Genomic DNA, 57,671 nt, shown 5'->3' on the forward strand with positions numbered 1-57,671 from the left:
CACCCTGTTCGCCACACTCGGCCTGCCCACCGGCGAGAGCCCCTTCGACATCAACAACGAGACGGACCTCTCCACCGGCAACGGCTACTACAGCCTGGGCGTGGGGGCCAATACCTCCTACGTGATCGACCCGGTCGTGCTGTTCGGTTCGGTCGGCTACACCTACAACATGCCGGTGCACGACATCCACCAGAACCGCGGCGGCCGCCTGCTGGAGGACGTGGACCCGGGCAACACCCTGTCCCTGAGCATGGGCTTCGCCTATGCGCTGTCCTACGACGTGTCCCTGGCCACCTCCTACCAGATGGCCTACACCACCAAGCCGACCTACACCTTCGGCGACACCGAGTTCGAAGGCACCGAGCAGACCAGCGCGATCATGAACTTCTCGCTCGGCCTGCGGACCTCTCCCGATTACATCGTCAACGTCAACGCCGGTTTCGGCATGACCGAGGACTCCCCGGACGTGATGCTGGGGTTCTCCGTACCCCTGGACATAAAAGGCCTGAAGGCCCAGTAACCGGCGAGGCGACGACATGACGATGCGAATTTCGCCGCTGGCCCTGGCGCTGGCGGGGTTGGGGGCCGGTTGGGCGGGCGGCGTGCAGGCGCAACTGGCCAACGACCTGACCATTGGCAACCCCAAGGCGATGGCCATGGCCAACGCCGTGACCGCCGACTCCACCGGGATCGACGCGGTGCACTACAACCCGGCGGCGCTGACCAAGCTCAAGGGCCGCCAGACCACGGTGAAGATGATCGCCGGGGTGATGGATATCCGCGCCGAGTTCGATGCGCCGGACGGCTACAACGTCATGGGGTTCACCGACGATCCCGTGGCCAACTCCAGCAGCCGTACCCTCACGCCTGCCATGTACCTGCCGGGCATGGGCGGCATGACCGACATGCCGCTGCTGGTGGCGCCCCTGGCGGGCCTGTCGATCAACCCGCCGGGCTCCAAGTTCACCTTCGCCACCAACGTCTACGCGCCCATGGCCCTGGGCTATTCGCGGGACTCGGACAGCGACCCCGGGCGCTACCAGGGGCGCGAGGTGGCGATCCAGCGCATCACCTACTTCTCGCCGTCGGTGGGCTACCAGGTGAACGACGAGCTGTCGGTGGGCCTGTCGGTCGGGTTCTCGCACCAGGCCCTGGCGCTGAACGAGGACTTCCGCAACCCGAGCATGCTCACCGGGCTGGTGGGGCTGCTCAACAAGGTGCTCTGCGAGCCGGGGTTGGAAGAAATCCTCGGTCCGCTCATCAACGTCTGCGGCGGCCGTATCGGCCCCTACGACACCCTGGCCAATATCGACCTGGACCTGCAGCAATCGCTGTCGCCCACCTGGAACATCGGCGTGCTCTGGGAGCCCACCGACTGGTTCGCCTGGGGCGCCACCTACCAGAGCGAGGCGCGCATGCACCTCCAGGGCAAGTACCGGGTCGACTACTCCAAGGACTGGCAGGGCTTCTGGACCGGCTTCCAGGGCGCGATCTTCGGGCAGATCCTCAGCCCGCTCTTCCCCTACGGCAACGTCGACGAGGAAGTGGGCAACGCCAGCATGACCATGACCTACCCGGACAACTTCTCCACCGGGATCAAGATCAGGCCCTTCGATCGCTGGCAGTTCAATGCCGACCTGAAGTGGAGCGGCTACAGCGACTGGAACGAGTTCGAGATCGAGTTCGACCGCGAGCTGGACGTGCTGCGCATCGCCAAGAACTTCAGCGGCGGCAATGCCACCGCCACCACCCTGACCCTGGACCGCGGCTACCGCGATACCTGGAGCTGGGCGGTGGGGGCGCAGTACGACGTGACCGACCGCCTGGCCCTGCGCGCCGGCTACGAATGGCGCCCTTCGGCCATCCCCGGCAACAAGGCCGACGTGCTGGCGCCCATCGGCGACGCCCAGCTCTACGGCCTCGGGCTGGGTTACCGCTGGGACAAGGACACCAACATCGATATCGGCTTCAACTACTTCGTCACCTCGCAGACCACGAAGGCCAATACCAGCTGCAACCTCAACTGCACCGGCATCGACAACCTGGTCTACAACCCCTATGCCGGCCAGGATGTGACGACCTCGGTGAAGGCCTACATCCTGGCCATGACCTACACGACGACATTCTGATGAAGACCCTTGCCGCGCTTTGCCTCATCACCGCCCTGGCGGCCCACACCCAGGCCCAGGCCGCCAGCGGGCGCTACCTGACCTGGATCGACGACAACGGCCGGGTGCACAACAGCTTCGTCGGCGAGCGCTACGGCGAGCAGCAGCGCCAGGCGGCCCAGCGCATCAGCCGCAGCGACCTGGCACGCCTGCAGGAACAGAGTGCGGCGGGCGGGACGGGCGGCAACGCCGGTGGCGAGCAGAAGCGCCGCTACTTCACCTGGGTGGATGCCAGCGGCAACCTGCAGAACAGCTTCTACGCGGCGGGCCAGGTGCCGGCCGGGGAGCGCGATTACCTGCTGCCCAGCGGCAAGCGCTCCACCGAGTACATCGACGCCGATGTCCTGGAAGGGCGCGGCTACTCGCGGCCCGAGAACGGTGCGGCCTACTTCACCTGGGTGGACGAGCAGGGCCGCACCCACAACTCCAGGGTCCCGGCCAAGGGCGGTGAGCCTCAGGCAGAGGAGGGCATTGGCCAGCCCGTGGCCTACACCGAGAGCCGCCAGGTCGAATTCGAGCGCAAGGCCGCCATCCTGCCTTCGCTGGACGGCCAGCCCAGCGAGGCGATGAAGGCCCTGCTGGAAGGCAGCGAGGAGCGCAGCCAGTCGCTGTACCAGGGACTGGTGGACCAGTGCTGCGGGCAACTGCCGGAGGGGGATTTCACCGAGTTGTCCGCCGAGGAGCCGCGCTACGAGGAGCTCAACCGTTTCTCCCCCAGCTTCGCCTTCCCCATGGGTCGCAGCTACTACGCGGCGCTCAAGCTGCCGCGCTCCGGACGTGCCTACGGCCTGCGCATCCGCAGCTTCGCCAACCGCCAGGTGGTCTACCCTTCGATCCTCTTCCTCGACGAGGCCAAGCGCCCGACGCGCCTGGTGAGCGACGCCGTCTACCAACTGCACGGCGAGACCTGGTACCGCTACGCCTACATCGAGGGCACCGTGCAGGTCCGCGCCAACCAGGGCGAGCGCTACGCGCTGCTGCTGACCACCGACGAGGATCGCGCCCTCAATACCCTCGACAACAAGCCCTTCAAGCGCCCGATGCAGGACCTGACGGTCAGCGAAGCCGGCATGCAGGTGCATGAGCACGTGGACGAAGGGGCGTTCGAGTTGGCGATCGTGAGGTAGGGGGGCTGAGGGGCTTGGCGCAGGTCGGGTGGAGCCCGGCGATCCCGCGCATCGGGCCTGGTACGCCTCGGCGTGCGATGGCCTCTGTGTCCTGGAGCACCTGCAGCGATGGGTTTCGCTCCGCTCGCGGAACGCCGCCCGACCCATCCTACGGATTGCCCATTCCACGGATTGCGCTCCTCCACCCCGAATCCCAGGTACGAAAAAGCCCGGCACATGGCCGGGCTTTTTCGTGAGGGCAGGGTGGATCAGAGTTCGGCGGGGTGCACGTGGCCGAACAGCTCCTGGGAGAAGCGCACGCGTTCCTCCGGGGTTTCCACGATGCCTTTTTCCTGCAGCTCGGCGATGCGGGCTTCCACCGCGTGGGCGCGATGGGTCAGCCCGCAGTCGTTGGCGATCTGGATGTTCAGGCCGGGGCGGGCGTTGAGCTCGAGGATCAGCGGGCCCTTTTCCTGGTCCAGCACCATGTCGACACCGATGTAGCCCAGGCCGCACAGCTCGTAGCAGCCGGCCGCCAGCTTCATGAAGCCGTCCCAGTTGGGCAGTTGCACGCCGTCCACCGCGTTGGTGGTGTCCGGGTGCTTGGCGATCTTGTTGTTCAGCCAGGTGCCGCGCAGGGTGACGCCGGTGGCCAGGTCCACACCCACGCCGATGGCGCCCTGGTGCAGGTTGGCCTTGCCGTTGGACTGGCGGGTGGGCAGGCGCAGCATCGCCATCACGGGGTAGCCCATGAGCACGATGATGCGGATGTCCGGCACGCCTTCGTAGCTGATGCTCTTGAAGATCTGGTCCGGGGTCACGCGGTACTCGATCAGCGCACGGTCGCGGTGCCCGCCGAGGGAGTAGAGGCCGGTGAGGATCGAGGAGATCTGATGCTCGATCTCCTCGTGGCTGATGATCTTCCCGGAGACCGTCTTGTAACGGCCCTCGAAACGGTCGGCGATCACCAGGATGCCGTCGCCGCCGGCGCCCTGGGCGGGCTTGATCACGAAATCGTTACGCTCGCCGATGATCTCATCGAGCTTGTCGATCTCCTTCTCGGTGGAAATGATCCCGTACATTTCCGGCACGTGGATGCCCGCCTCGATGGCGCGCATCTTGGTGATGATCTTGTCGTCGACGATCGGGTACAGGTGCCGTTTGTTGTACTTCAGCACGTAGTCCGCGTTGCGTCGGTTGATGCCCATGATCCCTTTGGCTTCAAGGGCTTTCCACGTCTTTATCAGCCCGAACATGGCTCAGTCCTTCAGGAAGGCTTTGAAGCGGAACAGCTCGGTCAGGCGGTAGCCGCGGTAGCGACCCATCGCCAGCATGAAGCCCACCATGATCAGCAGCACGGCCGGGAAGGTGAAGATGAAGTAGGTCAGCTCCGGCACGGTCATCAGCAGGTGCGCCAGGGTCGCGGCGAACAGCGTGCCGATGGCGACCTTGAAGGCATGGCCACCACCGCGCTCTTCCCAGGTGATGGACAGGCGTTCGATGGTCATGGTGAGGATCACCATCGGGAACAGCGCCACGGAGAGGCCGCGCTCCAGGCCCAGCTTGTGGCTGAGCAGGCTGATCACCGCGATGAGGATCACCACGAACGTCAGCACCACCGACAGCCTGGGCAACATCTGCAACTTCAGGTGTTCGAGGTAGGACCGCAGCGACAGGCCCAGCGCCGTGATGATGGTGAACAGGGCGATGCCGAAGCCCAGTTGCGTCTCGCGGAAGGCCAGGGCGATCAGCACCGGGGTGAAGGTGCCCAGGGTCTGCAGGCCGCCGAGGTTGCGCAGGATGAGGATCACCAGCACGCCGATCGGGATCATGATCATGATCTGGTAGGTCTGCTGGGTCTGCAGCGGCAGGCCGTAGAGCGAGTACTCGAGGAAGTCGGCGTCGGTGTTCTCGTCGGTCAGCTTGGCCAGGCGGATGGCGTTCATCTCGCTGTTGTTCAGGCTGAAGGTCACCTGGGCCTTCTTGCCGCCGTCGACGGTGATCAGGTTGTCGTCACCGGTCCACCACACCAGGCGGTCGGCCGGCAGGCCCTGCTCGCCGGTCTCGGGGTTGAAGTACAGCCAGTTCTCACCGTTGAAGCTGCGCAGCCAGAGCTCGGGGCTCTGCGGCTGGTCGGCGGCCAGGCGGATGGTGTGCACGCGCTCCATCGGTACGTGGGCGATGGACAGCAGCAGTTCGATGGCCTTGGCCTTGTTCTGCGTGCTCTGGTCGCCGGCGAGCAGCAACTTGACGTTGTCGTCGTTCAGGTTGTTGGTGCGCTTGATGGTTTCGCTGATGAAGGTCTCGACGTCGGCCGAGTGCTGGCGGATGGGTGCCAGCAGGGCTTCGGCGGCGATCTTCTCGGCCCCTTCGACCGGGATGCTGTCACGGAAGATCGGCCCCTTGTCCTTGGGCTTCTCGCCGCTGTAGCGCTTGGTCAGCACCAGGCGGTAGTAGAGCGTCTGGTTGCCGCTGGCGCGGCGGGCGGACCAGGTCACCTTGCGGTTGCCGTCCACGCGATTGATGCTCACGCCGTAGTTGTTGGAGATGAAGCTCTCGTTGAGGCTGACGTAGTCCCGGTTCAGCGGCGGCACGAACATCTGCACCTTGATCGGGTCACGCGGGCTGGCCTGGAATTCGACCTTGGCGTCGATGTTCCAGAGGTCGTCGGTCTCATCCTCGGTGATCGGGATGCCCTGAATGAAGATCTGGTAGGCCGTTATCAGAATGCCCAGGCTCACCAGCAGGGTGATCAGGACTTTCAGATGCAGGGTAAGAGAGCGCATGTGAGTTACTCGGCAGAGTTTGCGTCAGTGGCACAGCCGGGTTGGCCGGCAGCGTATTTAAGGCTCGGGTCGACCAGTGCATCGAAGCGCTTGAGCGCCTCGGAACCGATCAGAAGCGGGTATTGGAAAGCGCTACGGTCGGTGAGGTTCACTTCGATCGTACGCAGGGCGCTGCCCATGCAGACGTCGAGTTCGATCACCGGCCGTGCCGTGTAGGTCTTGTCTTCGTCCGGGTCGTAGTCGCCGGCACGGCGCTTGATCTTGCTGATGCGCGCCAGGGGCCGCTCGATGGGATGCGCGTGGGCATCGTCGATGGCCAGGTAGAAACGCACCCAGGTCTCGCCTTCGCGCTTGAAGCGCTTGATGTCGCGGGCACTCAGGGAGGCTGTCTTGGCACCGGTGTCGAGTTTGGCGGCGACCACCAGGTCGAGACCGAAGAGGCGGGCGTATTCATTCAGACCATAGACGGTCTTGTCGGCGGCGAGGCTGAGGCCTGGCAGTGCTAGCAGGCATATGAGCAATGCGAAGGGCTTGAGAGTCATGGGTCCTTGGAGAGCGTTCGAGGTCCTGATGCCCGATGCCTGGCCTGATGGCCTCGGCGCCTGGCGTACGAGTCTAGCAGCTAGCTGGTGGCGCCCCGCCAGGCGCTTGAGCGGCGCATTCTAACACGCAGGTTTTCCGGGGCGACAGACGCTTATGGCGCTTTGTTAAGGCTGTGACCTGTTCAAATGAATTTTTTGCGATCTACGATGATTGTCGACAATAGATGTGTTCCAGTTTGACTGGGTGGCGATGCGGCGTTATTTTTGCGGGGTAATTTTTCAATGTGTCGACAATCATGTTTGATGCCGCTGAAGAACCCGTTACCCAGGCCGAAGACTCGGAAACCCTGTCCGAGCACGTCTTCCGGCGTATCCAGGCGGCCATCGTCAAGGGCGAGATCGCGCCCGGCAGCAAGATTTCCGAGCCCGAACTGGCGCGTGCCTACGGCATCAGCCGCGGTCCGCTGCGCGAGGCGATGCATCGGCTGGAGGGGCAGAAGCTGCTGGTGCGCGTGCCTCATGTCGGTGCCCGGGTGGTGTCGCTCAGCCACGCCGAGCTGATCGAGCTCTATGAAATCCGTGAATCCCTCGAAGGCATGGCCTGCCGCCTCGCGGCCGAGCGCATGACACAGGCGGAGATCGACGAGCTGCGCGCGGTGCTGGAGACCCACGAGCGCGACGAGGCCTTCCAGGCCGGGCGTGGCTACTACCAGCAGGAAGGCGACTTCGACTTCCACTACCGGATCATCCAGGGCAGCGGCAACCAGACCCTGACCCGCATGCTCTGCGGCGAGCTGTACCAGCTCGTGCGCATGTACCGCCTGCAGTTCTCCAGCGTGCCCAATCGCCCGCGCCAGGCCTTTGCCGAGCACCACCGCATTCTCGATGCCATCGCCGACCGTGACGGTGAACTGGCCGAGCTGTTGATGCGCCGTCACATCGGCGCTTCCAAACGCAATATCGAGCGCCACTACCAGGGCGCCGTCGCCAACCCCTCCCAGACCCGAGGTGATTCATGACCCAGCTCTCCGCCGGCCAGCGTTTCCGCCAGGCCCTTGCCGAAGAAAGCCCGCTGCAGGTGATCGGTGCGATCAACGCCAACCATGCGCTGCTGGCCAAGCGTGCCGGCTACAAGGCCATCTATCTTTCCGGTGGCGGCGTGGCGGCGGGTTCGCTGGGCCTGCCGGACCTGGGCATCAACACCCTGGACGACGTGCTCACCGACGTGCGCCGCATCACCGATGTATGCGACCTGCCGCTTCTGGTGGACATCGACACCGGCTTCGGCCCCAGTGCCTTCAACATCGAGCGCACAGTGAAGAACCTGATCAAGGCCGGCGCCGCTGCTGCCCACATCGAGGACCAGGTCGGCGCCAAGCGTTGCGGCCACCGCCCGGGCAAGGAGATCGTCTCCTGCGAGGAGATGGTCGACCGCGTCAAGGCGGCAGCCGATGCCAAGACTGACCCTGGCTTCTTCCTCATCGCCCGCACCGACGCCATCCAGGCCGAGGGCGTGGACGCCGCCATCGAGCGCTGCCTGAGCTACGTGGAAGCCGGCGCCGACGGCATCTTCGCCGAGGCCGCCTACGACCTGCCGACCTACCAGCGTTTCGTCGAGGCCCTGAAGGTGCCGGTGCTGGCCAACATCACCGAGTTCGGCGCCACCCCGCTGTTCACCCGTGACGAGCTGGCCTCGGTTGGCGTGGCCATCCAGCTCTACCCGCTGTCGGCCTTCCGTGCGGCCAACAAGGCGGCGGAAGCCGTCTACACCTCGATTCGCCAGAACGGCCACCAGAAGGACGTGATCGAGCTGATGCAGACCCGTGCGGAGCTCTACGACCGCATCGGCTACCACGCCTTCGAGCAGAAGCTCGACGCGTTGTTCGCCGCCGGCAAGAAGTAACCAGGGTAGGGTGGGCCGGGCGGCGATCCGCTTCAGCCCACCACATCAGCGTCGCGGGTAGGGCTTCATCGGATCACCTTCCGGCCCGCCATACAGCGCAACAGAACAAAAAGACTCGAGGAGATACCGATGAGCACCACCGAAACCACCACTCCGGGCTTCAAGCCGAAGAAATCCGTGGCCCTTTCCGGCACCGCCGCCGGCAATACCGCCCTGTGCACCGTTGGCCGTACCGGCAACGACCTGCACTACCGGGGCTACGACGTGCTGGATTTCGCCAATCGCTGCGAATTCGAAGAGATCGCCCACCTGCTGGTCCACGGCAAGCTGCCCAATGTGGCCGAGCTGGCCGGCTACAAGGCCAAGCTCAAGGCCCTGCGCGGCCTGCCCGCTGGCGTCAAGGCCGCGCTGGAGCAGCTGCCGCCTTCCGCCCACCCGATGGACGTGATGCGCACCGCCGTCTCCGTGCTGGGCTGCCTGTCGCCGGAGAAGGATGACCACAACCACCCCGGCGCCCGCGACATCGCCGACAAGCTGATGGCTTCCCTGGGTTCCGCGCTGCTGTACTGGTACCACTACAGCCACAACGGCAAGCGCATCGAGGTGGAGACCGACGACGACTCCATCGGCGGCCACTTCCTGCACCTGCTGCATGGCGAGAAGCCCCGCGAATCCTGGGTGCGCGCCATGCACACCTCGCTGAACCTGTACGCCGAGCACGAGTTCAACGCTTCCACCTTCACCTCGCGGGTGATCGCCGGCACCGGCTCGGACATGTATTCCTGCATCGCCGGCGCCATCGGTGCCCTGCGCGGGCCCAAGCATGGCGGCGCCAACGAGGTGGCCTTCGAAGTGCAGAAGCGCTACGACAGCCCGGATGAGGCCGAGGCCGACATCCGCGCCCGTGTCGAGAAGAAGGAAGTGATCATCGGCTTCGGCCACCCGGTCTACACCGTCTCCGACCCGCGCAACAAGGTGATCAAGGAAGTGGCCCGCGAGCTCTCCGTGGAGCAGGGCAACACCAAGATGTTCGACATCGCCGAGCGACTGGAAAGCACCATGTGGGAAATCAAGAAGATGTTCCCCAACCTCGATTGGTTCAGCGCCGTCAGCTACCACATGATGGGCGTGCCCACCGCCATGTTCACCCCGCTGTTCGTGATCGCCCGCACCTCGGGCTGGTCCAGCCACGTCATCGAACAGCGCATCGACGGCAAGATCATCCGCCCGAGCGCCAACTACACAGGCCCCGAAGACCTGAAGTTCGTGCCGCTCAAGGACCGTAAATAACAATGACCACGACCGTGAACAGCCAATACCGCAAGCGCTTGCCCGGCACCGCGCTGGATTACTTCGACGCCCGCGAGGCGGTCGAGGCGATCCAGGCCGGCGCCTGGGACAAGCTCCCCTACACCTCCCGCGTGCTGGCCGAGCAACTGGTGCGCCGCTGCGAGCCCGCCGACCTGAACGCATCGCTGGAGCAGCTGGTTTATCGCAAGCGCGACCTGGATTTCCCCTGGTACCCGGCGCGCGTGGTCTGCCACGACATCCTCGGGCAGACCGCGCTGGTGGACCTGGCCGGCCTGCGTGATGCCATCGCCGAGCAGGGCGGGGACCCGTCCAAGGTCAACCCGGTGGTGCCGACCCAGTTGATCGTCGACCACTCCCTGGCCGTCGAGGCCCCGGGCTTCGACCCGGACGCCTTCGAGAAGAACCGCGCCATCGAGGACCGCCGCAACGAGGACCGCTTCCACTTCATCGACTGGACGAAAACCGCGTTCAAGAACGTCGACGTGATCCCCGCCGGGAACGGGATCATGCACCAGATCAACCTGGAGAAAATGAGCCCGGTGATCCAGGCGCGGGGCGGCATCGCCTTCCCCGACACCTGCGTCGGCACCGACTCGCACACGCCGCACGTGGACGCCCTGGGCGTGATCGCCATCGGCGTCGGCGGCCTGGAAGCCGAAACCGTGATGCTCGGCCACCCGTCGATGATGCGCCTGCCCGACATCGTCGGTGTCGAGCTGACCGGCCAGCGCCAGCCCGGCATCACCGCCACCGACATCGTCCTGGCGATCACCGAGTTCCTGCGCAAGGAGCGCGTGGTGGGCGCCTACGTCGAGTTCTTCGGCGAGGGGGCGGACAGCCTGTCCATCGGCGACCGCGCGACCATCTCCAACATGTGCCCGGAATACGGCGCCACCGCCTCGATGTTCTACATCGACGAGCAAACCATCGACTACCTCAAGCTCACCGGCCGCGAGCCCGAGCAGGTGGCGCTGGTGGAGAACTACGCCAAGACCCTGGGGCTGTGGGGCCGTGCACTGAAGACCGCCGAGTACGAGCGCGTGCTGAGCTTCGACCTGGGCAGCGTGGTGCGCAACATGGCCGGCCCGTCCAACCCGCACCGCCGCCTGCCGACCTCAGCGCTGGCCGAGCGCGGCATCGCCGACGAGGCCAAGCTGCAGGCCGGTCGTGACGAAGAGGCGAAGGGCCTGATGCCCGATGGCGCGGTGATCATCGCTGCCATCACCAGCTGCACCAATACCTCCAACCCGCGCAACGTGATCGCCGCCGGCCTGGTGGCGAAGAAGGCCAATGCCCTCGGCCTGGTGCGCAAGCCCTGGGTGAAGACCTCCTTCGCCCCGGGCTCCAAGGTCGCCAAGCTGTATCTGGAGGAAGCCGGCCTGCTGCCGGAGCTGGAGAAGCTCGGCTTCGGCATCGTCGCCTACGCCTGCACCACCTGTAACGGCATGTCCGGCGCGCTGGACCCGGTGATCCAGAAGGAGATCATCGACCGTGACCTGTACGCCACCGCCGTGCTCTCGGGCAACCGCAACTTCGACGGGCGCATCCACCCCTACGCCAAGCAGGCCTTCCTCGCCTCGCCGCCGCTGGTGGTGGCCTATGCCATCGCCGGCACCGTGCGCTTCGACATCGAGCAGGACCCGCTGGGCACCGATGCCCAGGGCAACCCGGTCACGCTGAAGGACTTGTGGCCGAGCGACGAGGAGATCGACGCCATCGTCGCGGCCTCGGTGAAGCCCGAGCAGTTCAAGCAGATCTACATCCCGATGTTCGACCTGGGCAGCGTGCAGGAGGCGGAAAGCCCGCTGTACGACTGGCGCCCGATGTCCACCTACATCCGCCGTCCCCCGTACTGGGAAGGCGCGTTGGCCGGCGAGCGCACGCTCAAGGGCATGCGGCCGCTGGCGATCCTGCCGGACAACATCACCACCGACCACCTGTCGCCGTCCAACGCCATCCTGGCGGACTCGGCCGCCGGCGAGTACCTGGCGAAAATGGGCCTGCCGGAGGAGGACTTCAACTCCTATGCCACCCACCGTGGTGACCACCTGACGGCCCAGCGCGCCACCTTCGCCAACCCGCAGCTGGTCAACGAGATGGCCGTGGTCGACGGGCAGGTGAAGAAGGGTTCGCTGGCCCGCGTGGAGCCGGAAGGCCAGGTGATGCGCATGTGGGAAGCCATCGAGACCTACATGAACCGCAAGCAGAACCTGATCATCGTCGCCGGTGCCGACTACGGGCAGGGCTCGTCCCGCGACTGGGCGGCCAAGGGCGTGCGCCTGGCGGGTGTGGAAGTGATCGTCGCCGAGGGCTTCGAGCGCATCCACCGCACCAACCTGGTGGGCATGGGCGTGCTGCCGGTGGAGTTCAAGCCGGGCACCACGCGCCTGACCCTGGGCCTGGACGGCACCGAGACCTACGACGTCGAAGGCGACATTTCGCCGCGCTGCGACCTGACCCTGGTGGTCAATCGCCGCAACGGCGAGGTGGTGCGGGTGCCGGTGACCTGCCGCCTGGACACCGCCGCTGACGTCAGCGTGTACAAGGCCGGTGGCGTGCTGCAGCGCTTCGCCAGGGACTTCCTCAAGGGCGAGGTCGCCTGACTGCGCAGGGTGGAGGGCGCTTTTCCCTCCACCCTACGGCTCATTGAAGGCTTAGCCCGGATGACATCCGGGCCATTTTCAGGACTGCACTCATGGCTCATCTGCCGCAAGTGAAAATCCCCGCCACCTACATCCGTGGCGGCACCAGCAAGGGTGTGTTCTTCCGCCTGCAGGACCTGCCCGAGGCCTGCCAGGTGCCGGGCGAGGCCCGTGACCGGCTGTTCATGCGGGTGATCGGCAGCCCCGATCCCTACGCCGCGCACATCGACGGCATGGGCGGGGCGACCTCCAGCACCAGCAAGTGCGTGATCCTGTCGAAGAGCAGCCAGCCGGGGCACGATGTCGACTACCTCTACGGGCAGGTCTCCATCGACAAGGCCTTCGTCGACTGGAGCGGCAACTGCGGCAATTTGTCCACCGCGGCGGGCGCCTTCGCCATTCATGCCGGGCTGGTGGACCCGTCACGCATTCCGGCCAACGGCACCTGCGTGGTGCGCATCTGGCAGGCCAACATCCAGAAAACCATCATCGCCCACGTGCCGATCACCGATGGCCAGGTGCAGGAAACCGGCGATTTCGAGCTGGACGGGGTGACCTTCCCGGCGGCGGAGATCGTGCTGGAATTCCTCGATCCGTCGGATGACGGGGAGGAGGGCGGTTCGATGTTCCCCACCGGCAACCTGGTGGATGAGCTGGACGTGCCGGGCGTCGGCACCTTCAAGGCGACCCTGATCACCGCCGGCATTCCCACGGTGTTCGTCAACGCCGAGGACATCGGCTACACCGGTACCGAGCTGCGCGAGGCCATCAACGGCGACCCCGAGGCGCTGGCGCGCTTCGAGAAGATCCGCGTCGCCGGCGCACTGCGGATGGGGCTGATCCAGTCTCCCGAAGAGGCGCTGACCCGCCAGCACACGCCGAAGGTGGCGTTCGTTGCCCCGCCCAGGGACTATCAGGCCTCCAGCGGCAAGACGGTGAAGGCCGACGAGATCGACCTGCTGGTACGAGCGCTGTCCATGGGCAAGCTGCACCACGCGATGATGGGCACGGCGGCGGTCGCCATCGGCACCGCGGCGGCCATCCCTGGCACCCTGGTGAACCTGGCTGCCGGTGGTGGCGAGCGCACGGCGGTACGTTTCGGACACCCTTCGGGCACCCTGCGCGTGGGCGCCGAAGCCCGGCAGGTGGACGGCCAGTGGCAGGTGACCAAGGCGATCATGAGCCGCAGCGCGCGGATATTGATGGAAGGATGGGTAAGGGTTCCGGCGTAGCCGGAAGCCTCAAGGTTCAAGTCGCAAGCGGCAAGAAAAAGCCCGGGTATCTCGCGAGGCCCGGGCCATGATCGTCTTGCAGCTTGCAGCTTGCAGCTTTATTTGAGCCTCCGCTCGACACCTTTCTCGACGAGAATCTTCGCGGAGATTTCCTCGACCGAGAAATGCGTGGAGTTGATGAAGTTGATGTTCTCGCGACGGAACAGGTTCTCCACCTCGCGGACTTCGAACTCGCACTGGGCGAAGCTGGCGTAGCGGCTGTTGGGCTTGCGCTCGTTGCGGATCGCGGTGAGGCGGTCGGGGTCGATGGTCAGGCCGAACAGCTTGCTCTTGTACTTCTTCAGGGCGGCCGGCAGTTGCAGGCGCTCCATGTCTTCTTCGGTCAGCGGATAATTTGCGGCACGAATTCCGTATTGCATTGCCATATACAGGCAGGTCGGCGTCTTTCCGCAGCGGGAAACGCCAACGAGGATGAGGTCGGCCTTGTCGTAGTAATGCGTGCGGGCACCGTCGTCGTTGTCGAGGGCGAAGTTCACGGCCTCGATGCGTTCCATGTAGTTGGCGCTGTGGGCGATCGAATGCGACTTGCCCACCGAGTAGGAGGAGTGCGACGTGAGTTCCTGTTCCAGCGGGGAGAGGAAGGTCGAGAAGATGTCGATCATGAACCCGTTGGACGTGGCGAGAATGTCACGGATTTCCTGGTTCACGATGGTGTCGAAGATGATGGGCCGGGCCCCGTCCGCCTCGGCAGCTATATTGATTTGCTGTACCATGGCGCGCGCTTTTTCGACGCTGTCTATATAAGGCCGCGTGAGCTTCGCGAAGGTAATGGTCTCGAACTGCGCCAACAGGCTCTGCCCGAGGGTTTCAGCGGTGATGCCGGTACCGTCGGAGATGAAAAAAGCGGTTCGTTTCATGCGCCAAAGGCCTTAAGTCGGGATCGATTCTTGGCTATCATAGGCCCGTTTTTGCTGGCCCATTGCCGGCCCGCATTGTGACTCATTTTTCCGGCCTCGCGCCAGAACACGGCGGAACCGCTCCGCACGAGCTTTTCCAACAGATAGTGGAGAGATCACCTTGGTAGAGTACGTAGTTTCCCTCGATAAGCTCGGCGTCCACGATGTTGAGCATGTGGGGGGCAAGAACGCATCCCTGGGCGAGATGATCAGCAATCTGGCTGGCGCCGGGGTATCCGTTCCCGGTGGTTTCGCCACTACTGCGCAGGCCTATCGCGACTTCCTCGAACAGAGCGGCCTCAATGATCAGATCCACGCCGCGCTGGACGCCCTCGATGTCGATGATGTCGCTGCCCTGGCCAAGACCGGTGCACAAATCCGCCAGTGGGTGATGGACGCCGAGTTCCCCCCGCGCCTGGATGCCGAGATCCGTTCCGCCTTCGCCGCCATGGCCGGTGGCAACGACAACATGGCCGTGGCCGTGCGCTCCTCCGCCACCGCCGAGGACCTGCCTGATGCGTCCTTCGCCGGCCAGCAGGAAACCTTCCTCAACATTCGTGGCGTGGACAACGTGATCCGCGCCGCCAAGGAAGTCTTCGCCTCCCTCTTCAACGACCGTGCCATCGCCTACCGCGTGCACCAGGGCTTCGACCACAAGCTGGTCGCCCTGTCTGCCGGTGTGCAGCGCATGGTGCGTTCGGAAACCGGCACCGCCGGCGTGATGTTCACCCTGGACACCGAGTCCGGCTTCCGTGACGTGGTGTTCATCACCGGCGCCTACGGCCTCGGCGAGACCGTGGTGCAGGGCGCGGTGAACCCCGACGAGTTCTATGTGCACAAACACACCCTGGAAGCCGGCCGCCCCGCGATCCTGCGTCGCAACCTGGGCAGCAAGGCGATCAAGATGGTCTACGGCGACGAAGCCAAGGCCGGCAAGTCGGTGAAGACCGTCGACGTCGACCGCGCCGAGCGCGCCCGCTTCTGCATCACCGATGCCGAGGTCACCGAGCTGGCCAAGCAGGCCATGATCATCGAGAAGCACTACGGTCGCCCGATGGACATCGAATGGGCCAAGGACGGTGACGACGGCAAGCTGTACATCGTGCAGGCCCGTCCCGAGACCGTTAAGAGCCGCGCCAGCGCCACCGTGATGGAGCGCTACCTGCTGAAGGAAAAGGGCACCGTCCTGGTGGAAGGTCGCGCCATCGGCCAGCGCATCGGCGCCGGTCCGGTGAAGGTGATCCACGACGTTTCCGAGATGGACAAGGTCCAGCCGGGCGACGTCCTGGTCTCCGACATGACCGACCCGGACTGGGAGCCGGTGATGAAGCGCGCCAGCGCCATCGTCACCAACCGTGGCGGCCGTACCTGTCACGCCGCGATCATCGCCCGTGAACTGGGCATCCCGGCCGTCGTCGGCTGCGGCAACGCGACCCAGGTGCTGAAGGATGGCCAGGGCGTGACCGTGTCCTGCGCCGAAGGCGACACCGGCTTCATCTTCGAGGGCGAACTGGGCTTCGACATCCGCAAGAACTCCGTCGACGCCATGCCCGAGCTGCCGTTCAAGATCATGATGAACGTCGGCAACCCCGACCGCGCCTTCGACTTCGCCCAGCTGCCCAACGAGGGCGTGGGCCTGGCGCGCCTGGAATTCATCATCAACCGCATGATCGGCGTGCACCCCAAGGCGCTGCTGAACTTCGCCGGCCTGCCCAGCGAGATCAAGGACAGCGTCGAGAAGCGCATCGCCGGCTATGACGACCCGGTCGGCTTCTACGTCGAGAAACTGGTCGAGGGCATCAGCACCCTGGCCGCAGCCTTCTGGCCGAAGAAGGTCATCGTGCGCCTCTCGGACTTCAAGTCCAACGAATACGCCAACCTGATCGGCGGCAAGCTCTACGAGCCGGAAGAAGAGAACCCGATGCTCGGCTTCCGTGGCGCCTCGCGCTACATCAGCGAATCCTTCCGTGACTGCTTCGAGCTGGAATGCCGCGCGCTGAAGAAAGTGCGCAACGACATGGGCCTGACCAACGTCGAGATCATGGTGCCCTTCGTCCGTACCCTGGGCGAAGCCAGCCAGGTGGTCGAGCTGCTGGCCAGCAACGGCCTGAAGCGCGGCGACAATGGCCTCAAGGTCATCATGATGTGCGAGCTGCCGTCCAACGCGCTGCTGGCCGAGGAGTTCCTCGAGTTCTTCGATGGCTTCTCCATCGGTTCCAACGACCTGACCCAGCTGACCCTGGGCCTGGACCGTGACTCCGGCATCGTCGCCCACCTGTTCGACGAGCGTAATCCGGCGGTCAAGAAGCTGCTGGCCAATGCCATCGCCGCCTGCAACAAGGCTGGCAAGTACATCGGCATCTGCGGCCAGGGCCCGTCCGACCATCCGGACCTGGCCAAGTGGCTCATGGAGCAGGGCATCGAGAGCGTGTCGCTGAACCCCGACTCGGTCCTCGACACCTGGTTCTTCCTGGCCGAAGGCCAGGCGTGACCTTCTAACCGCAACCAGAAGAAGGGCGGGCTGCAAACCCGCCCTTTTTCGTGCAAGTAGCATTCATGCAAAGCAGTAGTGATCTATTCCCCGTCGCGCTGATCAGCGCCGAACTCCGTGGCGACATCACGGAAGACGTCTATCGCCTCAAGCCTGGAAACAGCCCCGACTCCAGTGTCGAACTGGTCATCACCCGGCTGGGGCTGCCCGGCCACGAGGAGCAGCGTGGCGTGCCCGTCGTCCTCCTGCATGGCAGCTTCTCCAATCGTCGCTTCTGGTACTCGCCCAAATGCCTGGGGCTCGGCCCGCACCTGGCCCGTGCCGGCTTCGACGTGTGGATCGCCGAGATGCGTGGCCACGGCCTGTCGCCGCGCAACCAGGACTACCGGCGCAACCGCGTCGCCGACTACGCGCGCTACGACCTGCCGGCCATCGGGGCCTTCGTCCGCGAGCAGACGGCGCAGGCGCCCCACTGGATCGGTCATTCCCTGGGCGGGATCACGCTTGCGGCGGCGCTGGGCGGTCATTACCTGGCGGGCGAGCACGTTGCGTCCGTCGCGTTGTTCGGCAGCCAGATCAGTCGCGTCTACTGGCCCCTGAAGGTCCCGCCGGTGGAGTGGAGCGGGCGCTTCCTGCTCAAGCGCCTGGCCGTGCTGTCCGGGCCTGGCCTCAAGCGCGGGCCCGAGGACGAGCCCATCGGCATCGGCCTGGAAAGCCTGCGCTGGCACGGCCTGTTCGGTCGCTTCGGCGATGCCGAGCGCGACTGGTGGAAGGGGCTCGCCGAGGTGAATGTGCCGGTATTGGCCGTCGGTGCTGCCGGCGACCAGCAGGACCCGGCCTGGGCCTGCCGCAAGCTGCTGGAGCAGTTCGGCGGCGAGACGAAGCAGTTCCTCTGCCTGTCCCGCGAGAATGGCTTCGCCGACGACTACGGTCATATCGAGATGCTGGTCAGCAAGCATGCCCAGCAGGAGGTCTGGCCGCTGGTGGAGCACTGGCTCGACCGGTTGCAGCTGCCCGGCTCGTTCGGCCAGGCGGTGCCTGCCGTCTGAAGCCCCGTTCCGGGGCTATGGCGCTGTGCTAAAGATGCTGGGGCCGTATCGATGCGAAGGGGCAGGCTCGTCGCGCTGGAGAGCCAGATCGATCAGCAGGATGGCCGTCGCGGGACTTCCCAGCCAGGGGCCGTCAATTGCCGCTGATCGTCGGTGATCGGCAGGGGATCATCCTGGAAAACCTGTGCCCGCGCCGGGGCGCGCCCTTGCACAACGGCACGCTCGAATGTAGGGTGCTGCGCTGTTCCCGCCACGGGATCGCCTTCGATCCGGACAGTGGCCGCGCCCTCGATGCGGCCTGTTCGCCGCCGCTTCGGCTGACGCTGGCTCATGACGGTGATCGTGTCGGCCTCGACCTGTAACCCCATCAAGGAGCCTTGCCATGCAATACGTCACCCCTGATCTGTGCGACGCGTACCCGGACCTGGTGCAGGTCGTCGAGCCGATGTTCAGCAACTTCGGCGGCCGCGATTCCTTCGGTGGCGAGATCGTCACCATCAAGTGCTTCGAGGACAACTCCCTGGTTAAGGAGCAGGTCGACCTGCCGGGCCAGGGCAAGGTGCTGGTGGTGGACGGCGGCGGCTCCCTGCGTCGCGCCCTGCTGGGCGACATGCTGGCCGAGAAGGCGGCGAAGAACGGCTGGGAAGGCATAGTCGTGTACGGCTGCATCCGCGACGTCGACGTCATCGCCCAGACCGACCTCGGTGTGCAGGCCCTGGCCAGCCATCCGATGAAGACCGACAAGCGCGGTATCGGCGACCTCAACGTGGCCGTCACCTTCGGCGGCATCACCTTCCGCCCGGGTGAATTCGTCTATGCCGACAACAACGGCATCATCGTCTCCCCGCAAGCCCTGAAGATGCCGGAATGACCGGACGGGGTACTCGCTGAGGATGGTCGAGGAACGCAACGTACGCTGGGGGCTGGTGCACGCCTATGTCCTGGATGGCCAGGGTGGGGCGCGCTCCATCACCAAGGACGAGCTGGATGTCATCGAGCTGCAGGAACGGGAAAGCCTCTGGCTGCACTGGGACCGCGGCCACGCCCTGGCGCGCCAGTGGCTGCGCGAGGCCAGCGGGCTGAGCGAGTTCGCCTGTGACCTGCTGCTGGAGGAAAGCACCCGCCCGCGCCTGGTGAGCCTGCCGGAGAACCAGCTGCTGCTGTTCCTGCGCGGCGTCAACCTCAACCCGGGTGCCCAGCCCGAGGACATGGTCGCGGTGCGCATCTTCGCCGATGCGCAGCGCGTCATCTCCCTGCGCCTGCGGCCGCTGCACGCCACCGATGAGCTGATCGAGCAGTGGAATGGCGGCACCGGGCCGAAGACCGCCTCCGAAGTGCTGCTCTACCTGGCCGAGCACCTGACCGACAAGGTCGATGCCCTGGTCGCCTCGCTCTCCGAGGAGGTCGACGAGCAGGAGGAGCGCCTGGATGCCAGCGAACGCTACAACCCCGATCACGACCTGATGCTGCACATCCGTCGTCGCGCCGCCGGCCTCAAGCGCTTCCTGGCGCCGCAGCGGGACATCTATGGCCAGTTGATGCGCAACCGCATGAGCTGGTTCGCCGCCGACGACACCGATTACTGGAACGAGCTGAACAACCGCCTCACCCGCTACCTGGAAGAGCTCGAGCTGATCCGCGAGCGTGTCGGGCTGGTGCTGGAGTCGGAGAACCGGCGCATGAGCGAGCGCATGACCCGCACCATGTACCTGCTGGGCATCATCACCGGCTTCTTCCTGCCGATGAGCTTCATCACCGGCCTGCTGGGCATCAACGTCGGGGGTATCCCTGGTGCCGACGCGCCCTATGGCTTCGTCGTCGCCTGCCTGCTGATTCTCGGCGTCGCCGCCTTCCAGTGGTGGCTCTTTCGTCGCCTGCGCTGGCTCTGATGTGACCCGCTGATCGCTGGCCACGTCTAGCCGACATATCCACGAGAGGTGCGCATGCACGATCCGTTCGAAGAATCCCTGCGGGACCTGCTCAAGCGTTCGTCATCCGAGCACGATGACAACGCCGCGCTGGGCCGCGTGCTCAAGACCGCCAACCGCCAGGTTGGCGTCGGCGACCTGTTCAGCCTGCTCGGCCATTGGGCCGAGGCGCTGATGATCGCCCTCAACAACGGCTCGGCCCACGTGGCGCCGGTCTCTCGTCGCACCTCATCGAAACGCTCCGCTGACAAGGCTGATTGAACATGGAATTCGACCCCTGGACCCAAGGTATCGTTAACGCCATGACCACGGTGTGGACACCGGTGGCCGGCTTCATCCCGCGCCTGTTCGGTGCCCTGGTCGTGGTCCTGCTGGGCTTCGTCGTGGCCAAGCTGCTCGACACCCTGCTGTCCAAGCTGCTGGCCAAGCTCGGCCTCGATCGCCTGATGGGCGGCACCGGCCTGACCAAGATCCTCGCCCGCGTCGGCATCCAGGTGCCGGTCTCCACGCTGATCGGCAAGATCGTCTACTGGTTCGTGCTGCTGATCTTCCTGGTCTCCGCCGCCGAGTCCCTCGGCCTCGACCGTGTCTCCGCCACCCTCGACATGCTCGCCCTCTACCTGCCCAAGGTGCTCGGTGCGGCCCTGGTGCTGCTGGCCGGCGTGCTCCTGGCGCAACTGGTCAGCGGCATCGTCCGTGGCGCCGCCGAAGGAGTGGGGCTGGACTACGCCCACGGGCTGGGGCGCATCGCCCAGGGCCTGGTGATCATCATCAGCATTTCGGTGGCCATCGGGCAGCTGGAGGTCAAGACCGACCTGCTGAACAACGTCATCGCCATCGTGCTGATCTCCATCGGCCTGGCCGCCGCGCTGGCGCTGGGCCTTGGCAGCCGCGACATCGCCGGGCAGATCATCGCCGGCATCTACGTGCGCGAGCTCTACCAGGTGGGGCAGGACGTGAAGGTGGGTGACGTCGAGGGGCAGATCGAGGAAATAGGCACGGTGAAGACCATCATCCTCACCGACGAGGGCGACCTCGTGTCGGTGTCCAACCGGACATTGCTCGACCAGCGGGTAACGAGCCGCTAACGCGGCTCCTCAACCCTTGCTAATGTATGCCGCCATAGCGGAGCGCTGCCTCGCGTTCCGGCGGCTCCTGACCTGACTGTCGGCCCGACCCGTTTTGAACAAGCCCCAATCGCTTTCCTTGCGCTACGACCCTCGCGAGCTCTCCGATGAAGAGCTGGTGGAGCGCGCCCATGTCGAGCTGTTTCATGTCACGCGCGCCTATGAAGAACTCATGCGTCGCTACCAGCGCACCCTGTTCAACGTCTGTGCCCGATATTTGGGGAACGAACGAGACGCCGACGATGTCTGTCAGGAGGTGATGCTGAAGGTGCTGTATGGATTGAAGAACTTCGAAGGGAAGTCCAAGTTCAAGACATGGCTCTATAGCATCACGTATAACGAATGCATTACCCAATATCGGAAAGAGCGTCGTAAACGTCGCTTACTTGATGCCTTGAGTCTCGATCCTCTCGAGGAGGCCTCGGAGGAAAAGGCACCCAAGCTCGAAGAGCGTGGAGGCCTTGAAAGATGGCTGGTGCATGTGAACCCGATCGATCGTGAAATCCTGGTGCTGCGCTTTGTCGCAGAACTGGAATTTCAGGAAATTGCTGACATTATGCATATGGGTCTGAGCGCGACGAAGATGCGATACAAGCGCGCGCTGGACCGCTTGAGAGAAAAATTTTCAGGTCTGACCGAAACTTAGTTGGGCAAAATTAATCTCTTAGATCAGCGAGTTCTGGTAAACTTGCCGACCAAGTTGTCTTCCGAGATTGTTCGACAACTTACTGACAACCAAGATGGGGATTTACGGATGAAACTGAAAAACACCTTAGGCGTAGCCGTTGGCTCTCTCGTTGCCGCATTTTCTCTGAACGCGCTGGCGCAAGGCCAAGGCGCTGTCGAGGTGGAGGCTTTCGGCAAGCGCTACTTCACCGACAGCTCGCGTGATCTGTCCAACGGCAACCTGTTCGGTGGTTCGGTTGGTTACTACCTCACTGACGACGTCGAACTGGCTCTGTCCTATGGCGAGTTTCACGACATTCGTTCCGAAAACGACACCGGTAACAAGAACATCAAGGGCAGCCAGACTGGCCTCGATGCCATCTACCACTTCGGCACCCCGGGTGTCGGCCTGCGCCCGTACGTTTCCGCTGGCTTCGCTCACCAGAGCATCAGCAACGTACCGGCCCGTACCGGTCGTGACCACAGCACCTTCGCCAACATCGGCACCGGCCTGAAGTACTACTTCACCGAGAACTTCTACGCCAAAGCCGGCCTGGACGGCATGTACAACATCGACGTGGGCGAGTCCGAGTGGGCCGCTGGCGTAGGTGTTGGCGTGAACTTCGGTGGTGGCTCCAAGCCCGCTGCCGAGCCGGCCCCGGCTCCGGTTGCCGAAGTCTGCTCCGACAGCGACAACGACGGCGTCTGCGACAACGTCGACAAGTGCCCGGACACCCCGGCAAACGTCACCGTTGATGCCGATGGCTGCCCGGCCGTTGCCGAAGTCGTTCGCGTCGAGCTGGACGTGAAGTTCGACTTCGACAAGTCCAAGGTCAAAGAAGAAAGCTACGGCGACATCAAGAACCTGGCTGACTTCATGAACCAGTACCCGTCGACCACCACCACCGTTGAAGGCCACACCGACTCCGTCGGCACCGACGCCTACAACCAGAAACTGTCCGAGCGTCGTGCAAACGCTGTTCGTGACGTCCTGGTCAACCAGTACGGTGTTGGTTCCGAGCGCGTCAACTCGGTTGGTTACGGTGAGTCCCGCCCGGTTGCCGACAACGCCACCGACGCTGGCCGCGCTGTCAACCGTCGCGTAGAAGCTGAAGTAGAAGCCCAAGCCAAGTAATTGGTCTGAGCTATGGAAAAACCCGGCCTCGGCCGGGTTTTTCTTTGCCTGGAGAAAAGTGCCGAGAGCCCTGGTTGGGCTCGTTGGGCCTCGCACGCTCGGCACCCACCTACAGGGAACACGTAGGTTGGGTAGAGGTACGAAACCCAACGTTGCGATGCCGAGCCGTGGAATGCCGCCCGATCAGGCGCTCAACGCCTCGGACACCGCCGCGGCCTCACCGGCCACCTCGCCGATCACCAGGATCGCCGGGCTCTTCAGCTGGAAGGTGCCGGCGTCGTCGAGCATCCGTGCCAGCGTGCTGCGGCATTCGCGCTGATGGGGCAGGGAGGCGTTCTCGATCATCGCCACCGGCATCCCCGCCGCCATGCCGCCAGCCAGCAGCCCCTCGCGGATCTCCGCGAGCTTCGCCACGCCCATGTACACCACCAGCGTGGTGCCGCTGCGTGCCAGCGCCTGCCATTCGGGCTCGCTGTCGTCCTGGGTATGGGCGGTGACGAGGGTGACGCCCCGGCTCATGCCGCGCAGGGTCAGGGGGATGCCGCACTGGGTGGCGCCCGCCAGGCCGGCGGTGATGCCGTTGACCAGTTCGCTCTCGACTCCGCGCTCGGCCAGCCACTGCGCCTCCTCGCCGCCCCGGCCGAAGATGCACGGGTCGCCGCCCTTGAGGCGTACCACGCGCTTGCCCTGGCGCGCGTAGCGCAGCATCAGGCGATGGATGAAGGCCTGGGGCGTCGAGCGACAGCCGCCGCGCTTGCCGACGCGGATCACCCGGGCGCCCGGGCAGTGCTCCAGCACCGCCGGGTTGACCAGGTCATCGATCATCACCACCTCGGCCCCCTCGAGTGCCCGTACCGCTTTCAATGTCAGCAGCTCCGGGTCTCCGGGCCCCGCACCCACCAGCCAGACCTTGCCATTCATGGGCATCTCCTCAGGCGTTCACCGCAGCCGGCGCGGGTTGCGCCGCCAGCATTCTCTTGATTTCCGGTACGCAGGAGCCGCAACGCGTGCCGCAGCCCAGCGCCTCCTTCAGCCCGGCCAGGTCCAGCCCCCGAGCGATGCCCGCCTGCACCGCCTGCAGGCCGACGTCCATGCAGTTGCACAACGTGCGGTTGGCGGAGCAGGCGCCGGTGCCGGGCGGCGCGCTCAAAGGCGCCAGCAGCCAGCGACGCAGATCCGCATCCACCCGTCCTTCCTGCCACAGGCTCTTGAGCCAGCCCCAGGCGGCGGTTTCGCCAGCCAGGCGCAGTGCAGTGATGCGCCCCTGCTCGATGCGCACGCGCTTGCCCACCGCTCGTTGCGGGTCGTCATAGGCCATCACCGGTCCCTGATCCAGTTGCAGCAACCTGTCGATACGCTCCAGCACGGCGACATCCGGGGCTGTCGCCTGGGCCGCGCGCAGCACCAGGGCAGGGCGTTCGCGTCCGACCAGCCCCAGGTTGGCGTAGGTGAAGGCCTCGCACAGCGGTCGGAGGGCTTCGAAGCGCGCCTGCACATCACCTTCCACCAGTACGAAGAGCTGCCAGTGCAGGTCCACCCGCTCCACCTCGACACCGGCGTGCTTGAGTTCCGGCTGCTTCGAGAGTGGATCGCAGGCCGGGGTGGTCAGTACGTTGACGCCCAGCCCCTTGAGGAAGCGATCGCCCCAGTGCATGGGCAGGAAGGCCTGGCCGGGGCGCAGGGCCTCGTCACCCATGACCGGCACCACCAGCTCGCCGCGACGGCTCTTCACCCGCACCAGATCGCCGTCCCGGAGCTGGCGGCGGCGCATCTCCGCCGGGTGCAACCCCAGCTGCGCCTGCTCCACATGGCCGAACAGCCGGGCAGCGGTGCCCGTGCGGCTCATGCCGTGCCACTGGTCGCGCAGCCGGCCGGTGTTGAGCACCAGCGGATAGCGCAGTTCGCGGCGTTCCCGGGGGGCGATGTAGGGATCGTCGATGAAGCGCGCACGGCCGCTCGGCGTGGGGAAGCGCCCGTCGCCATAGAGCCGCGCGCTGCCCTGGCTGGCGCCGGCGGGGTAGGGCCACTGCTGCGGGCCATGGGCGTCGATCAGGCCGTAGCCGATGCCGCTCAGGTCCAGGTCGCGGCCGGCGGTGAGCGGCTTGTACTCCTCGAACAGCGCTTCGGGGCCTGCGAAATCGAACAGGCTGGGCTTCCCCGGGCGCAGGTGGCGTTCCAGCCGCCGGGCGAAGTCGCAGGCGATGGCCCAGTCCGGGCGCGCCTCGCCGGGCGCAGGCACGGCGCGGCGCACATGGCTGATGCGGCGCTCGGAATTGGTCACGGTGCCTTCCTTCTCGCCCCAGCTGGCGGCGGGCAGCAGCAGGTCGGCGTGGCGGCAGGTCTCGGTGGTGAAGAAGGCCTCCTGGACGACCACTAAGGGGCAGGCGGCCAGCGCCGCGTGCACCCGCTGCTGGTCGGGGAGGGACTGGGCCGGGTTGGTGCAGGCGATCCACAGGGCCTTGATGCGCCCGTCGGCCACGGCGTCGAACAGGTCGATGGCCGACAGCCCCGGTGTCTCCGGCAAGCGCTCCACCCCCCAATAGGCCGCCACTTCGGCGCGGTGTCCGGCATCGCCCGCCTCGCGATGGCCGGGCAGCAGGTTCGACAGGCTGCCGGTCTCGCGGCCACCCATGGCGTTGGGTTGGCCGGTGAGGGAGAAGGGCCCGGCACCCGCCCGGCCGATCTGCCCGGTGGCCAGGTGCAGGTTGATCAGCGCGCTGTTCTTGGCGCTGCCGGCGCTCGACTGGTTCAGGCCCATGCACCAGAGCGAGAGGAAGCTCGGCGTGCGGCCGATCCACTCGGCGCAGCGCAGCAGGTCGGCGGCGTCGATGCCGCATAGCTCCGCCACCCGCGCCGGGCCGAAGTCGCGCACGCGCTCCTTGAGCGCATCGAAGCCTTCGGTGTGGCGCTCGATGAAGCGCCGGTCCACCCAGCCCTCCCACAGCAGGATGTGGAGGATGCCGTGGAACAGCGCCACGTCGCTGCCCGGGGTGATCGCCAGGTGCAGGTCGGCCAGCTCGCAGGTGTCGGTGCGGCGTGGGTCGACCACGATCACGCGCATGTCCGGGCGCCTGGCCCTGGCCTCTTCCAGGCGACGGAACAGCACCGGGTGGGCGAAGGCCATGTTGCTGCCGGCGATCAGCACGCAGTCGCTCTGCTCGATGTCCTCGTAGGAGCAGGGCGGCGCGTCGGCGCCCAGGCTGCGCTTGTAGCCGACCACGGCGGAAGACATGCACAGCCGCGAATTGCTGTCGATGTTATGTGTGCCCACCAGGGCGCGGGCCAGCTTGTTGAAGGCGTAGTAGTCCTCGGTCAGCAACTGGCCGGAGACATAGAAGGCCACGCTGTCCGGCCCGTGCTCGGCGATGGTCTCGGCGAAGCGTGCGGCGGCGTGGTCCAGCGCGCTGTCCCAGTCCACCCGGGCACGTGCCAGCCCCTTGCCCAGGCGCAGTTCCGGGTGCAGTGCGCGGGCGTCGAGACCACCCGTCAGGTGCAGCGTGGAGCCCTTGCTGCACAGGCGTCCGAAGTTGGCCGGGTGCGTCGGGTCGCCGGCGACACCGAGGATGTGCGTGCCGTCGTGCTCGATCAGCACGCCACAGCCGACGCCGCAGTAGCAGCAGGTGGAGGCGGTGGTCTGGCTCATGGCGAAGCTCCCTTGAGAGTGGGTCAGGCGCTCTGCAGCAGGCGCACCGGAACGCGCGCAGGCCCGGCGCGATGGGGTTCGGCGGCCGGCTCGAGCGCTGGCCGGGCCACGGCCTCGCCGAACATCAGGCGATCGCGGATGCCGCTGATATCGGCCTGCTCCTGCACCTGGCGGAAGTACCAGCCACCGTCGGCGGTGTCGCCGAACAGGCAGGCCCCCACCAGCACGCCGCCCCTGATCACCAGCTTCTTGTAGATGCCGCCGATGGGGTCGGAGAGGGTGATGCTCTCGGTGCCTTCGCCGCCCATGAAGTCGCCGGCGGAGAACAGGTCGATACCGGTGACCTTGAGCCTGGTGGAGACCACCGAACCCTGGTAACGGGCGAAGCCGAGCCGGGCCAGGTGGTTGGCGCACACCTGCGCCTGTTCGAACAACGGTGCCACCAGGCCGTAGGCGATGCCGCGATGGCTGGCGCATTCGCCGATGGCATAGATGCGCGGGTCGTTGGTCTGCAGGGTGTCGCTCACCAGGATGCCGCGCTCGCAGGGCAGCCCGGCGCGTTCGGCCAGGGCGATGTTGGGGCGGATGCCGGCGGCCATCACCACCAGGTCGGCGGGGATCACCTCGCCGCCGCGCACTTGCACCGCGCAGACGTGGCCGGTGCCGTGGTCCAGCAGCTCCTCGGTGTGGGTGCCGAGGCGGAAGTGGATGCCGCGCGCCTCCAGCGCCTGTTGCAACAGGCGGCCGGCGGTGCGGTCCAGCTGGCGCTCCAGCAGCCAGTCGGAGATGTGCACCACGGTCACGTCCATGCCGCGCTGGCGCAGGCCGTTGGCCGCCTCCAGGCCGAGCAGGCCGCCGCCGATCACCACGGCGTGGCTGCCGGTACGGGCGCTGTCGATCATCTGCCGGGTATCGGCGATGTCGCGGTAGCCGATCACCCCCGGCAGGCGGTTGCCCGGCACCGGCAGGATGAAGGGCGAGGAACCGGTGGCGATCACCAGGCGATCGTAGCCCGCCTCGGTGCCATCCTCGGCGATGACCAGGCGACGACGGCGGTCGATCTTCACCACGCTGCGGTTGAGCAGCAGGCGGATGCCGTGCCCGGCGTACCACTCCAAGTCGTTGAGCACGATGTCCTCGAAGGCCTGCTCACCGGCCAGCACCGGCGACAGCAGGATGCGGTTGTAGTTGGGGTGGGGCTCGGCGCCGAACACCGTGATGTCGTAGAGCTCCGGAGCGAGCCTGAGCAGCTCTTCCAGGGTACGGACCCCGGCCATGCCGTTGCCGATCATCACCAGCCTGGGTTTGTTCATGGTCACGCTCCTGCATGAATGCCGGGCAAACAAAAAAGGCGTCCCGCTGTTGCCAGCAGGACGCCTTTGTCCAAGTCCCGTTCTATCGGGAAAGTGCCATCTCTACATTGAGATGGGCGCTTTTGTAGATTGTCACCGAGCCTTTGCAGGGCCTGTGCCAACTCCTTCGGGCCCCGCGTTCCGGGGGCCGACGAGCCTGCATGGGGCGGGCGGGAGCCGCTGCCGCACCGCTTCGGGGCAGCGTGCCCGGCATCGGTGCGTCAGCCGTGCAGGCAGAGCACCAGCAGCGCCAGGTTGCCCAGCAGGGAGAGCAGGGCGATGCCGCGCCAGACCTTCAGCGGCTCGCGCTCCAGCAATGGGCGCGGCTCTACCGCCAGCGCCTTGCGCTCGCCCTGTTCCAGGGCCAGCAGCCATTCTTCCGCCGTCTCGTAGCGTTGCATGGGCTCGCTGGCCAGGGCACGGGCGAGGCATTCGTCGAGCCAGGCCGGCAGGTCAGGGCGGTAGCGGCTGGCGGGCGTCGGTGTGCCGAAGCGCGGGCGCTGGAAGGCCTCGATCTCGCCGAAGGGGTAATGACCGGTCAGCGACCGGTAGAGGGTGACGCCCGCGGCGTAGAGGTCCTGCCGCGCGGCGGGCGCCGCACCGTCGAAGGCCTCGGGGGCGATGTAGCTGGGCGTGCCCGGCAGGCTGTGCGCCTCGTCCTGGGACAGGCCCGGGCAATAGGCCAGGCCGAAGTCGAGCAGGCGCAGCTCGCCGTCATCGCCGCGCAGCAGGTTCTCCGGCTTGATGTCGCGGTGCAGGATGTTGCGCCGGTGCAGCATGCCCAGGGCCCTGATCAGGCGCGGGGCGAGGTCCAGCCAATCGGGCAGCGCCAGCGGCCCATCCTCGCGCAGCTGCTGGGCCAGGGTACGGCCCGGGTATTCGCGCTGCAGGTAGTACAGGTGCTGGCGCTGCGGCAGCGGATGCACCTCGGCGAAATGCCGTCCCGCCACGCGCCGCAGGAACCATTCCTCCTGCAGCAGGGCGGGCCCGGCGCCGGGTTCGGCGTGCCGGGCGGGCGGCAGGGTCTTCAGCAGCCAGGCTTGGCCGGCCTCGTCGAGCACGCGATAGAGCAGCGACTGGCGCGACTCGGCCAGCAATCCCTGCACCCGCCAACCCTCGAACAGCTGGTCGGGGCGCAGTTGCGGCGGCAGCGGCCACGCCTCCAATTGCGCCAGGGCGTCGGCCAGGCCGCTGGGTGGCAGAGCGTCGACCCGCACCAGCAGCGCACTGGCGTTGTCCTGGCCGCCGGCCAGGTGCGCGGCGGCCACCAGGGCGCGGCTGGCCGCCCCGGGCTCGGGTTCGTCCTGGAGGATGCGCTGGATGCCGGTGTCGCCGAGCACCGCCCAGATGCCGTCGCTGACCAGGAGGAAATGCTCGTCCTCCTGCAACTCGCCCTCCAGGTAGTCCACCACCAGGTGCTGGTCCAGCCCCAGCGCGCGCTTGAGCACGTGTTGCATGCCGGGCTGCTCCCAGACGTGGTCCTCGCTGAGGCGGTCGAGCTGGCCGGCGCGCCAGCGGTAGGCACGGCAGTCGCCGACATGGGCGAGGGTGAAGCGGCGGCCGCGCAGCACCAGCGCGGTCAGGGTGGTCAGCAGCGGCTGGCCCCCGCCGTTGGCCTGCAGCCAGCGGTTGTGGGCCAGCAGCAGGCGGTCGAGGGATTGCGCCACCGCCCAGGTTTCCGGTGTCGCGTAGTAGTCCAGTGCCAGTGCCTGCAGGGTGGCGCGGGCCGCCAGGCCGCCGTCGGCGCACTGGCTGACGCCATCGGCGAGGGCGAACAAGTAGCCCTTGCTCGCAGCCAGCGCCGGCGCGGGCGTCACCACCCGCAGGGCGTCCTGGTTTTCACGGCGAGGGCCGATGGCGCTGGCCTCGCCGACGCTCAGTCGCAGCCCCATGGCGCTCAGACGCGCGCCGCAGTGACGGCCGCCGAGCCCCAGGTGGTGCGCCAGCGCAGCTTCACGCCGTAGAGGCCGAACCAGGCCAGTACGCCGAGGCTGGCGAACAGCCACAGGCCCAGCTGGTAGTCGCCGGTGTGCTGCTTGATGGCGCCCAGGCCCGCCGTGAGGCAGAAGCCGCCGATGCCGCCGGCCATGCCGATGAGCCCGGTCATCACGCCCATTTCCTTGTGGAAGCGCTGTGGCACCAGCTGGAACACCGCGCCGTTGCCGGCGCCGAGGCTGAGCATGGCGACCACGAAGAGGGCCAGGGCGGCGGTGGCGCTGGCGATGTGGAAGCCCACCGCCGCGATGCAGATGGCGGCCAGGGTGTAGACCACCAGCAGGGTGCGGATGCCGCCGATGCGGTCGGCGAAGGCGCCGCCCAGCGGGCGCATCAGGCTGCCGGCGAAGACGCAGGCGGCGGTGTAGTAGCCGGCGGTCACCGGCTCCAGGCCGTACTGGTCGTGGAAATAGCCGGGCAGGGTGCTGGCCAGGCCGAGGAAGCCGCCGAAGGTGACGCTGTAGAAGAACATGAACCACCAGCTGTCACGGTCGCCCAGGGCCTTCATGTAGTCGGCGAGGGATTTCGGCGCGGGGCGGTTGGGGGCGTTGCGCGCAGCCAGGGTGAAGATCGCCAGGGTCAGCACCAGCGGGATCAGCGCCAGGCCGAACACGTTGTTCCAGCCGAACAGCGCGGCCAGGCCCGGGGCGAACAGCGCCGCCAGCACGGTGCCGGAATTGCCCGCGCCGGCGATGCCCAGGGCCTTGCCCTGGTGCTGCGGCGGGTACCACTGCGAGGCCAGCGGCAGGGCCACGGCGAAGGAGGCCCCGGCGAAGCCGAGGAACAGGCCCAGCAGCAGCGCCTGCTCGTAGCTGTGCACGCCCAGCTGCCAGGCGGTGAACAGCGCGGCGATCACCACCACCTGGCCGAACAGCCCGGCGGACTTCGGCGAGGTGCGGTCGGCCAGCAGGCCCAGCAGGAATCGCAGCACGGCACCGGCGAGGATCGGCGTGGCGACCATCATGGCGCGCTGCTGGGTGGTCAGTTGCAGGTCGGCGGCGATCTGCACGCCCAGCGGGCCGAGCACGTACCAGACCATGAAGCTCAGGTCGAAATAGAGAAATGCGGCGAACAGGGTAGGGGTGTGGCCGGCCTTCCAGAAACTCGTAGTCATCGAACACCTCATCTGCGTCATGGGGGGCGGAAGGGTGCACCGCGAGACAGCCCCGGCGGTCGCACCCTCCCGGAACACGTCGCGCTCGTGGCGCTCCGTGCCACGGTGTTGGCCGTGGCTGGGTCGGGTGGGTCGCTTGCGGGCGCCCGGTTCCCGGAACGCCTGCCGCCCCATCGCTGGGGCCGGAACGAAAAAAGCGCCGCGCACTGGCTGCATTTCTGCGCAGTGACGCGACGCCGTTGTCGTTCAGTCGGGCAACCGCCGTTGGCTACCTGTGCAGGCGATGGAGCAAGAGATGGGCCAAGCAGGATGCGCGGGTGACTCCCCTCGGGGTGAGCAGGGGCAAGTGCCTGATTCGACAGGCCCTTGCCGGGGTTGGCGTGGCTTTGGCGTGGCGCGCGTCATCCCCGCCCAGGCCGTTCATGACGCCGGGGGGCGATGCAAAAGGGGGCGCGCCGCGGTGGGCATGCACCGGGTCGGGGCCGGGTGTCCCGGCGCTCAGTCCAGCCAGTTGACCTTGGGGAAGGTGCTGCGGAATTTCTCCGGCATCTCCACCACCTTCGACTGGCGGTAGTCGAAGAACACGAAGCCGGACTTGGCCATGGCCACCAGCTTGCCGTCGGCGGGGCGGGTGATGCGGAAGGTGATGTCGCCGCCGTAGCGGTTGAAGTCCATCACCCCGACTTCGAACAGCAACTGATCGCGCGCATGGGCCTCGGCGCGGTAGGTGGTGGCCAGGTCGGTGACGATGATGCCGGTGCCGTCGCCCTCGGTCTCGGTGATGCCGAAGTCGAAGAGAAAGCGCGCGCGGGCCTCGGAGATCATCGAGATCATCGAGTCGTTGCCCAGGTGGTTGGCGCCGTTGATGTCGGTGACCCGCACGGTCAGGTGGGTGGAATAGCAGAACTGGTCTTCGGGGAAGTTCAGGGTCAGGCGGGCCATCGGGGTGCGAACCTCGTACGTCGGTAGGGGAAGGGCCGTGGCAACGGCGGGCGGATTCTACCCGTGCCGCCGCCACTATGTGGCCATTCGCCGACTGAATGAGGCTCAGCGATGCAGGCCGTTGAGCCAGTAGAAGGTCACCCGGCCGCCTTCGTTGCTCGGGCCGCTGTTGTCCTGGATATAGGCGCCGGCCTTGAAGTACAGCTGCTGGTTGCCCCAGTACCCGCTGAGCTGGCGGAACAGGCCGCCGTCGTCGCCCTTGCTGGTGACGGTGATGCCCAGGCGCCCGCTGGGGGTGAGGCGCAGGTCGTAGCCGAAGCGCTCGCCGATATCGACGTTTTCCGCCAGCAGGATGTTCTCCACCTCCTTGTCGCCGGGGCGCTTGCGCAAAAGGGCCTCGACGCGCCCGGTGCCGTCCTTGTAGTGGTATTGCAGCTTGAGCAGCGGGTCGTTCTGGCTGCCGGCCTCATCCTTGCTGTGGATCTGCCCGATGACGATCTTGTTCTTGCTCGGCACCTGCTGCACCGAGAGCACGGCGCTCAGGTAGTTGTCGGCGCTCTGGTAGTTCCAGTAGCTCAGGGTGCCGTCGGCCTGGGTCTCGCGCAGTTCGCTGCGCGGGTAGCGGGCGTCCTCGCTGGTGCTGCCGGTGACGGGGACCCAGAAGGTCACCGAGCCGTCGTCGTTGCGGCGGAAATACTGGCTTTCGTAACCGTTGTTGAGCCGCTGCGTGGTGATGAGCGTGGCGGATTCGTGGGTGGGGATGTCGAGTTTCCAAGTGCTGAGATCTATCACGGGCGGTCCTTGATGCCGGGTGGAATAAGCCCCTGTTCGGACCGGCCTGATCCTGGAAGTTCAGCGAGGTTCCAGTTGGGCGACGAAGTGCATGTTCGCGAGCGGGAAAAGAAGCACAGTGCCACCCGCCGGGCGGTGCTGGACCGTCCGCCTCGTGGCCGCCCGGCCAAGGGCAGGCGGCCGGCAACCCCTTACAGCGTCAGGCGGTAGACCCGCAGGCGGTGGCCGTCGGGGTCGATGCCGCTAAAGGTGTAGCCGAAGTCCATGGCCTCCGGGGCCTGGACGATCTCCACGCCCTGTTCCCGCCAGAGCCGATGCAGGCGATGCACGTCGTCGTCGCTGTCGACGTGGAAGCACAGCTCGCCGCCACCGCCCGGCACCGTGGTGGCCGGCTTCACGCCGCCACGTGCCCAGAGGCCGAGCTTGAAGCCGTTGTCGAAGACGAACAGGGCGAAGCCCGGGCTGTGCTCGACGGTCTCGCGCGCCAGCAGGCGCCGATAGAAATCGGCACTGCGCACGGGGTCGTCGACGTACAGGTTCAGCAGGTTGGGGGCGATCATTGGATGGGTCTCCGATGCGGAGCGACGGGCGTCGTCACTCGATGCGCGCAGGCTAGGCCCTCCCCCTGTCAGTTTCTGGCAGCAGCCTCACTGCTCGGCGATGCCGTGCAGCTCGCGCCACTCTCGCAGCAGCACCTGGCGCCTCCGTGGGTAGCGTTGGCCCAGGTCGCGCAGGTCGTCCACCCGGTCCAGGCGGAAGTGGCGCATGCCCTGGCGCAGCTCGCACCAGGCGGCCAGCACCCGGGTCTGCTCGAAGTAGCCCAGGGCGAACGGCCAGACCACCCGCTGCGACGCCTGGCCCTCGGCGTCGCGGTAATCGAGCTGCACGCGGTGCTCCAGGCGGATGACCTCGCGTACCTGCTCCAGCAGCGCATCGGGGATATCGCTGGCCGGTGCCGGGCCGATCAGCAGGGTGCTGGTCTCCAGTTCCTCCCGCAGGGCCGGGGGCAGTACCGCGCCGACCTTGGCCAGCACATCGCGCGCCGCCGCCATCAGCTGGCGGTCGCCCCGGCGGCTGACCCAGCGCATGCCGAGCACCAGGGCCTCGATCTCACCCAGGGAGAACATCAGCGGCGGCAGTTCGAAGCCCGGCCGCAGCACATAGCCGAGCCCGGCGCCCCCTTCGATGTTGGCGCCCTGTTGCTGGAGCGTGGCGATGTCGCGGTAGAGGGTGCGCAGGCTGATGCCCAGCTCGGCGGCCAGGGCATGCCCGGCGACGGGGTAGCGATGGCGGCGGAGGATCTGCAGCAAGTCGAGCAGGCGCTGGCTACGGGACATGGCGTGACATGGCTCAGAGACGCAGCAGCCCGACGCTGCGCAGGAAGCGCTCGACGTCGGCGGTGTAGCCGTTGTCCTGGCCGAGTTCGTGGTTGATCTGCCGGTGCGACATGTCCACGCCCATGACCTCGACGCGCTTGCCCAGCTCGCGCCCCTTGGCGGCGAAGCCACGGGCCTGGGGACAGGCATCGTCGCGGCGGGTGGAGCACACCGCCAGCAGCGGCGCGCCGGCCTGCTCCAGGCGCAGGGTGGGGGAGGCGGCACGCCAGGTGGCGGGATCGTCGCCGAAGGCGCGGTCATAGAGCTTCAGGTGCGGGCCGCGCATCACCGTCTCGACGTTGAAGGCGGCGCTGTCCAGCGCCACGGTGCCGATCCACGGGCGCGCGCCCTGTTGCGCGGCGATCTCCGGCGCGGCGTCGAGCAGCGCCACCAGGTGGGCACCGGCGGAGTGGCCCATCAGCACGAAGCGCGCCGGGTCGGCCTGCCAGCCGCTGGCCAGTTGCTGGGCCTGGGCCAGGGCCCGGGCCACGTCATCGGCCTGGGCCAGCGGCGGGGTGTCGGGGAGCATGCGGTAGTTGGTGGAGACCAGCACCACGCCCTGGGGCACCCAGCGCAGGGCCTTGTTCAGGGCGACGCTGCCGTTGTCCTTGTCGCCATTGGCCCAGCCACCGCCGTGGACCATGAAGATCACCGGGGCAGGCACGCGCGGCGCCACCTTGGGCAGGTAGACGTCGAAGCGCTGGCGCTCGTCGTTGCCATAGGCGACATCGCGCTGCACGCGGATGCCGGCCTCGTCGAGCTGGCGGGCTTCGCGGCGCTCCTGGAGCAGGCCGGCACTGGCGGTCTGCAGGGTGAGGGCGCCGAGCAGGGCGGCGCAGAGGAACAGCAGGCGGCTGGGCTTCATCGTTGGGTCCTTCGCTGATGGGCCGGGACGGCGCCCGGTACAGCCTTGATACGCCGCCGGGGCACGAACCCCTGCGCGGAAATGAAAACGGCGCCCCTTGGGGCGCCGCTGCCTGTCACTCGGCCTTGCGAGTCTTGCCGGGCTGGATCAGCCCATCGGCCCTGAACATCGCCTTGATGCCACGGATGGCCTGGCGGATGCGGTCCTGGTTCTCGATCAGGGCGAAGCGCACGTGGTCGTCGCCGTATTCGCCGAAGCCGATGCCGGGGGAGACGCAGACCTTGGCCTCGGCCAGCAGCTTCTTGGCGAACTCCAGGGAACCGAGGTGGGCGTAGGGCTCGGGGATCTTCGCCCAGATGTACATCGAGGCCTTGGGGTTCACGACCATCCAGCCGGCCTCGTGCAGGCCCTTGACCAGCATGTTGCGGCGCTGGCGGTACTGCTCGGCGATGTCGCGCACGCACTGCTGGTCGCCTTCCAGCGCGGCGATGGCGGCCACCTGCAGCGGGGTGAAGGTGCCGTAGTCGTGGTAGCTCTTGATCCGCGCCAGGGCGCTGACCAGCTCCGGGTTGCCGACCATGAAGCCGATGCGCCAGCCCGCCATGTTGTAGCTCTTGGACAGGGTGAAGAACTCCACCGCGATGTCCTTGGCGCCGGGCACCTGCATGATCGAGGGGGCCTTCCAGCCGTCGTAGACGATGTCGGCGTAGGCCAGGTCGTGGATCACCAGCACGTCGTACTGCTTGGCCAGGGCCACCACGCGTTCGAAGAAGTCCAGCTCCACGCACTGCGCGGTGGGGTTGGAGGGGAAGCCGATGATCATCATCTTCGGCTTGGGGATGGATTCGCGGATGGCGCGCTCCATCTCGGCGAAGAAGTCCACGCCGGGCACCAGCGGCACCGAGCGCACCTGGGCGCCGGCGATCACCGCGCCGTAGATGTGGATCGGGTAGCTGGGGTTGGGCACCAGCACCGTGTCGCCGTGGTCCAGGGTGGCCAGCATCAGGTGCGCGAGGCCTTCCTTGGAGCCGATGGTGACGATGGCTTCGCTTTCGGGGTCGATCTCCACGTCGTAGCGGTCCTTGTACCAGCGCGAGATGGCGCGGCGCAGGCGGGGAATACCGCGGGAGGTGGAGTATCCGTGGGTGTCTTCGCGCTGGGCGACCTGCACCAGCTTCTCGACGATGTGCGGCGGGGTGGCCCCATCGGGGTTGCCCATGGACAGGTCGATGATGTCCTCGCCACGACGGCGCGCGGCCATCTTGAGTTCGGCGGTGATGTTGAAGACGTAGGGGGGGAGACGATCGATGCGCGCGAAACGGCGCGGAGAACGCGTGTCAGCCATGCTTTCCTCGGATACGTAAGCGCCCGGAACCGTCCGAGCGACGTCGGCCACATGGGTGGCCTGGCGGCGAAGATAAGCGCAGCGGTGGGGCGTTGTCGAGAAAAATCCGAGGCCTTGTGGGGCGTTTTCTTTCAGGGCGAATGGGCGTGCCACAGGGGGGGCGCATCGCGGATGAATCCGCTCCCACGGGGCGTCAGGTGCCGGCCCGGACGCCGGTGCGGTGGACCGGTGAAGCGTGGTCCACCTACGAGTGCCCGGTGTGCGGGGTTATTGCGGGATGAGGATGGAGAACTTCTTGTGGTGGGTGCTGCCGTTGACGTCACGCACCTGGGCCACGAACCAGTGGGCGGTGGCGGAGGCGGTGCCGGCTTCCGGGGTGCCGCTGACCAGGCCGTCGGCGGCCAGCGCCAGGCCGGCCGGCGGGTGGCCGCTGACCAGCTTCCAGGTGGCGCCGCCGAGGCCGCCGGTGGCGTACAGCTGGGCCTGGTAGGGCTGGCCGACGCGGGCCTCGGGCAGGGCGGCGGGGCTGTTGACGAAGAGGCCGTCGTTGGGGTGGCTGGCGGCCAGGCGGTAGAACTTCACCCGCGCGCCTTCGGTGGCGCTGTCGCCGTGCATGTGCAGGTAGGCGCCGGCCTTGAAGTAGAAGGTCTCGCTGTTCCAGGCCGGGTCCATCGCCATGGTCGCCACCGGGCCGCCGTTGGCCGAGGCCATGGCGACGTTGTTGCTGACCTTCATCTGGTAGCTGAAGGTCTCGCCCAGGTCGATGTCCGTGGCCAGCACGTGGTTGGTATAGGGCAGGCCCTGTTCCGGCAGGCCCTGCAGCTTGGCGATGACGCGGCCGGTCTTCCTGGCGAAGTCGTAGCGGTAGTAGAGGAGGATCAGCGGCGCGCTGCCGTAGCCGTGCACCTGGCCGACGATGACGAGGCCGTCGCTGGGCACCTGCATGACCTTGAGCAGGGCGTCCTGCACCGATTCGCCGGCGCCGCTCCAGGTCAGCCCCAGGTTGCTCGGGTCGAGCATCTCGCGCAGCTCCGAGCGCGGGCTGCTGGAGCCGCCGGCGGTGGCGCCGTTGACCGGCGTCCAGAAGCTCATGGAGCCGTCGGCCGCGTCGGTGCGGAACCAGCGCGACTGGTAGCCGTCGGGGCCGCTGAGCTGGTCGGGGCGCACGGTGATGGCCTTGCCCTCGCTGCCGCCCTCGGCGTCCTGGGGCACGGTGATGTTCCAGTTCTCCAGGGCGAAGTTGCCGCCCGGGGCTATGCCCTTGTACAGCTCGGCCTGGGCTTCGCCGAGCAGCAGGCAGCCCAGCAGGCCGAGCCAGTGGGCGTTGCGGTGGCGGTGGGGAACGGGGTGGAGCGATTGGAGCCTGTGCATGCCTTGCATCCTCGTTGTCGGGCCGCACTCCGCTCGAGACCGCCTTCCTTCGACGCGTATGTGCCTTCCCTGCGCTTGTATAGGGCCTGCTTCATCGCAGGCCTTTCACAGACTCGTCGCCTTCAGGGAAGGTTCTGCCGCTGCGTTGCGGCGGCGACCGGTGGCGCACTGGCGCCGGTGCGTCGGGCGTGCCGGGTCAGGTCGTTTGCCGGGCCTTGAGCGCGATGAGCAGTTCGGCGAGGCGCTCGATATGGGCGTCCGTGGTGCGCCACGAGGAAACGCTGAGGCGGAACGCCGGGCGCCCCTGCCACAGCGTGGGGCCGAACCAGACCTCGCCCGTGGCCTGGGCGGCGAGGCGGATGGCCAGGGTCTGCTCGTCGCTGTCGGCGCGCACCAGCACCTGGTTGAGCACCACGCGGTTGAGCACTTGGTAGCCGGCGCCGCGCAGGCGTTCGGCGAGGTACGTGGCCTGGCGCAGGTGGCGGTCGATCAGCGCGCGCAGGCCGTCGCGGCCGAGGCTGGCCAGGGCTGCCCAGATGGGCACGCCGCGGGCGCGACGGGAGAATTCCAGGTTGAGGTTCTTCTGCGCATCGCGGGAGGCGCTGGCGTAGGCTGCGTCGCTGTTCATCGCGGTGGCCAGGGCCTCGGCATCCCGGCAGATGGCCATGGCGCCGTCGTAGGGGGTGTTCAGCCACTTGTGGCCGTCGGTGGTCCAGCTGTCGGCCTGCTCGACGCCTGCGGCCAGCGCGGCGGCGGAGCTGGCCCGGGCCCAGAGGCCGAAGGCACCGTCGACATGCACCCAGGCGCCAGCGGCGCGGGCGCGGGGGATGAGCGCGGCGAAGGGGTCGAATTCGCCGCTGTTGACCTCGCCGGCCTGCAGGCAGAGGACGGTCATGTCGTCCAGCGGCGGCAGTTGCGCCGGGTCGATCCGGCCCAGCTCGTCGACGGGCGCCACCCGCAGGCGGTTGATGCCGAAGCCGAGGATGCGCAGGGCTTTCTTCACGGTGATGTGCACGCTGGCGGAGACCACCACGCGCACTTCGGGCGCGCCCATCAGGCCGTCGCCGTCGAAGTCCCAGCCCTTGCGTGCGAGCAGGGCGCGCCGGGCGGCACTGAGGCAGGCGAGGGTGCAGGCGGTGGCGCTGGTGCCGAAGCCCACGGCGCTCTCGGCCGGCAGGCCGAGGCTCTCCAGCACCCAGCGCGCGGCGGCTTTCTCGATGCGGTCGGCGGCGGGGGAATTGTCGAAGGAGGAGGCGCACTGGTCCCAGGCCAGCACCAGGCGCTCGGCAGCGGCGGCGGCCGGCAGGGTGGCGCCGATGACGAAGCCGAAGTAGCGACCGCCATTGGAGGCCGTGGTGGCGGGGGAGCCGAGTTCGTCCAGCAGTTGCAGGGCCTGCCGGGCGGGCAGGCCCTGCTCGGGCAGCGGGCCGTCGAAGCCGGCCAGGGCGGCGATGGCCTCGGGCGTGGGGAAGACGCGACGGCCGGGGATGCCATCGAAGTAGGCGAGGGCGCGACGGTCGGCGTCTTCCAGGAGCTGGCGTTCGGTGTCCATGAGGGTTGTCCGGCGGTGATGGCGATGGGCCTACCTTAGCCGCCGCCGTGCCGGGCCAGCAGATACACGCTGCGCCCGCGACGGCGGTACAGTCGCCAGCGCCCGCTCACCTCCAGCGGAACAGTTACAACTCACACCCGTACAGTTGCCCTTCAGTGCCCGAGCATTTCGTGCATGGCGATGATCTGTTCGGCCACTTGGATGAGCTTCTGCTGGCGACTCATGGCCTGGCGGCGCATCAGGGTATAGGCCTCTTCCTCGTTGCAGCTCTTCATCTTCATCAGCAGCCCCTTGGCCAGTTCCACGCGCTTGCGCTCGGCGAGCTGCTGCTCGCGGGCGTTGAGCTGGGCGCGCAGGGCCTGGTCGCTCTCGAAGCGGGCGATGGCGACGTCGAGGATCGGTTGCAGGCGCTGGGCGTGGATGCCTTCGACTATGTAGGCGCTGACGCCGGCCTGGATGGCCTGGCGCATGACGCCGGGGTCGTGCTCGTCGGTGAACATGACGATGGGGCGGGGCTGGTCGCGGCTGACCAGCACCACCTGTTCCATGACGTCGCGGCCCGGGGATTCGGTGTCGATGAGCACGACATCGGGGCGCACGGCCTCGACCCGTGCGGGCAGGTCGATGGTCAGCCCGGATTCGTCGATGGCCTCGAAGCCGGCTTCGACCAGGGCGGTACGAAGGCGACCGACTTTCTTGGCGGTGTCGTTGATCAGCAGGATGCGCAGCATAGGGGCGTCCCTCCGTTACAGGGCGAGGGCGGAGGGTGTGCCGGCGAGGGCGTGCAGGCGGAAACCGCGTGCGTAGCCGGCCGGGTCGCTGCCATCCCAGGTGACGCCGTCCATCAGCGTGGCGCTGCGCATCGGCCCGGGGACTTCGATGCCAAGGGCCTCGGCGGCCTGCCGATAGAGGTCGAGGCGCTGCACCTGGCGGGCGACGCCGAGGTAGTCCGGGTCATCGCGCAACAGGCCCCAGCGGCGGAACTGGGTCATGAACCAGATGCCATCGGAGAGGTAGGGCATGTTGACCCGGCCATCGTCGAAGAAGCGCAGCGGGTGGGCGTCTTCCCAGGCATTGCCCAGGCCGTCGCGGTAGTGGCCGAGGAAGCGCGGCTCGATGGCCGAGAGTGGTGCGTCGACGTACTCGGCACCGCTGATGAGTTGTGCCGTGCTGCGGCGGTTTTCCTCGCTCTGCTCGATGAAGCGGCTGGCTTCGAGCACGGCCATGGTCAGGGCGCGGGCGGTGTTCGGGTAGGCCTCGGCGAAGGCGGCGGTGACGCCGAGGACCTTCTCCGGGTGGTCGGGCCAGATCATCTGGCTGGTGGCCAGGGTGAAGCCCTGGCCCTGGTCCACCGCCAGGGCGCCCCAGGGGCCGCCGGCGCAGAAGCCGTCGATGCGCGCGGCCTGGAGGTGGGCGACCATCTGCGAGGGCGGCACCACCACGCTGTTGACGTCGTGCAGCGGGTGGATGCCATGGGCGGCCAGCCAGTAGGCGAGCCACATGGCGTGGGTGCCGGTGGGGAAGGTCTGGGCGAAGGTGAGTCGTGCACCACCCTGGCGCACGTGGGTTGCCAGTGCCTCGGCAGTGGTCACGCCAGCGCGCCGCAGGGGTTCGGAGAGGTTGATGGCCTGGCCGTTCTGGCACAGGCCCATGAGGATGGCCATGTCGGTGGCGGTGCCGCCGATGCCCAGGTGGATGCCGTAGACCTGGCCATAGAGCGCCTGGGCGGCGTCCAGCTCGCCGGCCAGCAGCTTGTCGCGCAGCGTGGCCCAGGAGGCCTGGCGCTTGAGGTTGAGGGTCAGGCCGTAGGGTTGGGCGAAGCCCTGGGTGGCGGCGACGACCAGCGAAGCAGAGTCGGTGAGGGCCATGAAGCCGAGGTCCAGCGTGCTCTTTTCCGGTGCATCGCTGCCGGTGACCCAGGCCAGGTTGTCATTGCGTGTGTGCAGTCGGTCGTCGCTCATGCTGTCGCCATCCCATCAACGAAAAGGCGCCGCCCCGGCCTATCGCGGGGTGCGATGACCGATGACGACGCCATTGTCCGGCGGCCCGCCCCGCCGTTGGGGAGGGCCTGATGCGAGTGACGAAGCAAGCGATGTGCCAGGGGCAAGAAGACAGACCCCACCGTAGTGGGGGCCTGGATGGAGCGGGGCGTATCAGCGCTCGATGATCTGCTTCACCTGGGTCTGCGGGATCTGCTGCTTGCGGCCTTCGCTGTCCTCGAATTCGAGCATGCCGGTGTCTTCGTCCAGCTCGGGCTTGCCGTCGCTGGTGAGGATCTGGCCGTCGGTGGTGTTGATCAGGTATTCGCTGGAGCAGCCGGAGAGGCCGACCAGGCAGAGGGCGATGAGGATCCAGTGCTTCATGGTGTTACTCCTTGGAATGAGCGGTTGGGCGCTTCTCCTTGGAACATAGCCGCTGGCGTTGGGCTGGCAAGGCGGGGGAGGGCGAATTCGTGGGGGGCGGCACGGTTTCGGGCCGGGCTTTTCAGTGGGCCCCCGCGTGCGCGGGGCCCACTGAAAAGCCGGGGCGCACGTCCTGGCCCGGATCGCGCCCATGAAAAAGCCCCGCACGGGGCGGGGCTTCTTCATTGCCGGTGAGGCTTAGGCTTGAACGACCGGGATCTTGGCGTTCGCAGCGGCTTCGCGGTACTCGGCGATCTGGTCGAAGGACAGGTAGCGGTAGACGTCGGCAGCCATGCTGTCGATGTTCTTCGCGTATTCCATGTACTCCTCGACGGTCGGCAGCTTGCCCAGGATGGACGCGACTGCCGCCAGTTCGGCGGAGGCCAGGTACACGTTGGCACCATCGCCCAGACGGTTCGGGAAGTTGCGGGTGGAGGTCGAAACCACGGTGGAGTTCGACGCCACGCGTGCCTGGTTACCCATGCACAGCGAGCAGCCCGGCATTTCCATGCGCGCGCCGGCCTTGCCGTAGATGCCGTAGTAGCCTTCCTCGGTCAGTTGGTGCTGGTCCATCTTGGTCGGCGGCGACAGCCACAGGCGGGTCGGAATCGAGCCCTTGACCTTGTCCAGCAGCTTACCGGCAGCGCGGAAGTGGCCGATGTTGGTCATGCAGGAACCGATGAACACTTCGTCGATCTTGTCGCCGGCGACGGTGGAGAGCAGGCGGGCATCGTCCGGGTCGTTCGGAGCGCAGAGAACCGGCTCCTTCACGTCGGCCAGGTCGATCTCGATGATCTCGGCGTACTCGGCGTCCTTGTCGGCTTCCATCAGTTGCGGGTTGGCCAGCCAGGCTTCCATCGCCTGGGCGCGACGCTCCATGGTGCGGGCATCGCCGTAGCCTTCGCCGATCATCCAGCGCAGCAGGGTGATGTTGGACTGCAGGTACTCGGCGATGGCCTTTTCCGGCAGCTTGATGGTGCAGCCCGCAGCGGAACGCTCGGCGGAGGCGTCGGACAGCTCGAACGCCTGCTCGACGGTCAGTTCGTCCAGGCCTTCGATCTCGAGGATGCGGCCGGAGAAGATGTTCTTCTTGCCCTTCTTCTCGACGGTCAGCAGGCCCTTCTGGATGGCGTAGTAGGGGATGGCATGGACCAGGTCACGCAGGGTGATACCGGGCTGCATCTTGCCTTTGAAACGCACCAGAACGGACTCGGGCATGTCCAGCGGCATGACGCCGGTGGCGGCGGCGAAGGCCACCAGGCCGGAACCGGCCGGGAAGGAGATGCCGATCGGGAAGCGGGTGTGGGAGTCACCACCGGTGCCGACGGTGTCCGGCAGCAGCATGCGGTTCAGCCAGCTGTGGATGATGCCGTCGCCAGGACGCAGGGACACGCCGCCACGGGTGCGGATGAAATCCGGCAGGGTGTGGTGGGTGGTGACGTCGATGGGCTTCGGATAGGCAGCGGTGTGGCAGAAGGACTGCATGACCAGGTCGGCGGAGAAGCCCAGGCAGGCCAGGTCCTTCAGCTCGTCGCGGGTCATCGGGCCAGTGGTGTCCTGGGAGCCGACGGTGGTCATCTTCGGCTCGCAGTAGGTGCCCGGGCGGACGCCGGCTACGCCGCACGCCTTGCCGACCATCTTCTGCGCCAGGGTGAAGCCCTTGCCGCTGTCGGCGGGCTGTTCCGGCTTCTTGAACAGGTCGGAGGAGCCCAGGCCCAGTTCGGCACGGGCCTTCTCGGTCAGGCCACGGCCGACGATCAGCGGGATACGGCCGCCAGCGCGGACTTCGTCGAGCAGCACCGGGGTCTTCAGTTCGAAGGTGGTGATGACTTCGTCGGTGCCGTGCTTGCACACCTTGCCGGCGTGCGGGTAGACGTCGATCACGTCGCCCATGTTGATGTTCGACACGTCGAACTCGATCGGCAGGGCGCCGGCGTCTTCCATGGTGTTGTAGAAGATCGGGGCGATCTTGGAACCGAAGCAGAAGCCGCCTGCGCGCTTGTTCGGCACATAGGGGATGTCGTCGCCGAAGAACCACAGCACCGAGTTGGTGGCGGATTTGCGCGAGGAGCCGGTGCCGACCACGTCACCGACGTAGGCGACCGGGAAGCCCTTGGCCTTGATCTCTTCGATCTGCTTCAGCGGGCCGATGGCGCCTTGCTGCTCGGGGACGATGCCGTCGCGGGCCATCTTCAGCATGGCCAGGGCGTGCAGCGGGATGTCCGGGCGGGACCAGGCGTCCGGAGCCGGGGACAGGTCGTCGGTGTTGGTTTCGCCGGTGACCTTGAACACGGCCAGGCTGTACTTGTCGGCGATGGCGGGCTTGGCGGTGAACCACTCGCCGGCGGCCCAGGATTCCAGGACGGCCTTGGCGTGGGCGTTGCCGGCCTTGGCTTTCTCGGCGACGTCGTGGAAGGCGTCGAACATCAGCAGGGTGTGCTTGAGCTGTTCGGCAGCGGTGGCCGCCAGCTCGGCGTCATCCAGCAGCTCGACCAGGGTGGCGATGTTGTAGCCGCCCTGCATGGTGCCGAGGAGCTCTGTGGCGCGTTGCTTGGAGATCAGCGGGGACTTGGCTTCACCCTTGGCGACGGCGGAGAGGAAACCGGCCTTGACGTAGGCGGCTTCGTCCACGCCCGGCGGAACGCGGTTGGTGATCAGGTCTACGAGGAATTCTTCTTCGCCGGCCGGCGGGTTCTTCAGCAGCTCTACCAGGCCTGCGGTCTGTTCGGCGTTCAGCGGCTGGGGCACGATACCCTGGGCGGCACGCTCTTGTACGTGTTTGCGATAGGCTTCAAGCACAGTTTTACCCTCATCAGTGGTCCCAAGGAGTTGTCCGGGACGCTCATCCAGGAATCCAGCGAACCCGTGCGCCGCGCAGCTTTGTGAGCTGCCTGGCCAGGGTTTCGATGGTTCCATCCAGAAGCTGTTTTCAAAGTTTTACGCCGGAAGGAAGGCCTGATGAGGGCTGGCGTTGGACACTCGCCGGGGAGTGCCCAGCGCCAAGATTTCCTGCCGGGTGGACTGTGCTCGTGACGCTTTGAAAACAGCTTCCAACGGACATTGGCGCCTAAAATGGCGGGCCGATTCTAAAGGAAAGCTGAGCCGAAGTTAAGACAAAAGCCCCGGGTTTCTTGGGGTGACCCTGCTTAGACAAAGGGCTAAGATGCCGCCCTGTTCCTGCTTTTCCAGACCTTCCCGCCATGTCCAATCAGCGCATCAAGACGCCTTGCGTCGGCCTCTGCTCCACCGTTTACGGGGATCTCGTATGCCGTGGCTGCAAGCGCTTCCACCATGAAGTGGTGAACTGGAACCTCTACAACGAGGAGGAAAAGCGGGCGGTCTGGCGACGCCTGGAAATCCTCCTGGTGCAGGTGATGACCGCCAAGCTCGAGGTTTTCGACGAAGATCGCCTGCGAATGCAGCTCGAGCAGCGCCAGGTCCGCTTCGTTCCCGAGCAGTCGCCCTATTGCTGGGCCTACCAGTTGATCGCCCGCGGCTCGCGCATGATCAACCGCCTCGATGCCTATGGCGTGGCGCTGTTGCCGGAGTTCCGCGGCTGGGCCTTGCCGGAGTTGCGCGAGGCCATCGATCGGGAGTTCTTCCTTCTGTCGGAAGCCCATTACGAGCGCTATATCGCGCCGCGTTTCCTGCTGGAGGGGATGGAGATCCGCGTCTAGCGCATCCCATAGTCGGCGGTACGCCAGGCATGGAAAAGCCGCCCATCGGGGCGGCTTTTTCGTTCGGGCGTCAGCGTTGGGCGACCAGTTCCTCCAGGTGGGCGATGATTTCGTCCGGCTTGAGCACCAGCACATCGCTTTCCAGGGAGTCCAGCACCACCTCGGCGGTGTTGCCGATCAGGGCACCGGAGATGCCGGTACGGGCGACCGTGCCGATCACCGTAACCGCCGCCTTGAGCTTCTGGGCGACATGGGGGATGAGTACGTCGGCCGGCCCTTCCTCCACATGCAGGCGCTCGTCGCTGATGTCGAACTCTTCCTGGAAGGCGCGGCATTCGGCGCGGTAGCGCGCCTCGATGCTTTCCTTGAGCTGGAAGGTCGGGTCTGCCGCGGACAGCATCGGCGAGGGGTGGGCGCTGATCACGTGCAGGGTGCCCTTGGCCAGCCCGGCGATGTCGTAGCCGTGGCTGATGATGCTGGCGTGCAGGGTGCGGTGCTCGCCATCGCTGTTGCCGACGTCCACCGCCGCCAGGATGACGCCGTTGGTCCAGGGGGTGTCGGTCTTGACCATCAGCACCGGGCCGGGGCAGTAGCGCAGCAGTTTCCAGTCGTCCGGGGTGAGCAGGAAGCGCTTGAGCGGGTTGTCCGGCACATGCTGCTTGATCACCAGGCCACACCCCTCGGCCTGCTGCACGGCGATGACGGTCTGGTGCAGGTTCTCGTTCCAGGCCTGCTGGGTGGTGACGCTGTAGCCTTCGCTGGCGAGCGCGCCGGACAGGTCGGCAAGGTAGGCGGCGTGGTCCGCCTTGCGGTCGCAGACCAGCAGGTGCAGGTGCGATTGAGTCACCCCGGCGATGAGCTTGGCGCGCTTGAGCGCCAGGCCTTCGGGGTGGTTCGGATCAACTACCACGAGGATGCTGCGGATGGCTTGCATGGTCGTGCTCTCCCTGGAAGACATATAGCTGGATCCACTGTAGCTGCCCTGGGCGCCCGGCGTTCTTGACATATATCAGTGCATCACGCTGGCTGCGCCCTGCAGCCCCCGTATAATGCTCCGCCAATACCCGTCCGACCAGATCGCCATGCCTGCATCCGCCTTTGCCGCCGTTCCGTTTTTCCCCGTCATCGCCCGCCAGGGAGCGCCCCGTCCATGAACCTCCCGGAAATCCATGACTTCCTCGGCTGCCGCACGCCCTCGGCCTGGGTGGATGCCGCGCTGGCGGACCAGGAAACCCTGCTGATCGATCACAAGAACAACGAGTTCAAGGCTGCCGCGACGGCCATGGCGTTGATGGCCAAGTACAGCCTGCACCTGGACCTGATCAATTTCATGTCGCGCCTGGCCCGTGAGGAACTGGTCCACCACGAGCAGGTCCTGCGCATCATGAAGAAGCGTCGCGTGCCGCTGCGCGCGGTATCCGCCGCGCGCTACGCCTCCGGCCTGCGCAAGGTGGTGCGCAACCACGAGCCGGCCAAGCTGGTGGACACCCTGGTGGTGGGGGCCTTCATCGAGGCGCGCTCCTGCGAGCGTTTCGAAGCCCTGGTGCCGCATCTGGACGAAGAGCTGGGCAAGTTCTACTTCGGCCTGCTGAAAAGCGAGGCGCGCCACTACCAGGGCTACCTGAAGCTGGCCTACCAGTACGGCGAGGCGGCGGACGTGGATGCGGTGATCGAGAAGGTGAGGGCGGTGGAGCGTGAGCTGATCGAGAGCCCGGACGAGGCGTTCCGTTTCCACAGCGGTGTGCCGGCCTGAGTCCGGCCGGAACTGAAAAGCGCCCCGAGGGGCGCTTTTTTTTGTAGCCGGGGAGGGCTCAGTCCTTCACTTTCAGGTCCAGTGCCAGGTCGCGGGCGGCCTTGGTGGCGAGCACGCCCATCAACTGGCCGATCTCGTCCTGGCGGCTGCTGGCGCCATTCTGCCCGGCACCCATCATCACGCTGGGGACCGGCGCCTGGGCGGCGGCCTCGGCCCAGACCTTGTTGATGGCGATCAGCGCGTCGAGCTTGGGCTGCAGCGCGCCGTCCGCCTTGATCACCGCTTCGCGGGCATAGGCCTCGGCGTCGGCGGTGATCTTGGTGGCCTGGGCGGTGATGCTGGCCTTGTCACGTAGCAGCTCGGCGGTCTGCTTCTCGATCTCGGCGCGACCCTTCTCGCGTTCGGCGTTGATGCGCGCCAATTGCTTCTCGGTCTCGGCCTGGGTGGTGCGCTCGATCTGGTCGCGCAGGGTTTCCTGGCGGCGGGCTTCCACTTCCTTCTCGCCGCGGGCGGTGACCAGCAGCTTCTCTTCCTCTTCCTTCAGGCGGTTCTGCCGGGCCACGGCCAGCTCGGCCAGGGCCTGCTGCACCTTGACCATGCGCTGCTTGTACTGCGGGTTGGGGTCGACGTTGGTGATGCGGGCCTCGACCACTTCGACGCCGTACTTGCGGAACTGCTGCTGCTTGCGCACCGGCATGCCCTTGGCGTCGATCACCTTCTCGGTGACGAACTGGCTGGCGTTGTTGTCGCCGAAGGTGCCCTGCTCGGTACCGGCCTGGAGGATGGCGGTCTGCTGCGGTACATGGCCGCGCGGGCCGCGCACTTCCTTGCGCTTGATCAGGTAGAGGCCGTCGTTGAGCTGGTTCTCGAACTCGGCGGCGAATTCGCTGCGGGCGCCGGCGTAGAAGTCGTCGGCGGTCATCAGCGAGGCGGTGGCCTGCAGTGTTTCCTTGATCGCCGGCACCAGCGCGGTCCGGATGAAGTTCTCCGGGTTGCGGTATTCTTGGGCGATCTTGAGGAACTGCTCGCCGCTGGGCAGGCGGAAGCGTGCGGAGGACTCGACCTTGGCGTCGACGTTGCCGAGGAAGACGATGGGGAAGGCTTCGATGGTGGCGCCGAGGGAGTCGTTGTCGCTGTTGTCGTCGATCTGCTTGAGCGCTTCGGTGAGCACCGATTGCACGCTCAGGGCCTTCTTCCAGGGGGTGGCGCGACCGAACCACTTGGTGGCGTAGCCGACGTCGTCCACCACCTTCTCTTCGCCGAAGATGGTGCGCACGTGGGTGGCGAAACCGGCTTCGTTGTAGAAGAAGATGCCGTTGAACAGCACGAAGGCGGCGGCCGTGCCGGCGACGGCGCCGACCAGGTACTTGATATAGGGGGAATCGCTGAACGGCATGGTCGCTCCTTGACGGGACTCAGGGTGCGCCGATGCTGCTGGCCGCGTGCCATCCCGTCAAGGAGAGCCGGCGCGGCCTGCGGAGGAGTTCGCGTTGCGCGGCTCAGTCGAGGGCGAACGGTGCCTGGCGGAAGCCCTGTTCGTCGACTTCCAGGGCCCAGCCCTGGCGATCCCAGTCGCCCAAGACGATGCGCTGGGCGGGCAGGCCGCCGACCTGCAGCTCGTGCACGGCGGGGCGGTGGGTATGGCCGTGGATCAGGGTCGGCACGCCCTGCTCGGCCAGCAGGCGCGGTATTTCTTCCGGGGTGACGTCGGTGATCTCCGCCGCCTTCTGCCGGGTCTGCATGCGGCTCTCGCTGCGCAGCTTGCGCGCCAGCTTGTGGCGGGTGGCGAGCGGCAGGTGGCGCAGTATCCAGAGCACTACGGGGTTGCGCAGGATGCGCCGCATGCGCATGTAGGCCTCGTCGCGGGTGCACAGGCTGTCGCCGTGCATCAGCACCACGGGGTGGCCGGCGAGCACGACGCGGCTCGGGTCCGCCAGCAGGGTGCAACCTGCCTCGCGACAGAAGCGCGTGCCGATCATGAAGTCGCGGTTGCCGTGCATCAGGAAGATGCGCGTGCCGCCATCGGCCACCTGGCGCAGGGCCTGGGCGATGGTGCGCTGGTAGGGGGTCATGGCGTCGTCGCCGATCCAGGCCTCGAAGAAGTCGCCGAGGATGTAGAGCGCTTCGGCCTGGCTGGCGCGGGTCTGCAGGAAACGAAGAAACGCCCGGGTGATGTCCGGGCGTTCTTCTTCCAGATGCAGATCGGAGATCAGCAGGATCACTCGACGATCTCGGCCTTCTCGATGATCACGTCCTCGACCGGTACGTCCTGGTGGCCGGACTTCATGGTGGTGGCCACGCCCTTGATCTTGTTGACCACGTCCATGCCTTCGGTCACTTCGCCGAACACGGCGTAGCCCCAGCCCTGCACGGTCGGCGCGCTGTGGTTGAGGAAGCTGTTGTCGGCGACGTTGATGAAGAACTGCGCGGAGGCGGAGTGCGGCTCCATGGTGCGGGCCATGGCGACGGTGCCGACCTTGTTCGACAGGCCGTTGTTGGCCTCGTTCTTGATGGGGGCGCGGGTGGTCTTCTGCTTCATGCCCGGTTCGAAGCCGCCGCCCTGGATCATGAAGTTGGAGATCACGCGGTGGAAGACGGTGCCGTCGTAGTGGCCGGCCTTCACGTACTCCTTGAAGTTGGCCACAGTTTCCGGGGCTTTGTCTTCGAAGAGTTCCAGGGTGATGACGCCATGGTTGGTGTGCAGCTTGATCATTTCGGTATCCGCTCGGTCGAGAATTCGAAGGCCTGTCAGGGGGTTGACAGCTTCGGCTATGATAAGCGCTTTGATTTGACCGGCCTACCCTGTGCCGCGCACCCGTAGACCTAAGGATCCCATGAGCAAGCCAGAGACTCCCGCCGCCGCGAACTTCCTCCGCCCGATCGTCCAGGGTGACCTGGATGCCGGCAAGCACGCCAAGATCGTCACCCGCTTCCCGCCGGAGCCCAATGGCTACCTGCACATCGGCCACGCCAAGTCGATCTGCCTGAACTTCGGCCTGGCCCAGGAATTCGGCGGCGACTGCCACCTGCGCTTCGACGACACCAACCCGGCCAAGGAAGACCAGGAGTACATCGACGCCATCGAGAGTGACGTGAAATGGCTGGGCTTCCAGTGGTCCGGCGAGGTGCGCTACGCCTCCAACTATTTCGACCAGCTGCACGCCTGGGCCATCGAGCTGATCAAGGCCGGCAAGGCCTTCGTCTGCGACCTCAACGCCGAGGAGATGCGCGAGTACCGCGGTAGTCTGCACGAGCCGGGCAGGAACAGCCCGTTCCGCGAGCGCTCCGTCGAGGAGAACCTGGACCTGTTCGCCCGCATGAAGGCCGGCGAGTTCCCGGACGGCGCCCGCTCCCTGCGCGCCAAGATCGACATGGCTTCGCCGAACATCAACCTGCGCGACCCGATCCTCTACCGCATCCGCCACGCCCATCACCACCAGACCGGCGACAAGTGGTGCATCTACCCCAGCTACGACTTCACCCATGGCCAGTCGGACGCCATCGAGGGCATCACCCACTCCATCTGCACCCTGGAGTTCGAGGACCATCGCCCGCTCTACGAATGGTTCCTGGCCAACCTGCCGGTGCCGGCGCAGCCCCGCCAGTACGAGTTCTCGCGCCTGAACCTGAACTACACCATCACCAGCAAGCGCAAGCTCAAGCAACTGGTGGACGAAGGGCACGTCAGCGGCTGGGACGACCCGCGCATGTCGACGCTTTCCGGCTACCGTCGTCGCGGCTACACCCCCGAGTCGATCCGCAACTTCTGCGAGATGGTCGGCGTCAACCGCGCCAGCGGCGTGGTCGACATCGGCATGCTGGAGTTCAGCATCCGTGACCACCTGGACGCCACCGCATCCCGCGCCATGTGCGTGCTCAAGCCGCTCAAGGTGGTCATCACCAACTACCCGGAAGGCCAGGTCGAGAACCTCGAACTGCCGCGTCACCCGAAGGAAGACCTCGGTGTACGCGCGCTGCCCTTCGCCCGCGAGATCTACATCGATGCCAGCGACTTCGAGGAAGTCCCGCCTGCCGGCTTCAAGCGCCTGGTCCCGGGTGGTGAAGTACGCCTGCGCGGCAGCTACGTGATCCGCGCCGACGAAGCCATCAAGGACGCCGACGGCAAGGTCGTCGAGCTGCGCTGCTCCTATGACGAGAACACCCTTGGCAAGAATCCCGAAGGCCGCAAGGTCAAGGGCGTGATCCACTGGGTGCCGGCCGAGGCCAGCGTCGAGTGCGAAGTGCGCCTGTACGATCGCCTGTTCCGTTCGCCGAACCCGGAGAAATCGGAGGAGGGCGGCAGCTTCCTCGACAACATCAACCCCGAGTCGCTGGTGGTGCTCACCGGCTGCCGAGCCGAGCCGTCCCTGGCCAATGCGCAGCCCGAGGAGCGTTTCCAGTTCGAGCGCGAAGGCTACTTCGTCGCCGACATCAAGGACTCGCAGCCCGGCAAGCCGGTGTTCAACCGCACCGTCACCCTGCGTGATTCCTGGGGGCAATGATGGCGCTGTCGATCTACAACACCCTCACCAAGGTCAAGGAAGCCTTCCAGCCGCTGGAAGGCAACAGCGTGCGCATGTACGTGTGCGGCATGACCGTGTACGACTTCTGCCACATCGGCCACGCCCGCGTGATGGTCGCCTTCGACGTGGTCACCCGCTGGCTGCGCGAGCGCGGCTATGACGTGACCTACGTGCGCAACATCACCGACATCGACGACAAGATCATCCGTCGCGCCCAGGAGAACGGCGAGCCGTTCGAAGCCCTGGTCGAGCGCATGATCGCCGCCATGCACGAGGACGAGGCGCGCCTCGCCGTGCTGCGCCCGGACGTCGAGCCCCGCGCCACCGGCCACATCGCCGGCATGCACCAGATGATCCAGACCCTGATCGACAAGGGCTTCGCCTACGCCCCCGGCAACGGCGACGTCTACTACCGTGTCGGCAGGTTCGAGGGCTACGGCAAGCTGTCCCGTCGCCGCATCGACGAGCTGAAGATCGGCGCGCGCATCGAGGTCGACGAATCCAAGGAAGACCCGCTGGACTTCGTGCTGTGGAAGGGCGCCAAGCCCGGCGAGCCGAGCTGGGAATCCCCCTGGGGCCCCGGTCGCCCCGGCTGGCATATCGAGTGCTCGGTGATGTCCACCTGCTGCCTGGGCGAGACCTTCGACATCCACGGCGGCGGCCCGGACCTGGTGTTCCCCCACCACGAGAACGAGATCGCCCAGAGCGAGGCGGCCACCGGCAAGCTCTACGCCAAGGCCTGGATGCATGCCGGCGCGGTGCGCGTGGATGGCGAGAAGATGTCCAAGTCCCTGGGCAACTTCTTCACCATCCGCGAGGTGCTGGAGAAGTACCACCCCGAGGTGGTGCGCTACCTGCTGGTCTCCAGCCACTACCGCAGCCCGATCAACTATTCCGAAGACAACCTCAAGGAAGCCAAGGGCGCCCTGGAACGCTTCTACACTGCCTTGCGCGGCCTGCCCAAGGCGCCCGCCGCCGAGGGCGAAGCCTTCGTCGAGCGCTTCAATGCCTCCATGGATGACGACTTCAACACCCCCGAAGCCGTCGCCGTGCTGTTCGACATGGCTCGCGAGGTCAACCGCCTGCGCGATACCGACCTGGCCGCCGCTGCGGCCCTGGCGGCCCGTCTCAAGGCGCTGGGCGGCCTGCTCGGCCTGCTCCAGCTGGACCCGGACGCCTTCCTCCAGGCCGGCGCCACCGGCAAGGTCGACGCCGCCGAGATAGAAGCCCTGATCCAGGCCCGCCTGCAGGCGCGCGCCGAGAAGAACTGGGCCGAGTCCGACCGCATCCGCGACCAGATCACCGCCCTGGGCGTGGTGCTGGAAGACGGCAAGGGCGGCACCACCTGGCGCCTCGCCGAGTAGTCGTACGCGTCATGAACGAGGCCGCTTCCGAGCGGCCTTTTTCTTGGGCGCCGGAAGCTTCATCGAAACTCCACGGCAACTCCATCTACGGTCCACGCAGCCAGCACGGCGCACGTGCATAAAGGCGTCCCGCCCCGAGGAAAAGGACGTCGCCGTGGACATCACCCTGATCAACCCGCCCCACACCGCCATCGGCAGTCGCATGCCCCGGGAGCACCTGCCGCCCCTGGGCCTGCTCGCCGTCGGCGGGCCGCTGCTGGATGCGGGCTTCCACGTCTCGCTGCTGGACGCTGACCGCGAGGCGCTGAGCGTCACGCAGATCGTGGCGCGCATCCAGGCGACGGCGCCGGATGTGGTGATGCTCGGGCACTCCGGTTCCAGTTCGGCGCACCCGACGGTGGTGGACATCTGCCGCGCCCTCAAGGTCGTGCTGCCCGGGCTGGTCATCGTCTACGGCGGCGTGCACCCCAGCTACCACTGGGACGAGATCCTCAAGGAGGTGGCGGAAGTCGACTTCATCGTGCGCGGGGAGGGCGAGCGGACCGCTCTCTCGTTGGTGCAGGCGCTGGCGCAAGGGCGCTCGCCGCTGGACGTCCACGGCATCGCCCTGCGCTACCTGGGCGAACCCTACGCCACGCCCGCCGCCGCCATGTTGCGCAACCTCGACGACTACCGTGTGGGCTGGGAGCTGATCGACCACGCCGACTACGCCTACTGGGGCGGCAAGCGGGCAGTGGTGGTGCAGTTCTCCCGGGGGTGTCCCTACCTGTGCAGCTACTGCGGTCAGCGTGGGTTCTGGACCCGCTGGCGGCACCGCGACCCGGTGCGCCTGGCCCGGGAGCTGGCACGCCTGCACCGGGAGCAGGGCGTGGAGTTGATCAACTTCGCCGACGAATTGCCCACCGGCTCGCGCAAGATGTGGAAGGCCTTCCTCGAAGCCCTGATCGCCGAGGACGTGCCGCTGCTGCTGGTGGGTTCCACCCGTGCCGGGGATATCGTCCGCGATGCCGATATCCTCCACCTCTACCGCAAGGCCGGGGTTATCCGCTTCCTGCTGGGCATCGAGAGCTACGACGAGGGCACCCTGGAGGCGATTCGCAAGGGCGGTACGACTCGCGAGGACCAGGAGGCGATCCGCCTGTTGCGCCAGCACGGCATCGTCTCCATGGCCACCTACGTGATCGGCTTCCAGGAAGAAATCGATGCCGACTACTGGCGCTCCCTGCGCCACTTGCTGCGCTACGACCCGGACCAGATCCAGCTGCTCTACGTCACCCCGCACCGCTGGACGCCCTTCTACGAAACGGTTGAACAGCGCCGGGTGATCCAGCCCGACACCCGCCGCTGGGACTACAAGCACCAGGTGCTGGCGGTGCAGCGCGTGCCGGCCTGGCGGGTGTTCCTCTGGTTCAAGGCCATCGAACTCTGCATGCAGGCCCGCCCCCGGGCGCTTGCCCGGCTGTTGTTCCATCCCGATGCCGACTTCCGTCATGCCATGCGCTGGTACACCCGCATCGGCCGGCGGGTTTGGTTCCACGAGGTGGCGGAGTTCCTCCTCGCCACCCGGCTGTTGAAGAGGGGACCGACGCTCCGGGAATTCCTCGGCGCCTCCCTGGCGGGGCGCGAGTACCTGCTGGACAAGCGCAAGGGCAGGCCGGCCGTGGAGGTGATTGCGCGGGGGTGAGGTTAATCGCCACCGCGATACAGGCCCTGCTCCCGCAGGCGCTTGTACAGGGTGTTGCGGCTGAGGTTGAGGCGCCGGGCGAGGTCGGAGATGTTGCCGCCGCAGGCCTGGAGCTGGGCGGCGAGGCTTTCGTCCGTTGGTTGCGCTGGCGTGGCGCCGGGGTTGGGCGGCGGGGCGTCTGGCAGATCGGCGAAGAAGTCATCCGGCAGGTGCTCGCGGCGGATGGGGTGTTCCTCGGCCATGGCCAGGGCGATCTGGATCACGCTGCCGGCCTGGCGCAGGTTGCCGGGCCAGGGGTGGGCCATGAACAGTTCCAGCACGTCGCTGCTGAAGCCGGCCCACTGGCGCGGCTCGCGGTGCTGTTCCCAGAGGCGGCGGAACAGTTCGCCACGGTCGCTGCGTTCGCGCAGGGGCGGCAGTTCGAGGTTGAGGCCGCTGACGCGGTAGTAGAGGTCCCGGCGGAACAGCCCGGCGTCCACGTCCTGGCGCAGCGGGCGGTTGGTGGCCGACACCAGGCGGATGTCCACCGGGTAGGGCTCGCCGCCACCGAGCGGCTGCACGCTGCGTTCCTGCAGCACCCGCAGCAGGCGCGCCTGCACGTTGAGGGGCATGTCGCCGATCTCGTCGAGGAATAGGGTGCCCTTGTCGGCCTTGCGGATCAGGCCAACGCTGCCCTTCTGGTTGGCTCCGGTGAAGGCGCCCTTTTCGTAACCGAACAGCTCCGACTCCACCAGTTCGGCCGGGATGGCCGCGCAGTTCACCGCCACCAGTGGCTTGCCGGCGCGGGAGCTGGCCTGGTGCAGGGCCTTGACGAACACCTCCTTGCCGACGCCCGTTTCGCCCTGGATGAGGATGGGAATGTCCTTTTCCAGCAGCCGGCGTGCCTGCTGCACCACACGGTCGACGCGGGCGTCGCCGAGGCTGAGGGTGCCGAGGGTCAGTTCGCCACGTGGCGCTTCGCCCGGCGCGGCCGGAGCGGGGCGGAAATCGCGGGGTTCGATGCGCGGCTTGCGCGGGCGCAGCAGGCGGCCATGGAAACGGTAGCGGCCGGCGGCGCGTAGCGGGAAGGGCAGGTTGTCCGGTTGCGCCAGCAACTGCGGCAGGCTGAGGTCGAACAGGCTTTCGATGTTCATCCACGACAGGCCGATGCCCAGCAGCGAGTCGGCGCGCCGGTTGGCCGAGACCACCTGGCCGGCCTCGTCGAACACCAGCAGGCCGGCCCACTGGCTGTCGAGGTTGTCCAGGCTGGTGTTGAAGCTGAGCTGGAAGTAGTCGTCCTTGAAGCGCCCCAGTATCAGCCGGTTCTCCACCGACTGGCTCATCATCTTGACCATGCCCAGGGTGTGCGAGGGCGGCAGGTAGCTGTCGCTGGAGACGTCGAGCACGCCGATCATCTGCCGCGTGGCGTCGAAGATCGGCGAGGCAGAACCGGTCATGAAGCGGTTGGCCTTGAGGAAGTGCTCGTCGCGCTGGATGTGCACGGCCTGGCCGCAGGCCAGCGCGGTGCCGATGGCGTTGGTGCCGGTGGTGCGCTCCTGCCAGAGGGCGCCGGCGACGAAGCCGGCGGCCTGGGACGGTTCGACGAAGCGGCGGTCGCCCCAGGATTGCAACAACTGGCCGCGGCTGTCGGCGAGCATGATCAGGCAGTTGGAGTTGGCGAGGATGTTCTCGTAGTAGGGCAGGACCTCCTGGTGGGTGGTCTGCACCAGGAAGTGCTGGCTTTCCAGCAACGCCGAGACGTCGCCCGCAGCGGCTTCGCCGAAGCTCGGCCGGCTCTGGTGGGTAAGGCCGAAGTCGCGGCAGCGGTTCCACGAGTCGCGGACGATCGCATCGTGGTTCGGCGCTGGGATGGGCGCCTGGGCAGGAGTGGCCATGTGAGCCTCGCAGCGTTCTTGTTGTTATGGGGCATTCGCTCTGCGGCGATCCGAGCAGTGTTGTTCATGACTGTTCAAAGTCAACGCCCGAGATGTTCAGTTGTTCACATTCGAATGTTCAATTCTGTTCAAGTGAACATTCCTTCGAAGCACTTTTTCCTCTTCAAGTTCTTATGAATCAACGGGTTGAAGTGGATTATCGTGTCCTGGCACGGATGTCGCCTTGTGGTAGCGCGGCCCATGGCCGCCAATGGCTGAGAACAACCACAAGGACACGCCATGTCGTTAACGCTGGAGCATGTCTGCCGCGTCGTCGACCACCAGGTCTACATCGACGACGCCTGCCTGAGCTTCGAGCCGGGCTCCTTCAACGTGCTGGTCGGTCGCACCCTGGCCGGCAAGACCTCGCTGATGCGCCTGATGGCCGGGCTGGACAAGCCCAGCAGCGGTCGCATCCTGCTCAACGGCGTCGACGTGACCGGTGTGCCGGTACGCCGCCGCAACGTGTCGATGGTCTACCAGCAGTTCATCAACTACCCCAACCTCACGGTGTTCGAGAACATCGCCTCGCCGTTGCGGCAGAACGGCGTGGGCCGCGAGGAGATCGAGCGCAAGGTGCGCGAGACGGCGCAGATGCTGCGCATCGAGAAGTTCCTGCAGCGCCATCCGCTGGAGCTTTCCGGCGGCCAGCAGCAGCGCACGGCCATGGCCCGGGCGCTGGTCAAGGATGCCGACCTGGTGCTGTTCGACGAGCCCCTGGTGAACCTCGACTACAAGCTGCGCGAGGAGCTGCGCCAGGAGATGCGCGAGCTGTTCCGCACCCGCCGCAGCATCGCCGTGTATGCCACCACCGAGCCCAACGAGGCGCTGGCCCTGGGCGGCACCGCGACCATCCTCCACGAGGGGCGGGTGATCCAGAGCGGGCCGACCACCGAGGTCTACCAGCGGCCGCAGCAGGTGCTGGCCGCCGAGCTGTTCTCCGAGCCGCCGATCAACCTGGTGGAC

48 protein-coding genes and 1 pseudogene (2 of these 49 cut by a window edge) are annotated in these 57,671 nt (G+C 66.7%); 23 read left to right on the top strand and 26 right to left on the bottom strand.

The genetic code is table 11. The features are described 5' to 3' along the window. The 3 genes in view from PHLH3_RS09450 to PHLH3_RS09460 are tightly spaced (at most 16 nt apart) and all read left to right on the top strand, a layout consistent with a single transcriptional unit that may run on beyond the window. Positions 1-520, top strand: the 3' portion of a protein-coding gene (locus PHLH3_RS09450) for a transporter (protein ID WP_173173996.1). It extends 485 nt beyond the left edge of the window; only the last 520 of its 1,005 coding nucleotides appear in the window; its start codon lies beyond the left edge, outside the window; the stop codon is at positions 518-520. Between the two features lie 16 nt (positions 521-536). Next, complete coding sequence (locus PHLH3_RS09455) at positions 537-2,129, top strand: outer membrane protein transport protein (protein WP_213629013.1); 1,593 nt, start codon at positions 537-539, stop codon at positions 2,127-2,129. Beyond that, positions 2,129-3,295 carry a MalM family protein gene (locus tag PHLH3_RS09460; RefSeq protein ID WP_213629014.1) on the top strand — a complete coding sequence of 389 codons (1,167 nt, stop codon included), beginning with the start codon at positions 2,129-2,131 and terminating at the stop codon, positions 3,293-3,295. Before PHLH3_RS09455 ends, PHLH3_RS09460 begins: the two co-directional genes overlap by 1 nt. Positions 3,296-3,543: 248 nt before the next feature. Here PHLH3_RS09460 and PHLH3_RS09465 read toward each other — a convergent pair whose 3' ends face one another. From PHLH3_RS09465 to PHLH3_RS09475, 3 genes are read right to left on the bottom strand one after another with little or no spacing between them, the layout of a single operon-like run. Then, the gene (locus tag PHLH3_RS09465) at positions 3,544-4,530 is read right to left on the bottom strand and encodes an alpha-L-glutamate ligase-like protein (protein WP_043243282.1); all 987 of its coding nucleotides are present in this window, start codon (positions 4,528-4,530) and stop codon (positions 3,544-3,546) included. Between the two features lie 3 nt (positions 4,531-4,533). After that, positions 4,534-6,060 (bottom strand): inactive transglutaminase family protein, encoded by a 1,527-nt coding sequence (locus PHLH3_RS09470; protein ID WP_111261437.1) that lies wholly within the window; start codon positions 6,058-6,060, stop codon positions 4,534-4,536. A 5-nt stretch (positions 6,061-6,065) separates the two neighbouring features. Then, a complete protein-coding gene (locus tag PHLH3_RS09475) occupies positions 6,066-6,602 on the bottom strand; it encodes an ATP-dependent zinc protease (protein WP_213629015.1) in 537 nt (178 codons plus the stop codon). A 296-nt stretch (positions 6,603-6,898) separates the two neighbouring features. Here PHLH3_RS09475 and PHLH3_RS09480 point away from each other — a divergent pair, with 296 nt between their 5' ends. The 5 genes from PHLH3_RS09480 (at position 6,899) to prpF (ending at position 13,690) form a co-directional block, all read left to right on the top strand. After that, a complete protein-coding gene (locus PHLH3_RS09480) occupies positions 6,899-7,621 on the top strand; it encodes a GntR family transcriptional regulator (RefSeq protein WP_213629016.1) in 723 nt (240 codons plus the stop codon). Continuing rightward, positions 7,618-8,505, top strand: a complete 888-nt coding sequence (gene prpB, locus PHLH3_RS09485) for a methylisocitrate lyase (RefSeq protein ID WP_213629017.1) — start codon at positions 7,618-7,620, stop codon at positions 8,503-8,505. Before PHLH3_RS09480 ends, prpB begins: the two co-directional genes overlap by 4 nt. Before the next feature lie 129 nt (positions 8,506-8,634). Further along, complete coding sequence (gene prpC / locus PHLH3_RS09490) at positions 8,635-9,795, top strand: 2-methylcitrate synthase (protein WP_074968784.1); 1,161 nt, start codon at positions 8,635-8,637, stop codon at positions 9,793-9,795. Between the two features lie 14 nt (positions 9,796-9,809). Beyond that, positions 9,810-12,419 (top strand): Fe/S-dependent 2-methylisocitrate dehydratase AcnD, encoded by a 2,610-nt coding sequence (gene acnD / locus PHLH3_RS09495; RefSeq protein WP_213630495.1) that lies wholly within the window; start codon positions 9,810-9,812, stop codon positions 12,417-12,419. Positions 12,420-12,511: 92 nt separating this feature from the next. After that, positions 12,512-13,690: a 2-methylaconitate cis-trans isomerase PrpF gene (prpF, locus tag PHLH3_RS09500; RefSeq protein WP_213629018.1), complete on the top strand. Its 1,179-nt coding sequence runs from the start codon at positions 12,512-12,514 to the stop codon at positions 13,688-13,690. Between the two features lie 98 nt (positions 13,691-13,788). Here prpF and PHLH3_RS09505 read toward each other — a convergent pair whose 3' ends face one another. Beyond that, positions 13,789-14,607 (bottom strand): pyruvate, water dikinase regulatory protein, encoded by an 819-nt coding sequence (locus PHLH3_RS09505; protein WP_111261444.1) that lies wholly within the window; start codon positions 14,605-14,607, stop codon positions 13,789-13,791. A gap of 160 nt (positions 14,608-14,767) precedes the next feature. On the opposite strand from PHLH3_RS09505, the gene ppsA reads away from it, so the two are divergent. The 9 genes from ppsA (at position 14,768) to PHLH3_RS09550 (ending at position 23,042) form a co-directional block, all read left to right on the top strand. Then, positions 14,768-17,137, top strand: coding sequence for a phosphoenolpyruvate synthase (gene ppsA / locus PHLH3_RS09510; RefSeq protein WP_173174007.1), 2,370 nt, complete (start codon positions 14,768-14,770; stop codon positions 17,135-17,137). Positions 17,138-17,202: 65 nt separating this feature from the next. After that, the gene (locus tag PHLH3_RS09515) at positions 17,203-18,186 is read left to right on the top strand and encodes an alpha/beta fold hydrolase (RefSeq protein WP_213629019.1); all 984 of its coding nucleotides are present in this window, start codon (positions 17,203-17,205) and stop codon (positions 18,184-18,186) included. A 137-nt stretch (positions 18,187-18,323) separates the two neighbouring features. Then, entirely contained in the window at positions 18,324-18,548 is a 225-nt protein-coding gene (locus PHLH3_RS09520; RefSeq protein ID WP_244863005.1) for a Rieske 2Fe-2S domain-containing protein, read from the top strand. Between the two features lie 20 nt (positions 18,549-18,568). Further along, positions 18,569-19,057, top strand: coding sequence for a ribonuclease E activity regulator RraA (rraA, locus tag PHLH3_RS09525; RefSeq protein ID WP_021220316.1), 489 nt, complete (start codon positions 18,569-18,571; stop codon positions 19,055-19,057). A 22-nt stretch (positions 19,058-19,079) separates the two neighbouring features. Then, positions 19,080-20,075 carry a zinc transporter ZntB gene (locus PHLH3_RS09530; RefSeq protein ID WP_173174012.1) on the top strand — a complete coding sequence of 332 codons (996 nt, stop codon included), beginning with the start codon at positions 19,080-19,082 and terminating at the stop codon, positions 20,073-20,075. A 54-nt stretch (positions 20,076-20,129) separates the two neighbouring features. Continuing rightward, positions 20,130-20,375: a CrfX protein gene (locus PHLH3_RS09535; protein WP_111261449.1), complete on the top strand. Its 246-nt coding sequence runs from the start codon at positions 20,130-20,132 to the stop codon at positions 20,373-20,375. A gap of 2 nt (positions 20,376-20,377) precedes the next feature. Then, entirely contained in the window at positions 20,378-21,202 is an 825-nt protein-coding gene (locus PHLH3_RS09540; protein ID WP_111261450.1) for a mechanosensitive ion channel domain-containing protein, read from the top strand. A 94-nt stretch (positions 21,203-21,296) separates the two neighbouring features. Next, complete coding sequence (gene sigX / locus PHLH3_RS09545) at positions 21,297-21,887, top strand: RNA polymerase sigma factor SigX (RefSeq protein WP_021220312.1); 591 nt, start codon at positions 21,297-21,299, stop codon at positions 21,885-21,887. Between the two features lie 108 nt (positions 21,888-21,995). Then, on the top strand, positions 21,996-23,042 hold the full coding sequence (locus tag PHLH3_RS09550) for an OmpA family protein (RefSeq protein ID WP_173174013.1): 1,047 nt from the start codon (positions 21,996-21,998) through the stop codon (positions 23,040-23,042). Positions 23,043-23,225: 183 nt separating this feature from the next. Here PHLH3_RS09550 and cobA read toward each other — a convergent pair whose 3' ends face one another. The 17 genes and pseudogenes from cobA to acnB all read right to left on the bottom strand — a co-directional run bounded on the left by cobA (position 23,226) and on the right by acnB (position 44,590). Next, positions 23,226-23,963 carry a uroporphyrinogen-III C-methyltransferase gene (gene cobA, locus PHLH3_RS09555; RefSeq protein WP_213629020.1) on the bottom strand — a complete coding sequence of 246 codons (738 nt, stop codon included), beginning with the start codon at positions 23,961-23,963 and terminating at the stop codon, positions 23,226-23,228. 10 nt (positions 23,964-23,973) lie between these two features. Beyond that, on the bottom strand, positions 23,974-26,685 hold the full coding sequence (locus PHLH3_RS09560) for a nitrate reductase (RefSeq protein ID WP_213629021.1): 2,712 nt from the start codon (positions 26,683-26,685) through the stop codon (positions 23,974-23,976). 113 nt (positions 26,686-26,798) lie between these two features. Further along, a pseudogene (locus PHLH3_RS09565) lies at positions 26,799-27,998 on the bottom strand (FAD-dependent oxidoreductase); the annotation flags it as partial. Positions 27,999-28,258: 260 nt separating this feature from the next. Continuing rightward, a complete protein-coding gene (locus PHLH3_RS09570) occupies positions 28,259-29,929 on the bottom strand; it encodes a bifunctional protein-serine/threonine kinase/phosphatase (RefSeq protein ID WP_213629022.1) in 1,671 nt (556 codons plus the stop codon). Between the two features lie 5 nt (positions 29,930-29,934). Next, positions 29,935-31,146, bottom strand: coding sequence for a nitrate/nitrite transporter (locus PHLH3_RS09575; protein WP_173174023.1), 1,212 nt, complete (start codon positions 31,144-31,146; stop codon positions 29,935-29,937). Positions 31,147-31,644: 498 nt separating this feature from the next. Beyond that, positions 31,645-32,088: a thioesterase family protein gene (locus tag PHLH3_RS09580; protein WP_111261294.1), complete on the bottom strand. Its 444-nt coding sequence runs from the start codon at positions 32,086-32,088 to the stop codon at positions 31,645-31,647. Positions 32,089-32,193: 105 nt separating this feature from the next. Then, positions 32,194-32,880, bottom strand: a complete 687-nt coding sequence (locus PHLH3_RS09585; RefSeq protein WP_213629023.1) for a polysaccharide lyase family 7 protein — start codon at positions 32,878-32,880, stop codon at positions 32,194-32,196. Between the two features lie 191 nt (positions 32,881-33,071). Then, complete coding sequence (locus PHLH3_RS09590) at positions 33,072-33,440, bottom strand: VOC family protein (RefSeq protein ID WP_173174027.1); 369 nt, start codon at positions 33,438-33,440, stop codon at positions 33,072-33,074. An 87-nt stretch (positions 33,441-33,527) separates the two neighbouring features. Continuing rightward, positions 33,528-34,217 carry a YafY family protein gene (locus PHLH3_RS09595; protein ID WP_213629024.1) on the bottom strand — a complete coding sequence of 230 codons (690 nt, stop codon included), beginning with the start codon at positions 34,215-34,217 and terminating at the stop codon, positions 33,528-33,530. A gap of 13 nt (positions 34,218-34,230) precedes the next feature. Then, complete coding sequence (locus PHLH3_RS09600) at positions 34,231-35,121, bottom strand: alpha/beta hydrolase (RefSeq protein ID WP_213629025.1); 891 nt, start codon at positions 35,119-35,121, stop codon at positions 34,231-34,233. Between the two features lie 115 nt (positions 35,122-35,236). Continuing rightward, positions 35,237-36,466, bottom strand: a complete 1,230-nt coding sequence (alaC, locus tag PHLH3_RS09605) for an alanine transaminase (RefSeq protein WP_213629026.1) — start codon at positions 36,464-36,466, stop codon at positions 35,237-35,239. 267 nt (positions 36,467-36,733) lie between these two features. Next, positions 36,734-37,837: a polysaccharide lyase family 7 protein gene (locus PHLH3_RS09610; protein ID WP_213629027.1), complete on the bottom strand. Its 1,104-nt coding sequence runs from the start codon at positions 37,835-37,837 to the stop codon at positions 36,734-36,736. Positions 37,838-38,033: 196 nt separating this feature from the next. Beyond that, the gene (locus PHLH3_RS09615; RefSeq protein WP_213629028.1) at positions 38,034-39,389 is read right to left on the bottom strand and encodes a pyridoxal-dependent decarboxylase; all 1,356 of its coding nucleotides are present in this window, start codon (positions 39,387-39,389) and stop codon (positions 38,034-38,036) included. A 152-nt stretch (positions 39,390-39,541) separates the two neighbouring features. Further along, positions 39,542-40,120, bottom strand: a complete 579-nt coding sequence (locus PHLH3_RS09620; RefSeq protein ID WP_213629029.1) for an ANTAR domain-containing protein — start codon at positions 40,118-40,120, stop codon at positions 39,542-39,544. Positions 40,121-40,135: 15 nt separating this feature from the next. After that, a complete protein-coding gene (locus PHLH3_RS09625; protein ID WP_213629030.1) occupies positions 40,136-41,350 on the bottom strand; it encodes a CmpA/NrtA family ABC transporter substrate-binding protein in 1,215 nt (404 codons plus the stop codon). A gap of 192 nt (positions 41,351-41,542) precedes the next feature. Further along, positions 41,543-41,752, bottom strand: coding sequence for a YgdI/YgdR family lipoprotein (locus PHLH3_RS09630; RefSeq protein ID WP_173174038.1), 210 nt, complete (start codon positions 41,750-41,752; stop codon positions 41,543-41,545). Positions 41,753-41,989: 237 nt separating this feature from the next. Then, entirely contained in the window at positions 41,990-44,590 is a 2,601-nt protein-coding gene (gene acnB / locus PHLH3_RS09635; protein ID WP_213629031.1) for a bifunctional aconitate hydratase 2/2-methylisocitrate dehydratase, read from the bottom strand. A 401-nt stretch (positions 44,591-44,991) separates the two neighbouring features. Between acnB and PHLH3_RS09640 the strand changes: the two genes are divergently transcribed. Next, complete coding sequence (locus tag PHLH3_RS09640) at positions 44,992-45,468, top strand: DUF1289 domain-containing protein (RefSeq protein ID WP_021220293.1); 477 nt, start codon at positions 44,992-44,994, stop codon at positions 45,466-45,468. Between the two features lie 70 nt (positions 45,469-45,538). On the opposite strand, the gene PHLH3_RS09645 is transcribed toward PHLH3_RS09640, so the two are convergent. Beyond that, positions 45,539-46,402, bottom strand: a complete 864-nt coding sequence (locus tag PHLH3_RS09645; RefSeq protein ID WP_213629032.1) for a universal stress protein — start codon at positions 46,400-46,402, stop codon at positions 45,539-45,541. 216 nt (positions 46,403-46,618) lie between these two features. Between PHLH3_RS09645 and miaE the strand changes: the two genes are divergently transcribed. Further along, positions 46,619-47,221, top strand: a complete 603-nt coding sequence (gene miaE, locus PHLH3_RS09650; RefSeq protein WP_173178826.1) for a tRNA isopentenyl-2-thiomethyl-A-37 hydroxylase MiaE — start codon at positions 46,619-46,621, stop codon at positions 47,219-47,221. A 58-nt stretch (positions 47,222-47,279) separates the two neighbouring features. On the opposite strand, the gene PHLH3_RS09655 is transcribed toward miaE, so the two are convergent. From PHLH3_RS09655 to PHLH3_RS09665, 3 genes are all read right to left on the bottom strand, one after another. After that, a complete protein-coding gene (locus PHLH3_RS09655) occupies positions 47,280-48,617 on the bottom strand; it encodes an SPFH domain-containing protein (protein ID WP_213629033.1) in 1,338 nt (445 codons plus the stop codon). Between the two features lie 103 nt (positions 48,618-48,720). Beyond that, the gene (gene lpxH / locus PHLH3_RS09660; protein ID WP_173178824.1) at positions 48,721-49,443 is read right to left on the bottom strand and encodes a UDP-2,3-diacylglucosamine diphosphatase; all 723 of its coding nucleotides are present in this window, start codon (positions 49,441-49,443) and stop codon (positions 48,721-48,723) included. Beyond that, positions 49,440-49,934 carry a peptidylprolyl isomerase gene (locus PHLH3_RS09665; protein WP_021220288.1) on the bottom strand — a complete coding sequence of 165 codons (495 nt, stop codon included), beginning with the start codon at positions 49,932-49,934 and terminating at the stop codon, positions 49,440-49,442. The genes lpxH and PHLH3_RS09665 overlap by 4 nt, the downstream gene beginning before the upstream one ends. A 121-nt stretch (positions 49,935-50,055) precedes the next feature. Between PHLH3_RS09665 and PHLH3_RS09670 the strand changes: the two genes are divergently transcribed. The 3 genes from PHLH3_RS09670 (at position 50,056) to bchE (ending at position 54,792) form a co-directional block, all read left to right on the top strand. After that, a complete protein-coding gene (locus PHLH3_RS09670) occupies positions 50,056-51,723 on the top strand; it encodes a glutamine--tRNA ligase/YqeY domain fusion protein (RefSeq protein ID WP_213629034.1) in 1,668 nt (555 codons plus the stop codon). Beyond that, positions 51,723-53,108 (top strand): cysteine--tRNA ligase, encoded by a 1,386-nt coding sequence (gene cysS, locus PHLH3_RS09675; RefSeq protein ID WP_213629035.1) that lies wholly within the window; start codon positions 51,723-51,725, stop codon positions 53,106-53,108. The genes PHLH3_RS09670 and cysS overlap by 1 nt, the downstream gene beginning before the upstream one ends. A 154-nt stretch (positions 53,109-53,262) precedes the next feature. Then, positions 53,263-54,792, top strand: coding sequence for a magnesium-protoporphyrin IX monomethyl ester anaerobic oxidative cyclase (bchE, locus tag PHLH3_RS09680; protein WP_213629036.1), 1,530 nt, complete (start codon positions 53,263-53,265; stop codon positions 54,790-54,792). 2 nt (positions 54,793-54,794) lie between these two features. On the opposite strand, the gene PHLH3_RS09685 is transcribed toward bchE, so the two are convergent. Next, the gene (locus tag PHLH3_RS09685; RefSeq protein WP_213629037.1) at positions 54,795-56,666 is read right to left on the bottom strand and encodes a sigma-54-dependent Fis family transcriptional regulator; all 1,872 of its coding nucleotides are present in this window, start codon (positions 56,664-56,666) and stop codon (positions 54,795-54,797) included. A 279-nt stretch (positions 56,667-56,945) separates the two neighbouring features. Between PHLH3_RS09685 and PHLH3_RS09690 the strand changes: the two genes are divergently transcribed. Then, a protein-coding gene (locus PHLH3_RS09690) for an ABC transporter ATP-binding protein (protein WP_213629038.1) crosses the window boundary here: on the top strand, positions 56,946-57,671 show its 5' portion. 357 nt of this gene lie beyond the right edge of the window; only the first 726 of its 1,083 coding nucleotides appear in the window; the start codon lies at positions 56,946-56,948; its stop codon lies beyond the right edge, outside the window.

Source organism: Pseudomonas sp. Pc102 (assembly GCF_018408275.1).
In the GTDB taxonomy this organism is placed as follows: Bacteria; Pseudomonadota; Gammaproteobacteria; order Pseudomonadales; family Pseudomonadaceae; genus Metapseudomonas; species Metapseudomonas tohonis.

Bases quoted from the DNA above. Each gene is read 5' to 3' on its own strand.
- alaC (WP_213629026.1), bottom strand. From the start codon at position 36,466: ATGGCTGACACGCGTTCTCCGCGCCGTTTCGCGCGCATCGATCGTCTC.
- PHLH3_RS09625 (WP_213629030.1), bottom strand. From the start codon at position 41,350: ATGAGCGACGACCGACTGCACACACGCAATGACAACCTGGCCTGGGTC.
- PHLH3_RS09460 (WP_213629014.1), top strand. From the start codon at position 2,129: ATGAAGACCCTTGCCGCGCTTTGCCTCATCACCGCCCTGGCGGCCCAC.
- PHLH3_RS09685 (WP_213629037.1), bottom strand. From the start codon at position 56,666: ATGGCCACTCCTGCCCAGGCGCCCATCCCAGCGCCGAACCACGATGCG.
- PHLH3_RS09550 (WP_173174013.1), top strand. From the start codon at position 21,996: ATGAAACTGAAAAACACCTTAGGCGTAGCCGTTGGCTCTCTCGTTGCC.
- prpB (WP_213629017.1), top strand. From the start codon at position 7,618: ATGACCCAGCTCTCCGCCGGCCAGCGTTTCCGCCAGGCCCTTGCCGAA.
- cobA (WP_213629020.1), bottom strand. From the start codon at position 23,963: ATGAATGGCAAGGTCTGGCTGGTGGGTGCGGGGCCCGGAGACCCGGAG.
- PHLH3_RS09655 (WP_213629033.1), bottom strand. From the start codon at position 48,617: ATGCCGTTCAGCGATTCCCCCTATATCAAGTACCTGGTCGGCGCCGTC.
- PHLH3_RS09665 (WP_021220288.1), bottom strand. From the start codon at position 49,934: ATGATCAAGCTGCACACCAACCATGGCGTCATCACCCTGGAACTCTTC.
- PHLH3_RS09645 (WP_213629032.1), bottom strand. From the start codon at position 46,402: ATGCAAGCCATCCGCAGCATCCTCGTGGTAGTTGATCCGAACCACCCC.
- PHLH3_RS09630 (WP_173174038.1), bottom strand. From the start codon at position 41,752: ATGAAGCACTGGATCCTCATCGCCCTCTGCCTGGTCGGCCTCTCCGGC.
- prpC (WP_074968784.1), top strand. From the start codon at position 8,635: ATGAGCACCACCGAAACCACCACTCCGGGCTTCAAGCCGAAGAAATCC.
- PHLH3_RS09515 (WP_213629019.1), top strand. From the start codon at position 17,203: ATGCAAAGCAGTAGTGATCTATTCCCCGTCGCGCTGATCAGCGCCGAA.
- PHLH3_RS09480 (WP_213629016.1), top strand. From the start codon at position 6,899: ATGTTTGATGCCGCTGAAGAACCCGTTACCCAGGCCGAAGACTCGGAA.
- PHLH3_RS09570 (WP_213629022.1), bottom strand. From the start codon at position 29,929: ATGGGGCTGCGACTGAGCGTCGGCGAGGCCAGCGCCATCGGCCCTCGC.
- prpF (WP_213629018.1), top strand. From the start codon at position 12,512: ATGGCTCATCTGCCGCAAGTGAAAATCCCCGCCACCTACATCCGTGGC.
- PHLH3_RS09535 (WP_111261449.1), top strand. From the start codon at position 20,130: ATGCACGATCCGTTCGAAGAATCCCTGCGGGACCTGCTCAAGCGTTCG.
- PHLH3_RS09475 (WP_213629015.1), bottom strand. From the start codon at position 6,602: ATGACTCTCAAGCCCTTCGCATTGCTCATATGCCTGCTAGCACTGCCA.
- PHLH3_RS09590 (WP_173174027.1), bottom strand. From the start codon at position 33,440: ATGATCGCCCCCAACCTGCTGAACCTGTACGTCGACGACCCCGTGCGC.
- PHLH3_RS09530 (WP_173174012.1), top strand. From the start codon at position 19,080: ATGGTCGAGGAACGCAACGTACGCTGGGGGCTGGTGCACGCCTATGTC.
- PHLH3_RS09610 (WP_213629027.1), bottom strand. From the start codon at position 37,837: ATGCACAGGCTCCAATCGCTCCACCCCGTTCCCCACCGCCACCGCAAC.
- PHLH3_RS09540 (WP_111261450.1), top strand. From the start codon at position 20,378: ATGGAATTCGACCCCTGGACCCAAGGTATCGTTAACGCCATGACCACG.
- rraA (WP_021220316.1), top strand. From the start codon at position 18,569: ATGCAATACGTCACCCCTGATCTGTGCGACGCGTACCCGGACCTGGTG.
- PHLH3_RS09505 (WP_111261444.1), bottom strand. From the start codon at position 14,607: ATGAAACGAACCGCTTTTTTCATCTCCGACGGTACCGGCATCACCGCT.
- PHLH3_RS09615 (WP_213629028.1), bottom strand. From the start codon at position 39,389: ATGGACACCGAACGCCAGCTCCTGGAAGACGCCGACCGTCGCGCCCTC.
- PHLH3_RS09620 (WP_213629029.1), bottom strand. From the start codon at position 40,120: ATGCTGCGCATCCTGCTGATCAACGACACCGCCAAGAAAGTCGGTCGC.
- PHLH3_RS09580 (WP_111261294.1), bottom strand. From the start codon at position 32,088: ATGGCCCGCCTGACCCTGAACTTCCCCGAAGACCAGTTCTGCTATTCC.
- PHLH3_RS09560 (WP_213629021.1), bottom strand. From the start codon at position 26,685: ATGAGCCAGACCACCGCCTCCACCTGCTGCTACTGCGGCGTCGGCTGT.
- PHLH3_RS09455 (WP_213629013.1), top strand. From the start codon at position 537: ATGACGATGCGAATTTCGCCGCTGGCCCTGGCGCTGGCGGGGTTGGGG.
- PHLH3_RS09670 (WP_213629034.1), top strand. From the start codon at position 50,056: ATGAGCAAGCCAGAGACTCCCGCCGCCGCGAACTTCCTCCGCCCGATC.
- PHLH3_RS09640 (WP_021220293.1), top strand. From the start codon at position 44,992: ATGTCCAATCAGCGCATCAAGACGCCTTGCGTCGGCCTCTGCTCCACC.
- PHLH3_RS09595 (WP_213629024.1), bottom strand. From the start codon at position 34,217: ATGTCCCGTAGCCAGCGCCTGCTCGACTTGCTGCAGATCCTCCGCCGC.
- PHLH3_RS09600 (WP_213629025.1), bottom strand. From the start codon at position 35,121: ATGAAGCCCAGCCGCCTGCTGTTCCTCTGCGCCGCCCTGCTCGGCGCC.
- PHLH3_RS09465 (WP_043243282.1), bottom strand. From the start codon at position 4,530: ATGTTCGGGCTGATAAAGACGTGGAAAGCCCTTGAAGCCAAAGGGATC.
- PHLH3_RS09575 (WP_173174023.1), bottom strand. From the start codon at position 31,146: ATGACTACGAGTTTCTGGAAGGCCGGCCACACCCCTACCCTGTTCGCC.
- PHLH3_RS09470 (WP_111261437.1), bottom strand. From the start codon at position 6,060: ATGCGCTCTCTTACCCTGCATCTGAAAGTCCTGATCACCCTGCTGGTG.
- miaE (WP_173178826.1), top strand. From the start codon at position 46,619: ATGAACCTCCCGGAAATCCATGACTTCCTCGGCTGCCGCACGCCCTCG.
- cysS (WP_213629035.1), top strand. From the start codon at position 51,723: ATGGCGCTGTCGATCTACAACACCCTCACCAAGGTCAAGGAAGCCTTC.